Origin of the sequence: Dyadobacter koreensis (assembly GCF_900108855.1) — a bacterium.
Classification (GTDB): Bacteria; Bacteroidota; Bacteroidia; order Cytophagales; family Spirosomataceae; genus Dyadobacter; species Dyadobacter koreensis.
Genome location: NZ_FNXY01000008.1, coordinates 364634 through 422304, shown reverse-complemented (window position 1 = coordinate 422304; position 57671 = coordinate 364634). Strand labels below are relative to the sequence as shown.

At 41.5% G+C, this 57671-nt stretch carries 42 protein-coding genes and 1 pseudogene (2 of these 43 running past the window's edge); 9 read left to right on the top strand and 34 right to left on the bottom strand.

The window, feature by feature from the left end; translation table 11 throughout:
* From BMY70_RS25110 to BMY70_RS25100, 3 genes are all read right to left on the bottom strand, one after another.
* A protein-coding gene (locus tag BMY70_RS25110; protein ID WP_229209771.1) for a S9 family peptidase crosses the window boundary here: on the bottom strand, positions 1–488 show its beginning. Its footprint begins 1486 nt before the window's first position; 488 of the gene's 1974 nt are visible here — the first part of the coding sequence; it begins with the start codon at positions 486–488; the stop codon falls past the left edge of the window.
* 204 nt (positions 489–692) lie between these two features.
* Positions 693–1841: an FAD-dependent oxidoreductase gene (locus BMY70_RS25105; protein WP_090339747.1), complete on the bottom strand. Its 1149-nt coding sequence runs from the start codon at positions 1839–1841 to the stop codon at positions 693–695.
* Positions 1842–2019: 178 nt separating this feature from the next.
* Positions 2020–4338 (bottom strand): GH92 family glycosyl hydrolase, encoded by a 2319-nt coding sequence (locus BMY70_RS25100; RefSeq protein WP_090339744.1) that lies wholly within the window; start codon positions 4336–4338, stop codon positions 2020–2022.
* Between the two features lie 140 nt (positions 4339–4478).
* Between BMY70_RS25100 and BMY70_RS25095 the strand changes: the two genes are divergently transcribed.
* Both BMY70_RS25095 and BMY70_RS25090 read left to right on the top strand, forming a co-directional pair.
* A complete protein-coding gene (locus BMY70_RS25095) occupies positions 4479–5321 on the top strand; it encodes an MBL fold metallo-hydrolase (protein WP_090339741.1) in 843 nt (280 codons plus the stop codon).
* 63 nt (positions 5322–5384) lie between these two features.
* A complete protein-coding gene (locus tag BMY70_RS25090) occupies positions 5385–6143 on the top strand; it encodes a patatin-like phospholipase family protein (RefSeq protein WP_090339739.1) in 759 nt (252 codons plus the stop codon).
* Between the two features lie 81 nt (positions 6144–6224).
* Here BMY70_RS25090 and BMY70_RS25085 read toward each other — a convergent pair whose 3' ends face one another.
* From BMY70_RS25085 to BMY70_RS25070, 4 genes are all read right to left on the bottom strand, one after another.
* Positions 6225–7580: a vanadium-dependent haloperoxidase gene (locus BMY70_RS25085; RefSeq protein WP_090339737.1), complete on the bottom strand. Its 1356-nt coding sequence runs from the start codon at positions 7578–7580 to the stop codon at positions 6225–6227.
* Positions 7577–10975 (bottom strand): VCBS repeat-containing protein, encoded by a 3399-nt coding sequence (locus BMY70_RS25080; protein ID WP_090339872.1) that lies wholly within the window; start codon positions 10973–10975, stop codon positions 7577–7579. The genes BMY70_RS25085 and BMY70_RS25080 overlap by 4 nt, the downstream gene beginning before the upstream one ends.
* A 104-nt stretch (positions 10976–11079) precedes the next feature.
* Entirely contained in the window at positions 11080–12960 is a 1881-nt protein-coding gene (locus tag BMY70_RS25075) for a RagB/SusD family nutrient uptake outer membrane protein (RefSeq protein WP_090339734.1), read from the bottom strand.
* Positions 12961–12972: 12 nt separating this feature from the next.
* A complete protein-coding gene (locus tag BMY70_RS25070) occupies positions 12973–16239 on the bottom strand; it encodes a SusC/RagA family TonB-linked outer membrane protein (RefSeq protein ID WP_090339731.1) in 3267 nt (1088 codons plus the stop codon).
* 645 nt (positions 16240–16884) lie between these two features.
* Here BMY70_RS25070 and BMY70_RS25065 point away from each other — a divergent pair.
* Positions 16885–18246 (top strand): vanadium-dependent haloperoxidase, encoded by a 1362-nt coding sequence (locus BMY70_RS25065; RefSeq protein ID WP_090339728.1) that lies wholly within the window; start codon positions 16885–16887, stop codon positions 18244–18246.
* Between the two features lie 101 nt (positions 18247–18347).
* Here the strand turns inward: BMY70_RS25065 and nadB are convergent, their stop codons facing one another.
* The 3 genes from nadB to BMY70_RS25050 all read right to left on the bottom strand — a co-directional run bounded on the left by nadB (position 18348) and on the right by BMY70_RS25050 (position 22073).
* Complete coding sequence (gene nadB, locus BMY70_RS25060; protein ID WP_090339725.1) at positions 18348–19928, bottom strand: L-aspartate oxidase; 1581 nt, start codon at positions 19926–19928, stop codon at positions 18348–18350.
* Positions 19929–20035: 107 nt separating this feature from the next.
* The gene (gene nadA / locus BMY70_RS25055; RefSeq protein WP_090339723.1) at positions 20036–21031 is read right to left on the bottom strand and encodes a quinolinate synthase NadA; all 996 of its coding nucleotides are present in this window, start codon (positions 21029–21031) and stop codon (positions 20036–20038) included.
* Between the two features lie 232 nt (positions 21032–21263).
* Positions 21264–22073: an alpha/beta hydrolase gene (locus BMY70_RS25050; RefSeq protein WP_218148678.1), complete on the bottom strand. Its 810-nt coding sequence runs from the start codon at positions 22071–22073 to the stop codon at positions 21264–21266.
* Positions 22074–22156: 83 nt separating this feature from the next.
* Between BMY70_RS25050 and BMY70_RS25045 the strand changes: the two genes are divergently transcribed.
* Positions 22157–22579 (top strand): winged helix-turn-helix transcriptional regulator, encoded by a 423-nt coding sequence (locus tag BMY70_RS25045; RefSeq protein WP_090339720.1) that lies wholly within the window; start codon positions 22157–22159, stop codon positions 22577–22579.
* A gap of 92 nt (positions 22580–22671) precedes the next feature.
* On the opposite strand, the gene BMY70_RS25040 is transcribed toward BMY70_RS25045, so the two are convergent.
* The 4 genes from BMY70_RS25040 to BMY70_RS25025 all read right to left on the bottom strand — a co-directional run bounded on the left by BMY70_RS25040 (position 22672) and on the right by BMY70_RS25025 (position 26654).
* Entirely contained in the window at positions 22672–24093 is a 1422-nt protein-coding gene (locus tag BMY70_RS25040; RefSeq protein ID WP_090339718.1) for an inorganic phosphate transporter, read from the bottom strand.
* A 253-nt stretch (positions 24094–24346) separates the two neighbouring features.
* Entirely contained in the window at positions 24347–25399 is a 1053-nt protein-coding gene (gene rlmN, locus BMY70_RS25035) for a dual-specificity RNA methyltransferase RlmN (RefSeq protein ID WP_090339716.1), read from the bottom strand.
* Positions 25400–25587: 188 nt separating this feature from the next.
* Positions 25588–26208 carry a CvpA family protein gene (locus tag BMY70_RS25030; RefSeq protein WP_090339712.1) on the bottom strand — a complete coding sequence of 207 codons (621 nt, stop codon included), beginning with the start codon at positions 26206–26208 and terminating at the stop codon, positions 25588–25590.
* Positions 26205–26654 carry a GatB/YqeY domain-containing protein gene (locus BMY70_RS25025; protein WP_090339710.1) on the bottom strand — a complete coding sequence of 150 codons (450 nt, stop codon included), beginning with the start codon at positions 26652–26654 and terminating at the stop codon, positions 26205–26207. Before BMY70_RS25025 ends, BMY70_RS25030 begins: the two co-directional genes overlap by 4 nt.
* A gap of 277 nt (positions 26655–26931) precedes the next feature.
* Here BMY70_RS25025 and BMY70_RS25020 point away from each other — a divergent pair, with 277 nt between their 5' ends.
* The gene (locus tag BMY70_RS25020) at positions 26932–27651 is read left to right on the top strand and encodes a pyridoxine 5'-phosphate synthase (RefSeq protein WP_090339708.1); all 720 of its coding nucleotides are present in this window, start codon (positions 26932–26934) and stop codon (positions 27649–27651) included.
* 102 nt (positions 27652–27753) lie between these two features.
* Here BMY70_RS25020 and BMY70_RS25015 read toward each other — a convergent pair whose 3' ends face one another.
* Positions 27754–28056, bottom strand: a complete 303-nt coding sequence (locus tag BMY70_RS25015; protein WP_090339705.1) for an SCP2 sterol-binding domain-containing protein — start codon at positions 28054–28056, stop codon at positions 27754–27756.
* Positions 28057–28223: 167 nt separating this feature from the next.
* On the opposite strand from BMY70_RS25015, the gene BMY70_RS25010 reads away from it, so the two are divergent.
* From BMY70_RS25010 to xylA, 3 genes are all read left to right on the top strand, one after another.
* Positions 28224–28706: a hypothetical protein gene (locus BMY70_RS25010; RefSeq protein WP_229209770.1), complete on the top strand. Its 483-nt coding sequence runs from the start codon at positions 28224–28226 to the stop codon at positions 28704–28706.
* A gap of 122 nt (positions 28707–28828) precedes the next feature.
* On the top strand, positions 28829–30946 hold the full coding sequence (locus BMY70_RS25005) for a peptidylprolyl isomerase (RefSeq protein WP_090339699.1): 2118 nt from the start codon (positions 28829–28831) through the stop codon (positions 30944–30946).
* A gap of 245 nt (positions 30947–31191) precedes the next feature.
* On the top strand, positions 31192–32520 hold the full coding sequence (xylA, locus tag BMY70_RS25000) for a xylose isomerase (protein ID WP_090339696.1): 1329 nt from the start codon (positions 31192–31194) through the stop codon (positions 32518–32520).
* Positions 32521–32594: 74 nt separating this feature from the next.
* Here the strand turns inward: xylA and BMY70_RS24995 are convergent, their stop codons facing one another.
* From BMY70_RS24995 to BMY70_RS24980, 4 genes are read right to left on the bottom strand one after another with little or no spacing between them, the layout of a single operon-like run.
* Positions 32595–34097 (bottom strand): RagB/SusD family nutrient uptake outer membrane protein, encoded by a 1503-nt coding sequence (locus tag BMY70_RS24995; RefSeq protein ID WP_090339694.1) that lies wholly within the window; start codon positions 34095–34097, stop codon positions 32595–32597.
* 30 nt (positions 34098–34127) lie between these two features.
* Positions 34128–37592 carry a SusC/RagA family TonB-linked outer membrane protein gene (locus tag BMY70_RS24990; RefSeq protein WP_090339691.1) on the bottom strand — a complete coding sequence of 1155 codons (3465 nt, stop codon included), beginning with the start codon at positions 37590–37592 and terminating at the stop codon, positions 34128–34130.
* A gap of 24 nt (positions 37593–37616) precedes the next feature.
* The gene (locus BMY70_RS24985; protein ID WP_090339688.1) at positions 37617–38624 is read right to left on the bottom strand and encodes a FecR family protein; all 1008 of its coding nucleotides are present in this window, start codon (positions 38622–38624) and stop codon (positions 37617–37619) included.
* 41 nt (positions 38625–38665) lie between these two features.
* Positions 38666–39337, bottom strand: coding sequence for an RNA polymerase sigma-70 factor (locus tag BMY70_RS24980; protein ID WP_090339685.1), 672 nt, complete (start codon positions 39335–39337; stop codon positions 38666–38668).
* 192 nt (positions 39338–39529) lie between these two features.
* Here BMY70_RS24980 and BMY70_RS24975 point away from each other — a divergent pair, with 192 nt between their 5' ends.
* Positions 39530–39718, top strand: a complete 189-nt coding sequence (locus tag BMY70_RS24975; protein ID WP_090339683.1) for a hypothetical protein — start codon at positions 39530–39532, stop codon at positions 39716–39718.
* 351 nt (positions 39719–40069) lie between these two features.
* Here the strand turns inward: BMY70_RS24975 and BMY70_RS31730 are convergent.
* From BMY70_RS31730 to BMY70_RS24900, 15 genes and pseudogenes are all read right to left on the bottom strand, one after another.
* A pseudogene (locus BMY70_RS31730) lies at positions 40070–40225 on the bottom strand (PD-(D/E)XK nuclease family transposase); the annotation flags it as partial.
* 469 nt (positions 40226–40694) lie between these two features.
* On the bottom strand, positions 40695–42407 hold the full coding sequence (locus tag BMY70_RS24965) for a GMC oxidoreductase (protein WP_090339679.1): 1713 nt from the start codon (positions 42405–42407) through the stop codon (positions 40695–40697).
* Between the two features lie 51 nt (positions 42408–42458).
* Positions 42459–42995, bottom strand: coding sequence for a gluconate 2-dehydrogenase subunit 3 family protein (locus BMY70_RS24960; protein WP_229209769.1), 537 nt, complete (start codon positions 42993–42995; stop codon positions 42459–42461).
* A 54-nt stretch (positions 42996–43049) separates the two neighbouring features.
* Entirely contained in the window at positions 43050–44291 is a 1242-nt protein-coding gene (locus BMY70_RS24955) for an MFS transporter (protein WP_090339676.1), read from the bottom strand.
* A gap of 172 nt (positions 44292–44463) precedes the next feature.
* Positions 44464–46131 carry an FAD-dependent oxidoreductase gene (locus tag BMY70_RS24950; RefSeq protein ID WP_090339673.1) on the bottom strand — a complete coding sequence of 556 codons (1668 nt, stop codon included), beginning with the start codon at positions 46129–46131 and terminating at the stop codon, positions 44464–44466.
* 41 nt (positions 46132–46172) lie between these two features.
* Positions 46173–46895 (bottom strand): SGNH/GDSL hydrolase family protein, encoded by a 723-nt coding sequence (locus tag BMY70_RS24945; protein WP_090339671.1) that lies wholly within the window; start codon positions 46893–46895, stop codon positions 46173–46175.
* Positions 46896–46922: 27 nt separating this feature from the next.
* Positions 46923–48356 (bottom strand): RagB/SusD family nutrient uptake outer membrane protein, encoded by a 1434-nt coding sequence (locus tag BMY70_RS24940; protein WP_310590661.1) that lies wholly within the window; start codon positions 48354–48356, stop codon positions 46923–46925.
* Positions 48357–48428: 72 nt separating this feature from the next.
* Positions 48429–51827, bottom strand: coding sequence for a TonB-dependent receptor (locus tag BMY70_RS24935; RefSeq protein ID WP_177197132.1), 3399 nt, complete (start codon positions 51825–51827; stop codon positions 48429–48431).
* A 203-nt stretch (positions 51828–52030) separates the two neighbouring features.
* Positions 52031–53158, bottom strand: a complete 1128-nt coding sequence (locus BMY70_RS24930; RefSeq protein WP_090339665.1) for a FecR family protein — start codon at positions 53156–53158, stop codon at positions 52031–52033.
* A 156-nt stretch (positions 53159–53314) separates the two neighbouring features.
* Entirely contained in the window at positions 53315–53494 is a 180-nt protein-coding gene (locus BMY70_RS24925) for a hypothetical protein (protein WP_090339663.1), read from the bottom strand.
* A 57-nt stretch (positions 53495–53551) separates the two neighbouring features.
* Positions 53552–54217 carry an Rpn family recombination-promoting nuclease/putative transposase gene (locus BMY70_RS24920; protein ID WP_090339660.1) on the bottom strand — a complete coding sequence of 222 codons (666 nt, stop codon included), beginning with the start codon at positions 54215–54217 and terminating at the stop codon, positions 53552–53554.
* 46 nt (positions 54218–54263) lie between these two features.
* A complete protein-coding gene (locus BMY70_RS24915; protein WP_090339657.1) occupies positions 54264–54872 on the bottom strand; it encodes an RNA polymerase sigma factor in 609 nt (202 codons plus the stop codon).
* 89 nt (positions 54873–54961) lie between these two features.
* Positions 54962–56266, bottom strand: a complete 1305-nt coding sequence (locus BMY70_RS24910) for a T9SS type A sorting domain-containing protein (protein WP_090339656.1) — start codon at positions 56264–56266, stop codon at positions 54962–54964.
* A 142-nt stretch (positions 56267–56408) separates the two neighbouring features.
* Positions 56409–57476, bottom strand: coding sequence for an Ig-like domain-containing protein (locus tag BMY70_RS24905; RefSeq protein ID WP_218148677.1), 1068 nt, complete (start codon positions 57474–57476; stop codon positions 56409–56411).
* Between the two features lie 90 nt (positions 57477–57566).
* Positions 57567–57671, bottom strand: the end of a protein-coding gene (locus BMY70_RS24900; protein ID WP_090339650.1) for a hypothetical protein. The gene runs 582 nt beyond the window's last position; the window shows 105 of its 687 coding nt (coding positions 583–687); the start codon falls outside the window, past its right edge; it ends in the stop codon at positions 57567–57569.

Below are 57671 nucleotides of genomic sequence, written 5' to 3'. Positions count from 1 at the left end.
TGGTCAAACTTGCCGTCTTCCCAGGTATCCCAATGTCGGTAGTTTAGCGAGGTAAAAACATATGCATTGGATTTTTTGAGATCAGGATACTTATCTGATCCGATTATATCTTTTATTTTGACTGCATCACTGCTAAGGATATATTTTCCGTCTGATGAAATTTTATCGTTCGCTATTATATTTTCCGTACTTGTAATTTCAGTTGCCGCACCGCCCGTAACCGGAATACTGTACAATTTTCTGGTACTTTTGTTTTCTTCGACATTCGGCGTGCTGACAGAATAGATAACGTTCTTTTTGTCTTTCGATAACCCTATACCCGAAACACGGCCAAGTTTCCAAAGCTGCTCGGCTGTTAGTAAATTCTGAGCCCGGGCCCCGAATGAGATCAGCACCAAACCAGCTGCATACAAAATTTTCTTCATGTTTTTATTGATGATTTTTATCGAAAGAGAAATTTTCATCGCTCCTCCGGGAGAATAATTCAAAACGTGAAATTAGGGGTTAGGCTGGGAAATCAAAAATTCTCCCGAAACACCCGATACCACTAAAACCCTAATATCCCCAAAAACCGGTAATCACAAAAAACCGGTAATCACCAAAAAACCGGATACCATAAAAAACCGGATATCACAAAAAACCCCGGGCGATGCCCGGGGCTAAGATAGTAACCCTTTCAGGGTGAGTTTTGGTCAGCCTCGCATTTCCTCCATTAGTTTTTGGATTATCCCTACGGTTTTTTCGGTTTGTTCTTTGCTTGGGGTGGTATCCCAATTTCCTACAATACCGTTACTCCCTATATATATTCCATCTTTTCTGGAAATAAAATTCGCACCTTGTGTATACAATTTGTAGTTGATATCGCTCTGGGGAATCAGGCAGGAAAGTTGTCCGGATACAGGCGTTAATTCCTGATCGTTGAAAACCGGTTTTGCTCCTAAACCCATACAATTTACCACCACTTTTTCCGGTAAGGCATCAATATCCTCCAGAGATTTGATCTCCTGGATTTTTATTTTTCCGCCAAACATCACGAAATCTGTCAATTGATGACGTAGGTAAGATGGAATGTTAAACATAAGATTTGTTCTTCTGGTAACGTGATCAGCATTGAATGGGTGCTCTTTTGCTGTCAATTTAACGCGTTCCGGTATCAATCCGTGAATTTCAAAATCTTCCCCGCCTGCTCCCGGGATGTAAACCGGCTCTTTCTGGAAAACGCCGTATTCTTCCGCCCAGCAAGCAATATCATTCATGCCCAGCAGAAATTGGAAGCGCCGGAACGAGAAACGTGTTGCATCTTCCCAAATCGTTTTAAACTCTGGTTTCGCCACCTTCACGTCACAAACCCGTGAGGCCGGCGACCAGGTTCCAGTTGCAAGGTTACTAGTAATATTCGGCGGAACGTCTTTTGTATAAATTGTGACTTCACAACCGCTTTCCTGTAACAAACGAGCAGTTGCAATTCCAACCGTTCCACATCCCAGCATCGCAACTTTTTTCTCGTTAGTCGCCAATACCATTTTTCGAGCCATATTTCCGGTTCCCCAGGATAATGACCAGCCGCTCCCGCCATGTCCGTAATTATGCACGATCGTTTTGCTTCCTAACTGCTCCGTTTCAATACGTGGTCCGGAAGGGCGAAATGGCCGCAAGCCCACCGTTTCCTTTACAATACGATCCATAGAAAGACGCAGTTTCGGAATCTCGTGATAGCCTCGACTGATATGGAAATGTTTGTCCGGGTAAGTTAGTTGAGTTTTAGGTGCGCAGGAAGTAGCAACAGCGCCAAGTGCCAGACTGGCTGGAACAGCTTTTTGAAAAAAGTTTCTACGGTTCATTTGAAAGGGAGTAATAGGACGTTTCAAACGAAAATTAGTCAACACTCTACTCTATTACAAATTTAATATTGTTCAAAACTAATATTTCAGAATTTAAATAAAATAATATTATATTTAATACAATAATAACATTGCATAATACCAGTAACGCAATATTTTACAACACTATTAAATATTGTTATTCCTTTGTCAATGACGGCGGCGCATCGCTTGCCGCAGTGCCCCATTTTTCGTTCGGATATGTTCCCATTTCAAGGATAAGCTCACCACCAGCGGTAATTTCCTGATGCGACAAAAAGGTTTTGGTGAATGGTTTTCCATTCAATTTCGCCGACTGAATATACTGTGCCTCCTCAGAAACGCCATTTGCTTTCATTTTAAACATCTTGCTTTTTGAAAATTGGAAAATAACTTCTTCGAAAAGGGGAGTTCCAAGCACGTAGTAAGGCGTTCCTGGTGTGACGGGATATAAGCCTGCCATACTAAAAGCCAACCAGGCCGACATTTGCCCACCATCTTCATTACCGCTCAACCCACCAGGCGTTATATCATATTCCTCACGAATAATATTCCGCACCTGTTTCTGCGTTTTCCATGGCTGTCCAACATAATTATACAGATAGGAAATCTGGTGATTCGGCTCGTTTCCATGCCAGTAGTATCCCTGCTGAAAAAGCGTATCCAGTTTACTGATAAATGCTTTATCTCCTCCAACAGCTTTCTTCAGACCGGCAATATCCTGGGGAACAAACCAGGTGTATTGAGCCGGCGACCCTTCGGTGATAAAACTTGAACGCTTTTCAAACGGATCAAATGATTTTATCCAACTGCCGTTTTCATACCTTCCACGTGCATATCCGGTCCTGGGGTCGATCACATTTTGGTAATTCAAAGACCGTTTTCTCAGTAAAGCTGCATCTTCGTTATGCCCTAATTCCTCTGCCAGAACAAAAAGACAAAAATCATCGTAAGCATATTCCAGCGTCCGGGAAACTTGTTCGCGTTTATGAAAAGCCTGCCAGACACTATCTTCCAGCGGAATGTAGTTGTATTTCAGATAAGAGCTCAGCGCCCTTCTTCCCTTTCCTGCCTCATAACTTTTCGGATCACTGTTTGCATCAAAAGCATTTTTCCGCAGATATTGATACCCTGATTTTACATCAAAGTTTCGTACATTTTTAACATATGCATCCGCCATAACAGACATAACGTGATCTCCAACCATGGCAGCCGTATAGCTATTCCAGCAGGGGAATATGGGCATCCAGCCACCTTGCTCCGCTTTTTTCACCAGCGATTGCATCATGTCTCCTGATTTTTTTGGTTCTAAGAGAACATTTAAAGGCATGGACGCACGGAAGGTATCCCACATACTGTAATCGCAATAATAATCGAAGCCATCCGCTTTTTGGAGCGGCGTTCCTCCGGCAAACGATGGATACTGGCCATCAACATCAGAATATAACCGTGGCGATAATTTTGTCCTATATAGAGCACTGTAAAACAGAATCTTATCTTTTTCACTGCCTGTCACCTTTATCTTTCCAAGCGCGTCGTTCCACTGATTTTCAGTAAAGCGTCTTACGGCGTCGAAACTTTTCCCCGCCTGCTCTTTTTTAAGATTCGCCCTAGCGCCCTCCAGACTTGTAAAAGACGTGCCTATCTGTACAATTACGGCCCTTTCTTTGGTCCCAAAGCCTACATAAGCACCCAGCTTTTCTCGCTTTCCCTTACCCGCTCTTGTTCTGCCCATCGGCACAATCGTATCCGATTCCCACACACCATACTGTGTAAACGGCGTATCAAATTTTAAGACAAAATATCCGCTGAACCCTGCGGGCTGTCCTGACCCCTGATATATTCGATGAACAGGGTTATAACCTACAATTTCTCCTCTTTCCGGAAAAACTTCAACAAAACCTTCACCTTCGTCGCTGTTTGGCTCAATGACGATGAAATTCTCCTTTCCTTCTTTATAGGTAAACCGTAACATCGCTGAACGAGCCAGAGATGTTACTTCTGCATTGATCTGGTAATCATCTAAGGTAACACTATAATAAGCTGGTGTTGCGATTTCAGTTTCATGCCGGAAACCGGATGCGCGTTTTTCAGGATTAACGATAAGTTCTCCGGAAAGCGGCATGACCGTCAGCGTTCCATAATCCTGAACACAGGAACCATTAAGCCAGTGTGTGCCGCGAAAACCCTGAAAATGAGTGTCGGCATAATAATAAGGAGCGATACATTTTGTCTCGGTTGATCTTGTCTGCGGTGTCCACTGGGTCATTCCATAAGGTGTTCCAACGGCTGGCATAGTCTGGCCCTTCAACTCGCTTCCCGCTTCGCTATGCATTTTGGCACTTTTTGTTGTGGCCGGCGCTGTACCAATTCTCGTTTCCACATACTGGATCGGCAATTTCTGCGCGTTGGAAAAATGAATAATCATCATGAATCCTGCCAGGAAAGCGCCTGATAATTTAAAAAAATTGAAGTACATATTAAAATTCAAATGTTTGATATTAGCCGGATTATCGAAAATTGATCTTAGACTCGAAGCCTAAATTATCAACTTATCTATTAATAACTAACTTTACGGCCAAAGCTACTTGTTAGACGAATAAATATACTGTTGCCCTTATGAATCTTCATACGATCGATACCGGTTATTTTAAACTTGACGGCGGTGCCATGTTTGGGGTTGTTCCAAAAACGCTGTGGAACAGGCACAATCCGGCGGATGACAAAAATCTTTGCAGCTGGGCTATGCGGTGTTTACTGATTGAAGATGGCGATAAACTGATCCTTGTCGATACAGGCTTAGGGGATAAACAAGATGAAAAATTCTTCGGTTTTTACGATCTGCACGGCGATGCAACACTGATCAAATCGATAAACAGCGCTGGCTTCAAACCGGAAGACATTACCGATGTTTTGCTAACACATTTACATTTTGACCATGTTGGCGGCGCCGTAAAATACAATGCAGACCGATCTGCTCTTTTACCAACGTTTCCGAATGCAACCTACTGGTCAAATGAATCTCATTGGGAATGGGCGACAAATCCGAATCCGAGGGAAAAGGCTTCTTTCCTGAAAGAAAATATTCTTCCAATCAAGGAATCAGGTCAGCTCAAATTTATTGAGAAAGGAATTTCACCCTTCGGAAATATTGAATTTATTCACGTGGATGGTCATACGGAACAAATGATGCTCCCGGTTATTTCCTATAAAAACCAAAAGATCATTTACGCTGCCGACTTGATACCATCGTCTTTTCACCTTCCGCTTCCCTGGGTCATGAGCTATGACGTTCGACCCTTATTGACGATGCAGGAGAAAGAAAATGTGTTGAAAAAGGCTGTGGAAGAAAATTATATTTTACTGTTCGAACACGATCCGGTGTACCAGGCAGCAACCGTGGAACAAACGGAGAAAGGTATAAGGATTTTGGAAAGAGGTGATTTAGGGAATTTTTTATAGTACCCAGAATAAAAACTCTGTGAAACTTCCCACAAAAACTTCTTAATTCTGCGTTTAAACAAAATGAGGAAAATTGCACTAGTCTTATCAGGTGGCGGGGCCCGCGGTATTTCTCATATCGGTGCGATCAAGGCACTTGAAGAATTTGGAGTCAAACCAGATATCATCAGCGGCACTAGTGCAGGCGCATTCGTTGGCGCGCTGATCGCTTATGGATATACTTCTGACGAAATATTTGAAATGATCCTGAAAACAAGATTCAGTTCCTATTTAAGATTTGGTTTCAGCTCCTTAGGACTTCTTAAAATTGACAGAGTTGAAGAAATACTGAAAAAATATATCCCTGAAAATTCATTTGAATCGCTAAAAATTCCTTTGATCGTAACCGCAACAGATCTCCATGCAGGTGAAGAAGTTACGTTTCGAAAAGGAGAATTGGGAAAAGTTGTCCTGGCATCATGCTGCCTGCCTGGTATATTCAAACCACTGCATTGGCAGGGCCGCGATTTGATTGACGGAGCCATTTTCAATAATCTGCCCGTTGCGCCGGTTGAAAAGGAAGCGGATTACATTATTGGTATTCATTGCAATCCGCTGCTTTTTTCAAAACCCTCGTCGCATATGCATCAGATCACATACAGGAGTATAAGAATGGCGATGCGGCAGAAGGCCAAGGCCAGTCTTGACCGTTGCGATCTCCTTATCGAAGCCCCTGAACTAAGCACGTTCAACACATTCGATTTTCGAAAGGCACAAAAATTATATGACATCGGTTATAAGTATACCCGGGAATTGCTGGCGGAAAAAAGAATAGCTTTCTAAGCGGTCAATTTTAGCAGTCGGATATCAGATTTCAGTCGTGAAATTTTAAAATAATGACTTAAATTTATTTTATAATTGCTATCACTGCCTTGCTGTTTCATTATCTGGACCTGACGGCCGACTGCCGACAACCGACAGCCGTCTAACTACCCAATTTCCAACATTCTCTCCCTGCGTCCATCCATTTTCCACAGCGTCCATAAAGTGGATTCCCCCATAGAATCTTGATAAACCGGATTCTTTTGCAGCATCATTAAAAGATCTGAATTTTCTGGCTTTTAATCCGAAGCGTTCCTCGACAGTATCTGTATATGCAAAATTATCTCCAAAATAATGCGTCAGGATTATAGCTGCGGCCGATGAAACGACCGAATGTCCACTCAAATATTCAGGAAACGGCGGTGTTTGCAAAAACGGTTTCCAGTTAGAATCAATGTATTTCCGGATAACCGTTTCCGGCCGAATACGGTTACTTCTGTATTTTTCATCCCAGCAGGCCATAAATCCATCCATCAGTCCAACAGAGACCGCTGTGGTGACTAACATAGATTTTGAAAAATCAGCCTTTGCCTGTTTGCATGCGATGTCCGTAATACCGATCCAATGCGCTCCGGGAGATATTTTTTTCATTCCAACCAACAAGTGGCCCTTGTTTTCCAAAGCAAATGGATTGCAATCCCAGAATGCAGCCGTGATCTTCGCTTCACCTTCTGGTTTTACGTTGTAGTTGGCAAGCATCATTTTATAAAATGCAGAGTTTTTATCCTCTGAAAATGGTGCAGGAGCGGCTGGTTTGAACTGCGAAGATGAATCGAGCGTAAATGGTCGCACGGTTTTAAAATAGGGTTCGACAGGTGGAAAATATCCCGGAGGTGTCGGATACCAGCTACCTTTGGCTTCGTTCGGAGCATAACGCGGGAAATTACTTATCCTGTTATATTTATCAGCTTTTGCATATTTTAAAATCTGCTTGCTTATACCTGTGCCATAGGCGGCTGACCCGGCAATTACTTCTTCACTAAAACCCAGAGTTCTGCACGAATCCAGCAACCGGTCCTGATATTTTTGAAGCATCATACCACCCGACGGCTGCATTTTTTTTGCGGTTTCCAACATTGCCAAAACCGCGCTCAACTGATAAGAGTATTGAGTGACTCCCTCTGGTTTTATGACTTCGGGGAATTCGTTCAGAATGCCGTGCATCGTTTTGTACGCGGAATCATTTTGGGTAACGACTTCATATCCTGCCAGACAAGCATAGGAATAAAAACGTGCAGCCAATGGTGGATTTGTAACATCATGCACCATTACATCCGTCATTTGACTGGTAACCTGCCCAATGATCGCGCCATTCAGCTGAGGAGATTTTTCGCCTTTTTTATTACAACCTATTAAAAATGTTATGATTAATATCGGGAGGTATAACCGGATTTTCATTTCTTAGTGACTTTATAAGCTTTCAGCTCCTGCTGATTAATTCCAAACAAAAGTGCATTTCCGATCGGCAGAACACTGCGAACGTCACCCTTTAATGCAAAACCTGACTTATTTTGTGGTATATAATTAAAATTCCCTTTTCCGTCTCCTTTCAGTAGAACGCCGTAATTTGCATCATACTTTCCAAACCGGAGACGTGCTCTGTTACTGTTTCCACAGAACAATAAATCTTTCTTACCATCCTGGTCAAAATCATATGCTGTGATGGTATAAACAGGCGATGACTGAACTTCAAGCGGCAGTGGTTTTTCCTTTAATTTACCAGCTGCGTCGCTTTCAAAATAAGCCGTTTTCAAGAAATTGGACTTCAAATGCGAAGCACCTTCCAGCTCTTCTTTCGTAAATATATCGGTCAAAGTTGCATCAGCATAGCTTTTATAATCCTGAAACCTGGTTCTCATAATACTCATCTGATCAAGCATTTCATCACGGGTCACATAAGGATAACTCTTTCCCTGAATATAAAATGACAAAATCGGATCGACTGAACCGTTATCGTCGAAATCCTTGTAAATCATTTCAACCGGCTCCGCATCGCTGGCTTTGCACTGCGTATTTAATCCAATGTTTCCGGCAACGATATCCGGTTTTCCATCGCCATTGATATCTTCTACCAGAATTTTATTCCACCAGCCACTATATGATTTGTCAAAATAGTCGGACCTCTTGTTTGTCAGTTTCCCGCCATTATTTAGCAAAACTGTAATCGGCATCCATTCTCCTGCCAAAACCAGATCTGGCTTTTTATCACCGTTCATATCTGTCCACGCTGCGTCGGTAACCATACCAATTTTTTCCAGTTCCGGGCAAACAGCCGCCGTCTGATCGGTAAACTTCCCCTGTCCGTTATTAATCAAAACATAACTTCTGGGAGTTTCCGGATATCTTCCCGGAATAACCCGTCCGCCAACAAATAAATCAGGTTTTCCATCTCCGTTAATATCAGAAACCCGAACACAGCTTTTACTGAAAAGCATTTTTGGTAAAGCATCTGCCGCTTTTGTGAAGTTCCCTTTTCCGTCATTGATGTACAACCGATCCTGCAATAAAGGATCTTCCGGCAGAAAATTCGAGTATCCGCCGCTTGCCACATACAAATCTATAAAACCATCACCATTGGCGTCAAAAAATGCAGCGTCAGTATCTTCGCTTTGCTTATCTGCTTCAAAGGCTAAAACAGGTTTTGTAATAAAAGATCCATTTTTTTGCTGCAAAAATAATTTACCCGCTTCTCCATAACCTCCTCCAATGTATACATCTTCCAGTTTGTCACCATTTACGTCACCTTTCGTCAGGTTAGGATTTGAGAATGAAACGGCATTTACCATCAGCGGCTGACGCTTGAAGTCGTTGATTTTATTTGCGGGATGTTTATATGCAATGGGTGCAGAAACCTGCTGAACCAACGGCGCCACGGGTGAAGGAATAGCCATTTTTCCAGTCGCATTTTTTTCTGATAACGTCAGCAGCTGATCTGCTTTGGGGGAATTAATTTTTTCCTGTTTTCCACTTGGCCAGACAATTTTCAGTGAATCAACAGAGGCTGAACTACCTAATCCAAAATGGAGAATCGGAGAAACGCTGGACTGATATCCACGCGTGGGCATTTGTTCAAGATATTGTTTTTCACCTTTTTGATAAATGGTGACCTTAGCTCCGGTTCCAATTGTGTTTTTTCCTTCTCCCTGCAATTTCAGCTTCAGATAATGATTTTTGAGCTGTTTGCTCCCTTCATTCTGGTAAACAAATGCTGGAAGATTGATATTGTTCACGATCAGATCAAGATCTCCATCGTTATCCAAATCCGCATATGCAGCGCCTCCGCTATTGGAAACCTGCCCCAAACCCCAGTTTGCAGCGACGTTATTGAAGGTTAAGTCTTTGTTATTTTTGAACAGATAATTGGTCATATTGGAAGACGGCATTTGATATACCAGTTCCAGAATATCTTCGCGGCGAACCTGCCCTTCTTTTCTTTTCAAATGGTCACCCATATATTTCACAAAATCCATGTTTGTAAAATCGCGCAGGTTTCCGTTGGTTATGAAAAGGTCTTTCCAGCCGTCGTTGTCGTAATCGGCGAATAACGGCGCCCAACTCCAATCCGTATTCGAGACTCCTGATAGTTGCCCGATTTCTGAAAACACCGGCGTCACGGATTTCCCGGCCGTACCGCCTGATGTGCCCGCATTCAGTTGCAGCATATTCCGCATATACTGATGATGAAAACCCATTTTGACATTGAAATCGAACAACTCGTAATTGTCAAGCCCAACGAGAAGTTTTTGCCTTCGGTTATCTTCCGGCAACATGTCCAGTGTGAAAATATCGGGCAAACCATCATTATTAAAATCAGCAATTTCGTTACCCATGGACGAGTGTGAGGTATGGCCGAGGCCTTCTGCCGCCACATCGGTAAATGTTCCGTTTTTGTTATTGATATATAAAAAATCCGGTACAGAATAATCGTTCGAAATATACAGATCAGGCCATCCGTCCATATTAATATCCGACACGCCGACACCTAATCCATAACTCAAAGCAGAACTCTGAATTCCTGCTCTATTGGTAACATCTTCAAAAACCGGCTCCTTATTTCCCGACATATTATTACGGAAGAGCCGCGCACCTGCCGAAGAATCTTCTTGTTTAAGAAGTTGCGCAGTCGATGATTCATCTAAGATTGGTAAAGCTTTTGGATTATGATTTAAAAGAAACATATCAAGATCGCCGTCTCTGTCATAATCGAAAAAAGCTGCTTGTGTGCTAGTGGAAGAATTTGCCAGTCCGTATTGCTCCGCTTTTTCCTCGAATTGCGGGACACCCGAACCGTTTGGTCCTTTATTAATAAATAGCTGGTTTTTTAATTTTTCAGGAGATAAACTTCCTGAATAACATACGTACATATCCAGCAGACCGTCGCCATTTACGTCTGCCATTGTAACGCCCGTTTTCCATGGACCTTCCCGCCCAGCCGCGCCGGAGACTGTTGTGATATCTTCAAACTGCATATTCCCCTTGTTCAGGTATAGCTTGTTTGAAACCATATTTCCTGTGAAATATATATCATCCAGACCGTCTCCGTTCAGGTCTCCTACTGCTACGCCGCCTCCATTGTAAAAATATTCATACATCAGGACGTTGGTATTCAAACCTTCGGTCAGCGTATTGGTAAAATCTATTTTAGTTTTTTCCGCCGGAAGCAAAGTAAAAAGCTGCGGACCGGTTTCAGTGACTTTTTTTTCCTCAGATTTTTCTGATTTACTGCAACCGGCTAGTGATATAACGATGATAAAAAGAAGGGAGGCTGGGCGCAAGCCATTTTTTAGTTTCATGATTGAAACAGATAATTTAAAAGTATTAAAAAAAGAAACTATGCCTGCGTAAAAGCGAGGCATAGTTTCGGGTTACTCTTTTACAAGATCAAGATAAGAAATTCTTAATATCCAGGGTTTTGAGTAAGTAAATTATTTCTATTTATTTCGTCTTGGTTGAATGGACGGAAATACATTTTATCTACCCATTGACGATTTTCATGTTCTTTATTCTCCACCGGCGTGTAAGTATAAGTATACACAGATTCGTCATACTTATAAGGTTCACGCATTGACTGGCCAGCTTTGAATTTACCTGACACAGTAACAAATGTCAGAGGTCTTCCAAGCGTATTTTTTGCAATCATCCAACGTCTTGCATCGTAATAACGTTGTTCTTCGTAAGCCATTTCAATTCTTTTTTCGTGACGATATGCTTCTTTCAAAGCAGCTCCTGAAACCGTTAATGCAGGCATTCCGGCACGGAAACGAATTTTGTTCAACCATTGAAGTGCGGTTGCATCTTCGCCTAACTCAATAAGTGCCTCAACATAATTGAACACTACTTCCGTATGGCGGAGGAAAGGCCAAGGGATATTCTGACGATCCGTGTTATCTACCAAATCAGGGTTTGGATCGATAAATTTACGCATGTAGTATCCTGTACGGCTACCATTCCAATCTTCGATTGAACTGCTTCTTGTATCCAAACCTTTTCTGTTAATCAATGCGCCTGCATCATCCAGAAGATCATAAGAACCTGTCTGAATCTGGTTAGCCGGATCAACATTTCCAGAAATTTTATTACGTGGTTTCCAGTCTGCGCCGTCGTACATGATACTTGCGTAAAAACGCGGGTCACGATTTTTATAAGGAGCTGCTGCATGCGTAGGATTTGTCCACCGGAAAGGCGTACCATCCATCATTTCATAATCATCAACCAATAAACCGATCGGTGTATTTCCTGCCCAGTTGTGGTATCCGTTAGGTCCGTTATTCAAACCTGTCTGGCGTCCACCTTCACTTTTGCCAGGAATAAAGTAACGTCCAAGGATCAGATCGCTGGAAGCAGAAGCGTCCAAAGTTTTATCAGCGCTGCCGCCGCCCATGGCCAGAGAAATGTAGTTAATTCGGCCTTGTTCAGGAGTAACCGGAGCAGTCAGGTTCAGTTTATACCCACCACCTGCATCGATAACCTCTTTCGCAGCTAATCTTGCAGCTTCCCAGCGCGCCTTGCGGTCGCCGCTCAGATATCCAAGATATTCAGGTTTTGTATATGCAGCAAGAACACTTGAATTCGCCTTTGCTGTTGGAACGTCATACAAATCGCTCGCAGCGTAAAGCAAAACACGTGATTTCAACGCTTGCGCAGCTAATTTAGATGCACGGCCTGATTCCATCGTTTTGCCAGTTAACAAAATGGCAGAGCTATCGCAATCCTTCACAATAAAGTTTACACATTCCTGATATGTGTTGCGAGGCACTTTGTAATCCTCACCCAGACCGTAAACTTTTGTTACCAACGGAACCGCTCCGTAGATGCGTACCAATTGCTGGTAAAAATAAGCCCGCATGAAGTATATCTCACCTTTCAAGCGATCTTTCAGAGTCTGATCCTGGAAAGAAGTTGGCAGATTAAGATTTGACAAAGCAAGGTTGCAGGCACGGATACGTGTGTACATCGGGCTCCATTTGTAGGTATCATCTTCCCATCCTGTTGCGGACGGGCTTAAGCTACCTTCATTAATGGTGTTGATGTTTCTACCTGTGTGCGTAAATGTAGCTTCGTCGGTAAGGGATGCTAACATCTGTTCCGAAAAACCACCCTGCTGAAAGCCATTGTAAATTTCGTTTACAAAGGCAGTCGATAAAGCAGGATCTTTCCATACAAGATCTGCCTGGATTTCAGTTAGCGGCTCCTGGTCCAAAAAGTCTGTTTTACAGGAAACGATACCGCCACCGGCAAGTAATGCGAGAAGTACTATATTTTTATAATTGAATTTCATGCTTTATATTCTTTAAAATGACACGCGTACACCCATGTTAATAATTTTCGACTGTGGATAATATTGTCCGCTGTTGTTAGTGGACTCCGGATCCCAGACTTTGATTTTATCCCAAGTGAACAGGTTCAAACCATTTGCATAGATACGGAAAGATCCGATACCCAATTTCTTTCCAATTTCCGATGGCAAGTTATAGCCAATTTCGATATTTTTAAGACGCAGGTAGTTGTTGCTTTTCAGGAAGTAAGTATTTGCAGCTGCTCCACCGTTGTTGAAATCAGTATTTGTATAATACGTATTGTTACGGTTAGCCAAACGAGGATAATCGCTGTTTGGATTGTCAATTGTCCAGCGACGATCGTAAGCATATTTCAAATAGTTACCGATATCACCCGATTCTGTCAAACCTACATACTGCAAACCACCTGTTGCACCCTGGAACAGAATAGAAAGGTCGAAAGCCTTATAACCAACGTTGATTGTTGCACCACCGGTGAAAGTTGGACGTTGTGTTTTATCCTGACGCACTCGGTCGAACGACGTAATCGCACCATCACCATCAACATCCTTGAATTTCATGTCACCCGGGCGAAGGTTTGCTGTCAAAGCTGAGTAGTCGACACTATTTGCATCGATAGCCGCCTGATCCTTGAACACTCCGTCAAATTCGTATGCAAGGAACGCCTGATACTGCTTGCCTGTTGTTCTCTGGTAATCTCTAACGCCAGGTGTCTCATCCCAGAAAGTGATCTGGTTTTTAGCATATCCACCATTTACACTGAACGAGTAAGTAAGATCGTTGTGGCTTCCGTCATAACTAACTTTAAATTCATATCCGCTGTTTTTCATTTTACCCAAGTTCACAGGAGGAAGTTTTCCGTCCATACCCGCACTTGCTGGTGTAGAACCTGTTTGCTGAATAAGGATTTTAGAACGAACGTTGTAAAAATAATCAAACTCGAAACTGATCTTGTCGTTCAGCAAAGTTCCTTCGATACCGAAGTTGCTGTTGTTTGCAACTTCCCAAGTAAAGTTGTTATTCTGAACACGTGCTTCGTAAAGTGATTTAGCAACCTGGTTGTTAAGAATGTAAGAACTGAATGACATCGTTGGAAGATACTGGTATTCAGCCAATCTTGAACTGTTAGGCAAATAAGCTTCCGCTCCCATTTGTCCCCACGATCCACGCAATTTAACGTTGTTGACAAACTTGATATTGTTTTTCCAGAAATCTTCTTCTGATACGCGCCATCCCGCAGAAACCCCGGGGAAGAAACCGAAACGACCATTTTTCGGGAAAATGTACGATCCATCCACGCGCCACAAGAACTCTGCAAGATATTTTTCTTTGTAGTTATAACCTGCACGTCCGAAATAACTCAAACGGGCACGCTGATAAAGATCAGTGTTATTGTATGTTACGCCATTAACCGTTTCGCTTCCTGAGTTACCAATATTTTGTTCAAGGTCACCGCCGGCATAAAGCTGATCAGCAACTGGCGAGATAAAATAACGACGGTAAGCGAAGAAACCATCTGCATCTACTTTTTCACGCTGAACACCTGCCATTACATTGAAAGCATGTGCTCCAAAAGCTTTATCGTAATTGATTTGCCCGGTAAGCAAGACAGATAACTCCTGAGAAGATGTTTCTGTAAGTCTTGGATCGGTAAAAGTAGAACGAACAGAACCTGTCAAGACTGGCGTAACGCCATCCGCTTCGTAAGATTTCTTATCCCAGTAGTAAAGTGTCCAGGGTTTCGCAAAAGATTTTTGACGACGCATCAATTTATCGATTGCAGCAGAACCCGTCACTTTCAATCCTTTTACGCCAGGGATCAAAACTTCAACAGATCCGTTTGTCTGTACAAAATCCTTTTTATCATTGTTGTAACCTGTCTGGTTAGTTGTGATAATCGCCGGGTTTTGACCATTTTCAATATCAGGACCTGGCAAACCATTTGGCCATAACGCAATCTCAGTAGGCTTTCCACGCATTAACATACGGAAAATGTCGCCTGCGCCGCCACCATTCGGGAAAAATCTAAATTCTTCTCTTGCAGCGATACCTAATTTAGCGGTAACATATTTGTTGATCTGTGCATCCAGGTTAATCCGTAGGTTATATTGTTTGTAACCCGTTGCAGAATTTTTGTAAATACCATCCTGGTTGATATAACCCAAAGAAGCAAGGTATTTCACGTTTTCACTACCACCGATCAATTGAAGGTTGTGACGTTGCTGAGGAGACCATGCCTTGATAACTTCTTTATACCAGTCTGTGTTTGGATGAAGAAGCGGATCAGATCCATCTCTGAATTTCTGAACATCGTCTGGTGTGAAAATTGCATTTACAACTTCTTTGTTATCTGTTCTCGTATAACTTCCAGTGGTATTGAAACCTTGGAAAGCTCCTTGCCACTGACCGACAGGAAGATCGTCATAGATTTTTAGCTCGTTACGAATTATGGCATATTCCTCAGCAGACGCCATTTTCGGAGTCCGTGTAGGACGGGCAAGACCGAAGTTATAATCGTAAGAAATCTGAGGCTTACCTGATTTACCACGTTTTGTTGTAATAAGGATTACCCCGTTACCCGCACGTGATCCATAAATCGCAGCTGCTGCATCTTTCAAAACCGAAACGCTTTCGATATCAGCCGGGTTGATACGATCCAAACCACCACTACGGTTAGGAACACCATCCACAACGATCAAGGCATCACTGTTACCCAATGAGTTGGTACCACGGATACGGATTGCAGATCCGTCATACCCTGGCTCACCACTCGACTGAACCGCAGATACACCTGGAAGACGGCCACCCAATGAGTTGGAAAGGTTGGCCGAAGGTGCTTTTTCAAGTTCAGTACCTTTAACAGCAACAACCGAACCGGTTACTGTTGCTTTTTTTGCAGTACCATAACCTACAACAATTACCTCATTCAAAGACTTTATGTCTGTGGCAAGTGTAACATCTAAAACAGATTTGTTGTTAAGTGGAATTTCTTGCGTCAAATAACCGATAAAAGAAAATACAAGCGTACCATTTGCATCAGGTACACTAACGGTGTAATTTCCATCAATATCAGTAACAGTTCCGGCAGTCGTTCCTTTAACGACCACACTCACACCCGGCAGCCCCTGGCCTGTGTCATCTTTGACTTTACCCTTCACGTTGGACTGAGCAAATGCTCCAAGCGCCACGCCAAAGGCAAGAAAGAGAGAAAGAACATATCGTCCGGAAAGACGATACTTACATTGAGTATTAATTCTCATAGATTAATTGGTAAGTAATAAAATAGATTGCGTAAAAACGTGCACTTTTTCTCCTAAAACGGAGATCAGAAGACAAAAAAACTCCTACAAAATCTGGTGTCTGAATTACACAATTTTGCAGACGTCAAAAATGTAAAATTATTGCATTTGCTATGGGTTAAATGTGATAAAAAGGTTAATTCTAAAATTGCATTTTGAGGTGATTGCAAGTAAGAAACCAGTATCCTACATAATTATATTAAATAAGTACCCTAAAATCATTTCTACTCATTCTCATGTACAAAAAGATATTAAATACTTCACAAAAAAAAGCGTTCTTCTTATATCAATATGCATTCTTAAAAAATAACAAAAATATCAACTGGATATTTGCAAAAATGTTGTGTTTTTTGACTAAACAGGTCAAATAAAACTTAGAATTTTTGAGGGCCATCTGATAAGCTGTCAAACCTGGGAGTTAGCGGAACGTTAGTTGGTATTATAAAAACAGTTGGCAGGATATAATATAATTCCAATCATTTATTATCTTTATTCTTCATATTATTACACATTTCTGACGATATGTTAGCTATATTCGTGCAAAATATGGACTTCCCTTATCACACAACGAACACGCCGGAGTACTTGCTTTTCATACTAAATAAAATGAGATTCATAAAATTAAGTCTACCAATATTACTTTTCGCCTCATTCCTTTCTTGCCAGAAAACGACATCTCCGGAAGAATATAATGCTAAAGCATCTGACCCGAAACTTTTCCACGAAACAACCACGCAGTTGACGGATGTGATTATCCATGATATTTTCAAACCACCTGTTGCAGCGAGAATTTACAGTTACTCCTTTCTTGCCGCCTACGAAGCACTAGTACCAGGGCACAAGGATTTTCAGTCACTTGCAGGTCAAATAAACAAGTTCCCACCGCCTCCAAAACCAGATCCAGGAGTGGAATATTGTTTCCCGGTTGCAAGTATCAAGGCATTTACCGTAGTTGGCAGAACGCTGACATTCTCCGGCAATCTGTGGGATGACTACGAGAAAAATCTATTTAAAAAGTATGAGGAGATGGGTATTCCGGACGACGTTTATGAACGTTCGATAGCCTATGGCGACACCGTGGCCAAACATATTCTGGCACATGCTTCAAAGGATCATTACAAAGAAATACGCGGGTACAGGTATACCGTTACGAATGAACCAGGCACATGGGTGCCTACGCCTCCCGCCTATGCAGACGCATGCGAACCGATGTGGAATACGGTCAGGACTTTCTCGTTGGACTCGGTAACCCAGTTCAGATGCCCGCCTCCGGCAAAATATGATTTAAACAAGAATAGTGCTTTCATGAAACTGACAATGGAGGTTTACGATATAGGTAAAAATCTTACGGAAGAGCAAAAGGCGACAGCTTATTTCTGGGACGATAATGCGTTCGTTACCAACGTCGTCGGCCATGCGATGTTCGCAAATAAAAAGATGACCCCGGCCGGCCACTGGCTTGCGATAATCAAAAATGTTGCAACGGAAAAAAAGTTAAATCTGATGGAAGTGAATGAAGCTTACACTTTGGGAGCCTTATCCCTATTTGACGCTTTTGTATCATGCTGGGATGAAAAATACCGCAGCGTACGTATTCGTCCTGAAACCGTTATCAATAATAACTGGGATCCAAATTGGCGTCCTTTCCTGGAAACACCTGCATTTCCTGAGTATGTTAGCGGACATAGTACAATTTCCGCCGCTTGCGGAACCGTTTTAACAAAGCTGATTGGTGAGAATATCGCGTTTACGGATACCACTGAAAAAAAATATGGTCATGGGGTCAAATCGTTCAAATCTTTCAAGGAAGCTTACTGGGATGCCTCAATTAGCCGAGTTTATGGCGGGATTCATTACCGGGACGGTGTTGAAGAAGGAACGCATCTGGGAGAGAAAATCGGGGCAAACATTCTGAAAAAGTTGATTACGAGAAAAAACGAAAAAACAGTTGCTGCCACATCCAAATAGCGAATACAAAAAATGCGAAGCCGCTCGCTAAACTCATGAAATATCAGACATAGAAAAACCCAAGGTTACACCTTGGGTTTTTCTATGTATTGGAAGAAAATCTACATCTTCACATGATCCGCATTAAAATGCAATCCAATATTTTCTCTTCTTGCCATCGCCATTTTAATGATCAGATAAGAAACAGAAATCATATTTCGAAGTTCACAAATGGCAACAGATACCTTCGACTGGCGGTATAATTCCTCATGCTCATCATGCAGCAATTCCAAACGATCATATGCCCGTTTCATGCGTCGGTCTGTACGAACAATACCCACATAATTTGACATAATACTATTCAATTCGCGGGTCATTTCCGTCACCAAAACATTTTCTTCGGGATGCGTCGTACCTGAATCATCCCATTCAGGAATATTGTCCGGAATGACGGCCTTGTGGAAACTTTCCAGCGTACTTTCGTAAGCCCGGTGTCCAAAAACCACAGCTTCCAACAGCGAATTCGAAGCCAAACGATTTGCTCCGTGCAAACCCGTGCAGGCGCACTCTCCTACCGCATATAAGAAATTAATATTCGTTTTCCCCCATTCACTTACCCGGATTCCGCCACACATATAATGCTGTGCCGGAACGACCGGAATCATATCCGTTCTGACATCTATACCGGCATCAAGGCAGTACTGTGTAATATTTGGAAAATGTTCCAGAAATTTTTCGTAATCACAATGCCGCACATCCAGATAGACGTGATCAATACCATTTTTCTTCATTTCCGAGTCAATGGCACGGGCCACTATATCACGCGGCGCAAGGGAAAGCCGATCATCATATAACTCCATGAAAGTACTCCCGTCGGCACGTTTCAAAATCCCGCCGAAGCCGCGTACGGCTTCTGAGATAAGAAATGAAGGTTTTATTCCGGGAAGATAAAAGCTGGTAGGATGAAACTGGATAAACTCCATGTTATCACAAATTCCTTTGGCACGATACGCCATCGCAATTCCGTCACCTGTTGCAATCGTTGGATTCGTCGTACTTTGATAAATATTTCCAATCCCTCCTGTTGCCAGCATCGTCGTTTTTGCCAAAAACTTCTCGACTTGCCCGGAACGGCGGTTTAAAACATAGGCGCCAAAACACTTGATATCTTCACGGTAACGATATACCGTTTCTCCCAGATGATGTTGTGTAATCAATTCAACTGCATAATAATGCGTAAAAACCTCAATATTTTTATGACGTTTTACTTCTTCTAAAAGCGCGCGCTCTATTTCTGCTCCGGTGATATCCTTAAAATGCAAAATCCGGTTATCCGAATGTCCGCCTTCTTTGGCAAGATCATAATTCCCTTCCGGCTCTTTATCAAAGCGTGTTCCGTAATCAATCAATTCCTGAATACGTTCCGGCGCTTCTTTTACAACAATCTCAACAATATTCGGTTTATTAATCCCATCGCCCGCATCCATCGTATCATGGATATGCTTTTCAAATGAATCCGATTCTGCCCAAACTACGGCAATTCCGCCCTGAGCATACTTGGTATTCGTTTCATCGGCTTGCACCTTGGTGATTACTGCAATAGAAACATGTTCCTGAGTATTTTCAAAGTGTCGTGCCAATTTTGCGGCATAACTAAGTCCGGCAATACCGGAACCAATGATCAGGAAATCGAACTGGGGCATAGGCTAAATATAAACGTGTATCATTCAATAAAAAGACAAGATATGAGATTTTCAAAGCGCCTGGCCAGTGGTCAAAAATCTCATATGTCGGAGTAATAAGTCAAAAATCAAATTCCTTTACTCAATTCCAGCATTCTCGCAACGGATTCGTAAGCCTTTAAACGAATATCCTCCGGTACGAAAATTTCTGGTTGTTCGTAATAAAGCGCGTTATAAACTTTCTCCAGCGTGTTCATTTTCATATATGGGCACTCGGAACATGCGCAGGTATTATTGTCAGAACCAGGAGCAGGAATCAATTTTTTATGAGGAACGGCCTGTTTCATTTTATGTAAAATACCAGCCTCCGTTGCCACAATAAATTTATCGTGATCAGATTCCTGAACAAATTTCAAAAGTCCTGTTGTAGAGCTTACAAAATCCGATTGCAGCAAAATATCTTCCTTACATTCCGGATGGGCGATCAATAGAGCATCCGGGTTATCTTTGCGAAGCTCCGCCAGTTTTTCACGGGAAATATCAATGTGAACGATACAGGCTCCATCCCACAAAACCATATCGCGGCCTGTTTTTTGAGAAACATATCTTCCCAAATTTGCGTCAGGCGCAAAAATAATTTTCTGGTCTTTGGGTAAACTGTTTACGATTTGCAAAGCATTTGACGAAGTACAAACGATGTCTGTCAACGCTTTGATTTCGGCCGAGCAGTTGATATAGCTGATCACAATGTGGTCAGGATACTGCGCTTTGAAGGCAGCAAATTTATCCGCCGGGGCGGAATCCGCAAGAGAACATCCGGCGTTAAGGTCCGGAATGACCACTTTTTTGTTCGGACTCAAAATCTTCGCCGTTTCGCCCATGAAATGTACGCCGCAGAAAATAATCATATCGGCTTCCGTAGCGGCGGCCTGCTGTGATAATCCTAAACTGTCACCTATATAATCGGCCAAATCCTGAATTTCTGCATCTACATAATAGTGTGCTAAAATGACTGCATTCTTTTCCTTTTTCAATCGATTAATCTCAGCAATCAAATCAATATCTTCTGCGATCGTTTCAGTCACATAACCGTAACGCGCTACTTGCTCTTCAATGGTTGTCATTATGGTGAATAATTGGCTTTTTGTTGATTGTTAAAAATCATGCCGAATTACGAGAATATACTTTTCAAAACCAAAGAATCCCTTCTACGGGACGTTCATCATGAAATATTATCTGTAAAGGGCTGTCATATCTTCGACTGTGAAACATCTTTTTGAATAATCTGGTTTATTTACAAACAAAAAACTTCTCCCCGGGATCGGGAAGAAGTTTTAAGCAAACCTATATTGAGTTTTATTTCACAACAGATTTAAGTAAGTCCGACAATTCGTCCGGAGCTGTGATCATCGCATCATGTCCGGTATTTAAAGAATAATGCTTCCAGTCTTTCTTCGTTTTGACACGATCTGAAAAAGTTTTTAAAACAGGCATTTGTGGATTGATACAAGCAATGTAAACTAGCGGCAGATGATTGCCATATGCATTTTTCAAAATCAGCTTCTGTGTAAATGTTCTATATGGCTGCGGAGTCAATCGCGCACTAACCCATTTTATATCTGCCGGATCTGTCACCCCGAAAGCTTCAACAGGAAATGGAGGAATGCTTAGACCGTTACTCGCTTTTGAAGAGTTCCGAGAAGATTCCTGCGCCTCCCTGGGATGAACGGAAAGCGCACTTTCTCCATTTTCAACGATCATCGCATCCAGATAAATCAGTTTTTTCAGTCGTTCCGGTATCCGGTCTGCAACCCCGGCAATAACAGTACCTGCGTAACTGTGGCCAACAAGAATGACATTTTGAAGGTCTTCGATCTCGATAAGGTTGACAATATCTTCAATATGGGTATCCAGATTGATTTCCTTGTTCAGTGTATTCTCATGCTCACCAAGGCCGCTAAGCGTTGGTGTGTAAACATCTGCGCCACCTGCCCGTAACCTGGAACTAACTTTTTGCCAGCACCAACCGCCATGCCACGCTCCGTGAACGAGTACATAAACAGATTTATTTTCTGTCGATTGTGCCTGTACGCTACCAGCATCTAATATCAATGCGAGGAGAACTATTTGTAGAAAAACTGACTTAATTACTTTTGATTTCATCATGATTTATTTTTTTCACAAAGTTCAGTCATGATGGTTACGGCATCAATAACTCACCCGAAAGTGCGTCTAAAAATTAACGCAGTATGGCTAGCGAAATAAAAGAAAATTCGACGAACGCTTATAATTTGAAGATATTGGCTTCATCCTGTGAAGTAAATGAAATCCTTACAAATATAAGTCCCCGTTGGAAAATGCAGATCCTGTACAGTATTTCAAAGGGAGTTTATCAATTCAGTAAATTAAAAGAAGCATTCCCTTCCTTATCCGATCAGGTTTTGGGTAAACGACTGGGTGAATTGACAGAAGAAAATCTGGTCAGTAAAACGGTTCTAACTGATAAGATACCAACGCAAATTGTTTATCAGGTGACAGAAAAAGGGAAAGAGCTGCTGGCAATAATTCTGGATCTTCACTTGTGGGGACAGAAATACTGGGCGATCGAAAATACAAATGCCTGCTCATTTTCTAATTCGGAATTACCACTAAACGAAGAAACCGCCCTATGAAAACACAAGGCGGTTTCTATGTATCTTTTTGATATGGGATTCGAAATATTAACCAATCAAACTAATTGCTAAAAGCTAAATACCAAAAGCAATTAAAGTATCCAACGGAAGAATGCGTACAATGTTCCTGACAAGAACATGGTTACGGGCAAAGTCAATACCCAGGCAATAACAATATTACGGATCGTTCCGGCCTGTAAATTTTTCACCCCTTTACTTGCCACCATCGAACCGGCAATACCGGATGAAAGCACGTGGGTTGTGCTTACCGGAAGTCCCAGATAGGACGAAACACCAATAGTACTTGCAGCAACCAATTCAGCAGATGCACCTTGTGCATAGGTCAAATGTTGTTTTCCAATTTTCTCACCGATCGTTACCACAATTCTTTTCCAGCCTACCATCGTTCCCAGACCAAGGGAAAGAGAAATCATCAAAATAACCCAATCCGGAGCATAATCTGTAAATCTTCTGATTCCTTTTTCTCCACCTGCCTGTCCCTTCAAAAACGCAGTATCAGCAGAATTAAGGTTTGCATCACCATTTTCCAGAATCGTTTTTGTATTACGACTGATCAGAAGCAGTGATTTTCTTGCATTCATACGAACTTCTTTCGGCAGCTTATTATCTACCAGCGGCTTATTCAACTGAACAGTCAGCAAGGCAATTTCTTCTTTAATGGTATGCCAGTGCTCACGATCTGATGCAGATAATCCGAGTGTATCAATGCGTCCGATAGTCTCGTCTATTCTGACAAGTTCCGTTTTCATTTCGACCGGATTAATACTGTTGTCCAAGGCAAAATGTGCCGGAACAATTCCGATCAAAATTAACATCACAAGCCCCACTCCTTTTTGTCCATCGTTTGAACCATGGAAGAAACTTACCAATGTACAAGTCGTCACCAAAATAACCCGGATCCAGATTGGCGGCGGCGTATTTTTTTGCGGTTCGCTAAACACCACATCACGAAGTGGTTTTGAAAGTGCCCGACGCAGGATAAACATGATAATAATCGCAAGTGCAAAACCGAAGATCGGAGAAGTTAGCAGGGAGGTAAAAAGTTCTTGTGCTTTTGACCAGTTTACACCAGCACCATGCGTATTTTCAGGCATAAACGTAAATGCCAGACCAACACCAAGAATAGATCCGATCAATGTATGGGAACTGGAACTCGGAAGCCCGAACCACCATGTTCCAAGGTTCCAGATAATAGCACTGAAAAGTAAAGAAAAGACCATGGCTACGCTGTGGTAGACATTCTGATCAATCAGTAATTCAACGGGCAGCAGGTTCACAATACCCATGGCAACTGCAATTCCACCAAAGAAAACACCTAAGAAATTACAGAAACCTGACCACATTACTGCGATATTGGGTTTTAGCGAATTCGTATAAATTACGGTAGCAACGGCATTGGCCGTATCGTGAAAACCGTTTACAAATTCAAAGGCACAAGCCGCTAAGAGACTAAAAGCGAGAAGGAGAAAAATGTCGGTTTCAAGACCAAACATAAGTAGCGTATAAGTTTACTTTATAAAACTCACTTTAATGGTAGTTGCAGAATTAATAAGTTTCGGCAAGCCTTCCGGTTAGGTAAGAACAAGATTTCGAGGCAAAACTACTGATTCTTTATAGATGCAATGTTAAGAAATTGTTAAGTAAATTCATATTGGCATTAATAAAGAGCTTCTGTTCAGCCAATGTTTAAACATGAAATAAACACCGGCTGAGGAAATCAGATTTTATCGGGAAAAAGTTTAATAATTAATTCCCTTCTTTGTTGGCAAGTTGTCCGCATGCTGCGTCAATATCTTTACCCCGGCTTCTGCGAACATGAACAGACACTCCTCTGTCTTCAAGGAAAGCAGCAAATTTATCCAGTCGATCAGCGCCTGTATTTGTAAAATCTGCTTCGGCAATCGGGTTGTATTCAATAATATTTACCCGCGCAGGAACACGTTTGGTAAATTCCCAAAGTTCTTTTGCATCCTGCAGAGTATCGTTGAAATTATTAAAAACAATATATTCGAAAGTAATGCGATTGCCTGTTTTTTTGTAAAAATAATTAAGTGCCTCTGCCAGGTTATCCAGCGAATTGGATTCATTGATCGGCATAATCCGGTTGCGCTTTTCGTCATTTGCAGCATGCAAAGAAAGTGCAAGACGGAAACGAACTTCATCGTCACCCAGTTTTTTGATCATTTTAGCAATTCCGGCCGTAGAAACCGTGATACGTTTTGGAGACATATTCAGACCTTCCGGCGAAGTGATATGCTCGATAGATTTAAGAACAGCTGCGTAATTCAACAACGGCTCTCCCATTCCCATGTAGACAATATTGGTAAGCGGAGCTTTGAAACTCGCTTCGGCCTGCTGGGCAATGGCCACAACCTGGTCATAAATTTCAGCCGCATCCAGATTTCTTTTACGCTCCATATAGCCCGTTGCGCAAAATTTACAAGTCAGTGAACAACCAACCTGGCTGCTTACACAGGCAGTCATACGATCAGCAGCAGGAATTAAAACACCTTCCACCAAGTGGCCGTCAAACAATTTGAAAGCAGACTTTATCGTCCCATCATTGCTTTGCTGTTGTTTGGCAACAGTCATGGCATTGATCACAAAGTGTTCATCTATCAACTGTCTGGTTGCAAGCGAAAGATTTGTCATTTCAGCAAAAGATGATGCCGATTTTTTCCATATCCATTCGTAAATCTGTTTTGCACGAAATGCCTTTTCCCCATGCTCAGCCATCCAGCCTTTCAACTGATCAACACTTAACTTCCTTATATCCTGCTTTTCTTGTACTTCGGCCATTATTTCTATAACTATTTATTGCCTTATTTCCATACGGCAACTTTATTTTCTGCAAAGGTATTGAATATCAATTACTAAAAGAATTATCCGGTCACAGATTGACTTACTGCAAACCGATTTTCATTTTTCTAAAAAAGGGAAAAGGGAGGTTATTTGCCTGAAAAAAGGAAACAACAATTATTAAAAAATCATTCGCTCATGCGTTTTGACTTTTCGTTTTTGTTTTCTGGCTCCGGCTCTTCATCCTCAGAATACTCGTCGTCACTATCCTTTTTATCCTCGTCAAGATATTCAGATTTCCAGTCCTTGATCAATTCGCTTCCCTCAGGCATTAATGTTAACGCTTTGGTAATAACGTTGGGTGCGACCGGAATGACAAGAGGATAAAGCCAGGTATCGTTTGTACGATGTTCAGGAATTTTCACACCAATCGTATTAACCAGCCAGAAAAATACACTTATTCCAAAAACCCAGGTAAAAATACCAACCATCGCGCCTGCAAAACTATCGAAGGTACCTAATATAGAATATCGCAGCGAGCGACGTATTCGATAACCGAACTGGTTAAGCAAAAATATAGTAGGAAAAAACACGGCCGAAAAGCCTATATACGGAAGGATTTTTCTGGCAGTACCGTCACTGAAGTAGGGCGTGAGAACTTCCATTCCCAAACCAAGAAATTTAAAACCGAGGATCATGGCCACCACAAGTCCTGCTATGCCGATAATTTCGATTAGCAAGCCCTTACGGTAACCATGCAATGCTCCCCAAAGTAATGGAATCAGGATAAGAATATCCAATAACTTCATGCGAGCAAACTCTTTACTAATGTTGAAACAACACGGCCGTCAGCTTGTCCGGCCAGTTCTTTCGTTGCTGCACCCATTACTTTACCCATATCAGACGGGCCGGTTGCACCAACGCGGGTGATGATTTCTTTTAATTTAGCAGTGACTTCCTCTTCTGTTAATTGTTTTGGCAAAAACTGCTCTATGATCGCAAGTTCTGCTTCCTCTTTTTCCAGAAGGTCCGGACGATTTTGTGTTTTGTAAATATCAGCTGATTCTCTGCGTTGTTTTGCAGCTTTCGTAAGCAATTTAAGTTCGTCGTCGGCAGTCAATTCTCCTGATGCACCGCCTTTGGTTTCTTCTAGCAAAATCAATGATTTGATTGCACGCAAAGCGCGCAAGGTATCCTGATCCTTTGCCCTCATGGCATCTTTTATACCTGATTCAACCTGAGTTTTTAGTGACATATATTTAATGAATTTTGAATGAGTGACCGGGTCGCCGGTGCGATTTTAGAATATAATTAACGAATGATTCAATTTAGAATGAGCAAGTGTTAAATTTGTCATTAAAGGCACAAAGTTACGAGAATGATGGAATGAATGATAGAATTTTGGACGAGTGAGTGATAGAATAAATCCAAACGCCATTATTTCTTCTTCTATCATGTTATAACTCAAAATTCTATCTCTCAATCATTCTGTCTTTCAAAATTCAATTATTCTACCATTTTAAAATTTCACCATGACTCGTCTCAGCGTCAACATTAACAAAATAGCTACACTTCGGAATTCTCGCGGGGGCGACAACCCAAACGTTCTTAAAGTGGCCCTGGATTGTGAGCGTTTTGGCGCACAGGGAATTACGGTGCACCCACGCCCTGACGAACGCCATATCCGCTATCAGGATGTATATGATCTGAAGGAAGTTGTAACCACAGAATTCAATATTGAGGGCAACCCATCAGAACGGAAATTTATCGATCTGGTTCTTGCCACGAAACCTGACCAGGTTACGCTCGTTCCGGATGCTTTGGGTGCGATAACGTCAAATGCAGGCTGGGATACGATCACAAACCGAAATCTTTTGACTGAGCTGATCCAGGAATTTAAAAAAGAAAATATCCGGGTTTCGGTTTTTGTAGATCCTGATCCAAATATGGTTGAAGGTGCAAAAATCTGCGGTGCAGACCGGGTTGAATTATATACTGAACCCTATGCTGCCCACTACTTTGAAAACAGACAAAAAGCGGTTATTCCTTTTGTTTTGGCTGCCGAAAAAGCAAAAGAAGTTGGTATGGGCTTAAATGCAGGACATGATCTGAGCCTTGATAATCTTCGTTTCCTGAAACAATGTATACCCTGGATGGATGAAGTTTCGATTGGTCACGCGCTGATTTCCGATGCGTTATATCTTGGACTTGAAAATACGATCCAGATGTATTTGCGCGAACTGGAGTTGTGATCTATCCGACTTTTTAAACAGAAAAAAACAAGTCTGGTTTTAATCGGAGTATTGGTTAAAACCAGGCTTATTTATTTGTATCTGCAAATCTGTGGCCCGCAATTACTTTCCGCCGAAAGTCTCAGCAATTTTCATTGCGACACCCATATCGCCATCTATTTTCAGTTTGCCCATCATATAAGCCATCATCGCGTTAAGGTCGCCGTCCATAAGCTTCAATGCATTTTTGGTCGAAATCTCAAAGGTACAATCCGCTTCAAGATCCTCATTGGTTACCGTGTTCGGTACAACTTTGCTATTTATGAAAACGTTTCCTTCGTCAGTTTTGAATTTAACTGTTGCGTCAAGGCCGCTATCCGTACCCAGCATACTGGTAACGCGTTCAGTCAGAATTTGTAGGCTCATAATTTATCAGGCTCCCGTTTGATGTAAAAAATACTTTTATGAAATTAAAATTGTAAAAGTATGTTCACTTATAAGAATATTCAAATGCTTTTGGTGTTTTCGTCGAAATCGGCAAATTTTACACCCGGTTTTTGACAGCTGTCACTACGTACCTTTTATTATTGCCAATGAATCCTTCAACCCCACGTCCCACAGTGCTGACTGTGCTTTGCATGCTTACCTTTTTAAGTTCAATTTCTGGTTTATGGACACAATCTGAAAGGCTTTGGAATCCGGGAGTCGTAGCCGACAAAACCCGTGAACTTTTTCAAAGTGCCCGTGAGAAAATTGACGAGCAACCAAATCAGGCTGATACCAAAACGGTGGACCGTTTACTGGAATCGGTTATTAACCGCACCACCCCGGAAATGATTAAAAGAAGTGCAATCATCATGCTAATCTTCGAATCACTGACGTTATATGCTGCCTACTTAATGTGGAATTTAAGGAAGCTTGGCTTTTACCTGTACCTGGGTGGAATCGCCGTCGCGTTTTTCGGGTCCATGTTGGTTATCGGCGGGTGGCTGGGAGTTGTAACCGGAATTGCAGGAATATTTTTCAGCTCCATTATGTGTATAATTTATGCCTTCAATTTGAAGTATTTAGAATAAAATAGTGCAAATGCAACAAAAATTTCGGTGATTCGTTTGCGAATATCAATTATCAATTATAAATCCCCCTTGCATTCCACGCAGAAAAGATTTTATTTTGCGGGTCTAATTCAAAAATAGAAATGGCTTTAATTAACAAAATCAGAGAGAAATCCGGAGTTGCTGTCACAGTAATCGCAATCAGTTTGATCTTATTTATGGTGGGTGGTGACCTTTTAGGCCCTAACTCTATTTTAGGAGGTAATAGCAACCAAACAGTTGGTGAGATTGCTGGTAAAGAAATCAATATCAAAGACTTTCAGACCAGAGTCGATGGATTTCGTCAGAACTATGAGGCGCAGTCAGGCCGCAGTTTGAATGAAAATGAACTAGCTTCATTACGCGACCAGGCATGGAATCAATTCATTGTTGACATTGCTTACAAAAAACAATTTGACAAACTCGGACTCGCGGTAACAGATGACGAATTAGTTGATATGGTTCAGGGAAATCACATCAGCCCGTCAATTCTTCAGGCGTTTTCTGATCCTACATCAGGTCGTTTTGACAAATCAGCGGTTATCAACTATCTGAAAAATTTAAAGACATTACCAGTTGAGCAGCAGAAATCCTGGACTAGTTTCGAAACAAGTCTTCGTGAAGAGCGTATCCGCAGCAAATACGAAAACCTTCTGAAGCTTTCAACGTACATTCCTAAAGCTCAAGCTGAAAAAGAATATATAGCTCAGAATACAAAAGCAACTACGCGTTATTTATACGTGCCTTACTTCTCGATCGTTGATACTACTATCAAAGTAACAGATTCTCAGCTTGAAAGTTATTTGAGCGCTCACCGCTCTGAATATAAAGGGACAGATACACGTTCAATTGAATATGTAAGCTTCCCGGTTCAGCCTGCAAAAGATGACAGTACAGCGCTTTACAATGAAATTAAAGAATTGGCTCGGGGCCTTGCGACAGCGCAGAACGATTCGTCTTACGCAAAAATGAATTCAGATATTCCGTTGCCAATGAATATGTCATTAGCAAACATGTCTGACCAGTTAAAAGAAGCTGTGAAATCATTCGTTCCCGGTGGCGTTTACGGACCATACCGTGAAGGAAATACATATTTCATCTACAAATATGACGGAACTCGTACCGATACAGTTTCTTCTGCAAAAGCAAGCCACATTTTGATCAGAGCCGAAAATCAGTCTGATTCAGCAAAAGCGGCTGCTCGTGTTCGTGCCGAAGGCATCCTGGCTCAAATCCGTGCAGGTGCTAACTTTGAAGCTTTGGCTGCAACGTCAAGCGCAGATCCAGGTTCAGCACAACGTGGTGGTGATTTAGGTTATTTCCAGAATAATGGCGCAATGGTAAAGCCGTTTGAAGAAGCAGTTTTCTCTGCAAGCGCTCCCGGATTAATCCCCAGATTGATTGAAAGCCAATTTGGTTTCCACATCATCAAAGTTACAGCAACGAAAAACAACACATTGTACCGCATCGCTGCCATTGGAAAAACGATTGCTCCAAGCCAGGCTACACGTGACGAAGCCTACCGCAAGGCAGACGAATTTGCTAACTCTGTAAAAACGAAGGAACAATTTGACGCAGCTGTTAAAAAGGATAAGGGACTTGTTGTAGCAACAGCTAACCGTATTCCTGAAAGCGCAACGAATATCAATGCAATTCAAAATGGCCGCGAAATTGTTCGCTGGGCATTCAAAGAAGATTCGAAGATCAATAGTGTTTCCCAGGTTTTTGAAACCGAAGAACAATATATCGTTGCAGTGCTTACTGGAAAGTCTGATCAGGATAACGTGAAAGTCGACGATTTCCGTGATGAACTAACAACTAAAGTTCGCAACGAATTGAAAGCTGAGCAAATCACCGCGAAACTTAAAGGCGCAACAGGTGACCTTGAAACAATCGCTAAAAAATATGGTGCAGGTGCTTTGATTGAAACTGCAAATGACATTTCTCTTGCAACAGGTTTCTTAACTAGTGCAGGTTTTGATCCAATTGCGTTAGGAAAAGTATTCGGTTTGAAAGCTGGTCAGAAAACAGGTGTATTCACCGGTGAAAATGGCGTATTCATTATGGAACTGATCAACAAAACGGATGCTCCTAAAATTGCTGATTTTACACAGAACAAAACACAGCTTACACAATCTCTGGAAAGCCGTTCCTCATATCTGGTGAACGAAGCGATTCGTGAAAATGCTAAAATTGTAGACCGTCGCGCTAAATTCTTCTAAAAGAAATAGCTGCTAAAAATACTCTAAAAGGGTTGCGAAAATATTTCGCAACCCTTTTTTCATTATGCTTTCAATTTTTTCAAAAAAAAGTCATAGTATTGCAGTAAAAATTGTCAATAATACACTTATTAAAAAAGGGAGTCAGTAAAAAGTATGAAGCGGAGAAAGATAGCTTTAAAATCTATTGTCTGCGGGAACATTTACCTAGGCCTTAACATTAAAAAAAACCATTAAAAAAAACCGCAATGAGCATACTACTTGGAGAAGAGGAGTATTTTAAAGGAATCGGGAAAATCGCATACGAAGGACCTGAATCAACAAACCCGTTAGCATACCGCTGGTATGATGAAAATCGTATCATCGCAGGCAAAAGCATGAAAGATCATCTTCGTTTTGCCATTGCCTACTGGCACACATTCTGTGGAAACGGCGGTGATCCTTTCGGAGGGCAAACGTTGTTTTATCCATGGGATAAAAAAGCAGACGCCGTTGACCGTGCAAAAGACAAAGCTGATGCTGCCTTTGAATTGATCACAAAACTTGGATTGCCTTATTACTGTTTTCATGATGTTGACGTCGTGGATTATACCGACGACGTTCGCAGCAACGAAAAGCGCCTTCAAACTCTGACACAATATCTTGCGCAAAAGCAAAAAGATTCAGGTGTTAAATTACTTTGGGGAACTGCTAATTTATTCAGTCACCACCGTTACATGAACGGCGCTTCGACTAACCCTGATTTCGATGTGGTGTCTCACGCAGCAGCGCAGATCAAAATTGCATTGGATGCAACGATCGCTCTGGGCGGAGAAAATTATGTATTCTGGGGAGGCCGTGAAGGTTATATGACGCTTCTTAACACAGACATGAAACGAGAGCAGGAACACTTTGCTCAGATCCTTAAAATGTCTGTTGCTTATGCACGTGCAAATGGTTTTAAAGGTAAATTCTTCATTGAACCAAAACCTTGCGAGCCAACAAAACACCAGTATGACTACGATGCTGCTACGGTAATCGGATTCTTACGTCAGCACGATCTCCTTGCGGATTTCTCTCTGAACCTTGAAGTAAACCATGCTACGTTGGCAGGACATACATTCGAACATGAATTACAGGTTGCTGCGGATGCAGGAATTTTGGGTTCAATTGACGCAAACCGTGGAGATTATCAAAATGGCTGGGATACGGATCAGTTTCCAAATGATATCGCTGAATGGACAAAAGCATTATTAGTAATCTTACAAGCTGGCGGACTGCAGGGCGGTGGTATCAACTTTGATGCAAAACGCCGTCGTAACTCTACGGACGTTGCTGACGTTTTCCACGCGCACATCGGCGGTATTGACGTGGTGGCAAGAGCGTTGGTTATTGCAGACAAGATCATTCAGAACGGAGAGTATGACAAAATCCGTACGGATCGTTATGCAAGTTTCGATTCAGGAAAAGGTGCTGAGTTTGAGTCAGGAAAATTAGCGCTTACAGATCTTTTTGAGCTGGCAGCAACCAAAGGCGAACCAGCAACAATCTCGGGAAAACAGGAATATCTTGAAAACTTGATCAACCGTTTTATCTAAAATTTATTTTTGATAAGGCAATAACTCAAAAAGCCATTGATTTCGGTCAATGGCTTTTTGAATTATAAATATTATTAGTATCCCGGATTCTGTTTCAGATTTGTGTTATTTCTAACCTCACTTGTCGGTAATGGAAATAATAGTTCTCGTTGTGTAATGACCGGACCGTATGTAAATTGATGTCCAACATAATCATCAAACTGCTTCGTGGTAACATTGAATGCCTTGCGAAGCCGCACCATGTCAAACCAGGTGATATTTTCAAAACACAGTTCGTACCATCTTTCTTTCCAGACAGCCTCACGAAACTGATCCTTTGACAACCCGGCAAGATTAGGCAATTGCGCTCTGGTCCTGGTTGCATTAACAGCCTCATAAGCTTTTGCAGTTGGTCCGCTTACTTCATTGGATGCCTCTGCATACATCAGCAAGACATCTGCATAACGGATCACTGGCCAGTTTAAATCACTGTTGGCAGTACTTGTTTGTGCTACGGTGTCAAAATGCTTATAAATAAAATATCCGCCTAAATCCACTTCCTGATTTCGGTTGGTTTCATTGGTGAATTTTGTAAAAAAGAATTGTTTTTCTTTCACACGCAGATCAGCAGGATCGTATGATTTCACAAAATTTGCTGTTGCATAAATCCCACCTGTTTCATCCGAATACTGGGAGATATTTTTATTATAGGGAATTATAGATACCTGCCAGTTAGAAGGAAGAATTTGCGTCCTGAACTGGATCATAAAAATATTTTCATCAACATTTTTCTTGGCAGGATTGTGCAGATCGTCATAGGTAGTGAACAACCTGAATTGTTTAGAATCAATTACCTCACCCGCCTTCTGAGCTGCCAGAGTATAATATTCGGCACCTTTTTGTAAGGGAAAACCTGCCATGGTGAGATATACCTTTGCAAGCAGCGACTTCACTGCACCGGTACTAACTTTTCCCGTCGGGTCCGTCCATGGCAGTCCGGCTGCTTCTGCTAATTTGAGATCTTCAACGATAAGGTTATAAACATCTTCCACAGGTGCCGCGGCCGGTCTCAATTGCTCTGACTGAAGTGACGTTGGTTCGGTAATCAATGGAATGTTACCAAACATCTGAACCAGATTGAAATAGTAAAAAGCCCTCAGGAAGTAAGCCTCCCCCATCAACTTTTTGGACTCCGCGGCGTCCATGGAAATCGTCGGGACTTTGGAAATAGAAAGATTTGCATTACCAATTCCCCTGTAGTATGAAGCCCAGTAATTCTGACCATAGCTATTATCAGAAGTATTTCTTAAATCTTTGATAAAATAACTATTGACAGCCTGCCCCAGATCCGTAGCAGCTAAGCCTGTCGCAAATTCGGTCATCATCCATGGCCCGCCGCCAAACCCACTGCCAAGAGGGTCGCGCATACTTGCATAAATTGCATTTACAGAACTCCGCGCATGCTCTGGTTTTGTAAAATAATTCTCTACCGTAAAACTGCTGGGATCTGATTCATTCAAAAAATCTGAGCAGCTGGTGAAGTACATAGTGCCTGCTAATAATAACAGAAGTTTATATTTTTTGGAAATTCGGTTCATCACTTTTTAATTTAAAATGTCAACAATTGATTACAGACCAATATTAAGACCTAGCATAAAAACCCTTGGTTTTGGATAATCATAAAGCGCCAAACCCTGATCAAAAGGTGATCCCGAATTGGAAACCTCAGGATCAAATCCATAATATTTTGTAGCCACGAAAAAATTCTGAACCGATCCATAAACCCTGAGACGGTCGAGTTTAAGCTTGGAAGTAACCGTCGATGGAAATGTGTATGCCAGCAATAAATTACGTCCTCTTATAAATGATGCATCCGTAACCTTATGGCTGTCATTGTTAGTCGTATAATACGCGTTGATCGGACGAATCTGTGCGATCGGCGTATTCTGATTCGTTTCCGTCCAGGCATTCAAAACCGTTTTATAACTATTCGCTATGCCCTGTCTGTCTTCGGCAGAGTGGATACTTCTGTCAAGCACGTCATTTCCGTACATGTACTGAAGATCGACTGTTAAAGACCATCCTCTGAACTGGAATGTGTTGAGAAAAGTGCCAAAACCATCCGGAATTCCCTGCCCGATAATTGTTCTGTCATTATCGTTTATCGTACCGTCATTGTTCAAATCAAGATATTTAACATCGCCGGGAAGCATATTATATTTTTTAGCTTCCTCGGCTTCGTTAGTACTCCAGGTCCCTAAATGTTTTCTCCCAAAGAAAGAGCCCACCGGTGCTCCAACGCGGATGACACCATTTCCAGAGAAAATATCGCTGCCACCAGAAAGCGCCAGCACTTCATTTTTATTTATGGAAATGTTGAATGTAGTATTCCAGGCAAAATCCCCGATTTTAAGATTAGTCGAATTAATTGCAAATTCTATCCCCTTATTCTGCATACTTCCAACATTGGAGTAAATGCTGCCATATCCGCTGCTGAGCGGAAGGGGAGCGTCCAGCAACATGTCATTAACTTTCCTGCGATACAGATCAAGTTCAAAGTTTAATCTGTTTGAGAATAACCCTAACTCAATTCCAAAATCGACTTGTTGTGTTTTTTCCCATTGAAGATTAGGATTCGCCATACGGCTGATACCTGTACCAATGTTGCGAACGCCGTTGAATATGACATTATAATTTGTCATTCCCGCAAGCGCGCGATAGGCTGGAATCTCTGAATTACCGGTGGCACCGTAGCTAGCACGGATTTTTAAATTTGATACGGCTGGAATGTCCTGCATAAAACTTTCTTCCGTTACCCGCCAGGCGACCGCTGCCGAAGGAAAAAATGCAAAACGATTGGCCTCTCCAAATTTAGAAGACCCGTCCAGACGACCTGTGAAGGTTACCAGATACTTATTCTTCAGGCCGTAATTCAAGCGAGCGAAATAAGAGTTTAGGCCATAGGCAGTTCCAAGGGAGGACGGAGCCTGCGGACTCGCACCAGCACCAAGGTTATTAAACTGAAAATATGTATCATCAAAGCCCTGAGTAGTAGCAATGTTTTCAAAACGATCTACATGCTGCCAAGACAAACCAGCCATCGCATTCAAAGAATGTATAGCTTTAAACTCTTTGTGATAAGTCAGGTAATTTTCAAACTGCCAGGAATTGTATCTGTTGTTGATGACAGATGCGTCACCATTATTTGAAATGTATTGCAGACCCTTTGCTGCGAAATAATCTCTTCTCTGATTGATCACATTGGTCCCGATGGTCGACTTCAATTCAAGGCCTTCGGCCAGGCGAATTGTTGCATACATATTTCCCAGCATGGTTTGCGTCCTCAAATAAAATAATCGTTCGGCGGCCACACGCAAAGGACTGTCTCCGCCTTCCATACCAGGATAATCGCGGTTGCTCGCCCAGTTTCCGTTGGCATATCTCACAGGAATAATCGGCAAAGCTTCCAGAACCTGGCGCATAACGGTTATACCACCACCGTCAAGCTGGTCGACTTGTTTTTCATTCTGATCGGTATATCCCAGTGAACCACCGACTTTCAACCAGCTTTTAATTTGCGTATCAAACACGAAACGGCCGGAATATCTTTTTTGCCATGAATCCCGAACGACTCCATTTTCGTTACGATAATTCACAAAAGCACCGTAAGTTCCTTTTTCATTACCTCCTGTAAATCCCAGCTGATGATTTTGCGTAAAAGCTTTTTGAAAAGTTTCGTCCTGCCAATCAGTATCGTACAACGGATTTCCCTGTGCATCGAATAAGTTGGGATTAGTTCTTTTCGTTCTTGGATTTACATATTTTGTACCAGTCGCCCAGCCAACAGGATCATATTTTGCAGCGTTTGCATAGGCAAGATCTTCGACTGCGAGAAATTCCTTTGAGTTAAGTACTGCCAGTTTTTTAGGAGCAATCCCGATACTGAAATCCGTATCATAGGTCACTCTTCCGCCATCAGAAGTTCCGCGTTTTGTTGTTACCAGAATAACGCCATTCGCGCCACGTGCACCGTAGATTGCAGTGGAAGAAGCGTCTTTCAAAACTTCTATAGATGCAATATCGTTTGGATTTATATAATCAATGGGTGTACTACCGTTTTGAAGATCAACTGAATTCAGGATAACTCCGTCGATCACGTAAAGGGGATTATTAGAAACGCTGATCGAACTTGCCCCCCTAATCCGGATATTGGCTCTACCACCGGGCCTCCCCGAGTTAGATGAAACGTTCACACCCGTTATTCTTCCTGATAATCCCTGATTCAGAGAGGATGCCGGACGTTCTTGTAAAACATCCGCTTTCACAGTACCCACTGCACCTGTCAAATCTGATTTTCTCACCGAACCATAACCTACAACAACAACTTCTTCCAGGGCATTCTCATCTGGCATAAGCTTAACAGCTAGTTTAGACTGGCTACCAACAGTAAGTTCCTGCGTTTTATATCCAACAAAACTGAATACTAAAACAGCGTTATCATCAGGAATTTCAATTTGGAAATCACCTTCTCCATTCGTAGATGTTCCACGTTGCGTCCCTTTAACAACCACACTCACTCCCGGCAATCCAGACCCTGCTTCGTCTGTGACTTTTCCGTTAATCGTTTTATCCACAGTAACCATGTGTATATTTGACACATTGTTACTTACAGTTGCATTATTCTCCGGCAATGTGCCGGACTCTAATTTTTCACTGGGAAATATAACACTTGTTTTAACCGCCTCCTTTCCTTCAACAATTACGTACGTGTTTTTACGAGTCTTCTTGTATTTCAGTCCGTTCTGAGTAAGAATCATATCCAGATTCTTTTCCAAAGGCTTGTTCAGATCTATTGATCCTGAAACAATATTCAGCGGCCCGACGATACGGTCTTCAAAAACAATCTCGACGCCGTAATGGCGTTGCAGGTCCAGCAGCGCATTTTTCAGCTTCATTTCCTGCCTGACCGCATGCGGCTGACGTTCAAGCTTGGACACAAATGCAATAGTCTGGGATTGCGCAGCTTGTGAAAATTGTGTTGCAAAGGCAAGTCCAATTCCCACCCAGTGCTTACGTGATAGTGTTAATTGCATAAATAAAAGGGAGTTTAAAAATAGTTAGTTATCTGTTATTAAAATGGAATCACCTTTATTTTCGATATCCAGATCCAAAACCTCTGAAACCGTTTTAAGTAGTTCCTCTGCATTTTCCGTTTTAAAATTCCCGGTTATTGTCCGACGGGCAATACGATCATTAGCTATCCTGACTTTTTTACCGAAATTCTCTTCTATTAAACTGCGGATTTCAGATATTGAGGTAGCATTGAATACGAAACGCTGTTCTTTCCATGCACTCAGACTTTTTGTATCAACGTTACTGACGACCTGCACAGCACCTGTTTTTTGGAGCGTCGCCAAATCGCCTGGCTTCATTAACAAGTGTTGTTGATTTTCTCCCTGCGAATAATCGATACGTATCTTTCCATGGTTCAGTGCTACTTTGGTTCCCCTTGGCCGGGCAAACACAGAGAATTGAGTACCAAGTACTTCAACCTGAAAAGTGTCAGAAGTTTTCACGACGAATCGCTTATGATCTATTGTATGACTGATTGAAAATTCTGCTTCACCATCCAGCAACACAGTTCTGACATCGCCGTAGAAGCCAAATCTTGGGATCTTCAATCTGGAATTTGAGTTGAGGGCAACTCTGCTCCCGTCTTCTAAATAAAGTCTGGTTGTTTGGCCGTAGCCAGTTTCGTAAGTTTTGTACTGAATAGTTTCTCTTGAAAACCAGCCACAGCAAACCAATAAAATTACCGAAGCTGCTATGAGCCCAAATCGCTTGATTTGTAATAGGTTCCACGGATTTCCAGAAAAAGATTTCTGATCTGATTCGTCGTTATCTGGTTCACCTTCCTTATGAATTCTATCCATAAGCCGAGCCATTGCCTGCTCCTGATCAGGATTAAACTGGGGAGACCGTATCTCCCATTCATAAAGCCATTGATTAAAAGTCTCTGAGTTTTCAGGGTCTTTTATCCAATCTTCTGCAAGTTTCCGTTCAAGTGGATTTGCCCTTCCCGACAAATACTCAAAAAGTATACTTTTCAATATACGTGCATCCATGTTGTTATAATTTTTAGTCAGGAGACAGGTTTAAAATCTCCTTATAAATCGAAGGTGTTAAGAACCAAAATAAGGCAAGGCATCATCCATTCGCCGTTGAGTGCGATCCGAAGATGTTTTAATGCTTTTGAAATATGTACTTCTACGGTTTTGGGTGAAATATTGAGTTCATCGGCAATTTCATGATACTTCTTGCTCTCAAAACGACTCATCAGAAATACACGGCGACACTGCATGGGAAGTTCCCCAATCACCTCATTCACCTTCAAAAAAAGATGGTTATAATGGATTTCTGCATCAGGTTGCTGCTGATAGACGGAAATCGTATTTTCTGTGGTAAGTTCTATCGTATCGGTTTTGCCGAATTCTCTGCGCAGATAGGTAAAACACTCGTTACGTACTGCACGGAAGAGATAACTGGTGTAGGATGAATTAATATTCTGATAAGACTTCGTCCTGTAAAACTGGAAGAAAACTTCGCTTACGAGGTCTTCTGCAATCTGTTTTGAATACACAAAACGAACCGCATGACTGCATAAAGGTTTGTAAAACCTGCGAAAAAGAAGTTCCAGCCCTTTTGAAGGATTTTCTTCAAAGGTTGTTTTCAAAAACAATGCAGAATCAACCTGCTGAGAGCAAGGTTTTTCTTCCATCGAAGGTGACAGAAAAGGGCTTCCTGTTTTGGGTTCTTCATGTAGCAAAGGATCGCGCATCGGGTCTTTTCTTTATGTAATAATTAAAAGACTTTATTGCACTCTTATTCCCTTAGTCAGATTATAAAATAATTTGAAAAATTTATATTAAAACAGGAAAAATTCGTTTAGAGAGAGGAAAAAGGTTTCTGTTAGCCGTGACTTTTTGCTTTCTGAAAGTCTAATTCAAAAAATATCTAACCGGAATATGATATGAAACTGAAAAATAAAATTATTGTGTTGCTAATTGGGGCATTACTGATTTTGGCAGGATTAAATCTAATTCTTGATTCTGCTGCAACCAAAAACCTCGGGACCATTCTGGCCCTCACAGGAGTTTCTGTTGATATTGTGATCTTGCTTCTTTTTATAAAACAGGAAAAATGGCTTTCCAAAATTTAGAATAACAAAAAAAGGAGCCGAGTTTAAAACTCAACTCCTTTTTTTGATTTCAAATCAAATTACAATTTGTCAATTTCGTCCATAGACAAGCTGGTTAATTCTTGAATGAGCGACGTTTACATACCTTTCTTTTTTATCGCCATAGCAATTTCTTTCTGACCCGCTGGTTTACCATGTTTCTCTCCCTCTTTCCTACCCTTACTGATGGCATAAGTTATTGTGCTGTAATTTCCCAATTCCCCTTTAAACTCGTCTCATAAGCCATTTTTTCATTTACGGTTAAATTGCTCATTTCTGCAATATTAAACAATTTGCTAAATATTGGTTTTCGTAAAATTGAGTAAGCTCGTCTTATAGCTTTAAGAATTTGGGAACTTCGACATAGACATAAGTCAGTTTATCATAAAATATTTCTTTTGAATCTGTATTCATGAGCTGAACTCTATGGACGTAGATATCAGGATTTAAGTTATCAGAAGCAAAATCCATAATGCCAATCAGATATACGGGTTTTAACTGACAATCTCATTTTGGAGCTCCTTCGTTGCTTGTTCTTTGATTAATGATGAGGTATAATAAAGGCATCGGTCTTTAAAATACTGCTGCTTTAACCCGCTGCATTTTGATAATATTGCTCGCCGTTAGTTCCTGAGCCTAACAAATCAAAGACGAACTTTCTACTATCCAGAAAATGCCCAGGATACTCTGTTTTGTTGTAGGTTAAATCAAAGATTAACCTTTCCTCGCCTATCTATTGATTTAAAAAATGAATCAAAAAATCTTTATTCGGCTCAGAGCCAAACAGCCTCTTGAATCGCAGCAGCGAACGGCCCTAAGTCAGTAAATGCGTCGATAAATCGCCCTGTTGGAAGAATACTTATTTAAACTTAATGTGTGTGATTGAACCGTAAACCTAAAAAAAGGAAGTCAGGTTTTTGAAACCCAACTTCCTTCCTATTTCCGGTACTGTGATATTTTACAAATTCTTGGCTTTCATCTGTTTCACTGCATAATCAACCGAACGAGCAGAAAATGCCATATATGTCAGTGATGGATTTTGTGTCGATGTTGATGTCATGGAAGCTCCGTCTGTCACAAATACATTCTTTGCGGCATGCATTTGGTTCCATTTATTGAGGATCGAAGTTTTTGGATCTTTACCCATACGAACACCTCCCATTTCGTGAATATCGTTTCCAGGATTACGGTGTCCGTCGTGCGCACGGATGTTTTTAAATCCTGCATTTGTAAACATTTCCGAAACCTGTTCGATATAATCTTTGATCATCTTTTCATCATTGTCATCATAGCCGACATTGATTTTCAAAAGAGGCATTCCGTAAGCATCCTTCAATTCCTTATCCAGGGCAACATAATTACTTTCTTTGGGGATCGTTTCCCCCATCATGTGCGAACCTACACTCCAGTTGCCATATTTTGTATCAAGCAAGCTTGCCTTTAATGATTCTCCGATATCTGAGCGATCCGAATAGGTCATACGGTTAGCTCCAAAACCTGCTGCGTACCCGCGTAAAAAATCTGTTTCTTGTTTGTAAACATTTCTAAACCGAGGAATATAGCCGCTATTAGGCCGTTTTCCATCCGTTGTAGAATCTAAAAATCCTTCGTACTCGCCCGATATGGATGCCCGGTAATTATGGAAGGCGACATATTTTCCAAGTACCCCACTATCATTTCCTAAGCCGTTCGGAAAACGGGAAGAAATAGAATTCATCAGGATAAGATTGGTATTTAATGCCGCCGCATTAACAAAGATAATGTTGGCAAAAAATTCCATCATTTCTTTCGTATTGGCATCAATGACCCTGACGCCGGTTACCTTTTGTTTTTTGTCATCATAAATGACCGAATGAACGACAGAATGCGGACGAAGTGTCATATTTCCGGTTTTCATCGCCCATGGAATTGTCGAAGCATTACTGCTGAAATATCCTCCAAAGGGACAACCTCTTTCACAAATCACACGGTGCTGACATTTTGCACGGCCCTGGTCCAGGTGAATTTGTTGCGGATCGGTAAGGTGAGCGGCGCGACCGATAATGATATGGCGGTCCTTATATTGCTTGGCTACTGATTCTTTAAAATATTTTTCCACACAGTTAAGATCGTGGGGCTTTAAAAATTCACCATCAGGCAATGTGTCAATACCATCTTTATTTCCGGTAATACCTGCGAACTTTTCGACATGGCTATACCACGGTGCTATATCCTTATAGCCAATTGGCCACTCAACGGCGAATTTATCGCGAGCTGGTCCGTCGAAGTCAAACTGGCTCCAACGCTGTGTTTGTCTTGCCCAAAGCAAAGATTTACCGCCCACCTGATAACCCCGAAGCCAGTCAAACGGCTTTTCCTGCACGTATGGATGCTCGTTGTCTTTTACAAAAAAATGCTGTGACGACTCTTTAAAATTATAACATCTGCTTGCAATAGGATTAGCATCCGTTATTGCCTTTGGTAATCTTTCTCTATGATCAAACTCCCAGGGCTGCATATTTGTGGTTGGATAATCCGTAATATGCTGCACATCACGCCCGCGTTCTAAAACCAAAGTTTTCAATCCTCTCTCGGTCAACTCTTTTGCTGACCATCCTCCGCTAATTCCTGAGCCAATAACAATGGCGTCATAGGTACGGGCTTTCTCACTATCAATATTAAAATTCGCCATTTTGGGTATTTTGTATTTCAATTTCTTCTTTTCAAGCCAAAGCCTGACCTATTAATTATCAGTACTCATTCCTTTTTTAACAGGAACACAGCCGTGATATCTTGCCGGTATAAATTCAAAATGTGTCAGATTTGTCATGACATATTCCGACGACATATACCCTTGAATGGTCAGATTTTTCACCATTCCAAAAAATCCTTTCTGATCCGGATCGTTACTCTTTTCGATTTCTTTCAATATCTGTAATTTCTGCTCTTTGCTGGCATCTGCAAAAGATTTCGAGAAACTCCTGGTGCTTTGTGCCTCGACTGCGTCAATCCCTTTCGAAAAAGTTTCCTGCGCTTTTTTATCATAACAATCCGTCACCATTCTTTGCACAAAAGTTGCTACTCCAAGCTCACCAGCCCCCGGTGTATCCGTTTTTGGAATAATTGATTCCACAATAGCTTTCAAAACCTCCGCTTGTCCAACCGTGGCGTACTGAACTTTCCCAAGTGAAGAACTGCTCCATCCCGAGGCCCACGTCGGCAAACTTACCATCGCTCCCATGGCCGCAGCCATGTTTTTAAGCGCTACCCGTCTTTCCATTTTATTATTTTTCAACGATTAATATTCTTTAATAAGTTATTGTTGATCAGCTTTCTACTCTTCAAGAAAATCCAGATCCCGTCCATGCGTTTCAGGAATGGTCAGTATAGAGTAAAATCCGATTACGAAACAGATCAATCCAACCAATGCCCCGGAATCAATTACTGAAAATGAGTCTTTGAAGCTGGCAAATAATGTTGTCATAACGATTACCATTCCCCGAACCATATTCGGAACGGTTGTGGCGGCTGTTGCACGAAGATTCGTACCAAATTGTTCTGCTCCTATCGTTACGAACATAGCCCAGTATCCAATTCCGAATCCGAGTAAGGTTGCAACAGTGTATAATCCTGTGGCTGTTTTGATTCCGGTATACAAATAAATTCCGCTGCATATTAACGTAAAAGCCATCATAAAAAATACAGCCTTCTTCCTTGACTCCAGCCAGTGGCTTAAAAACCCACTTGAAAAATCTCCTGCCGACAGTCCTACATAACACCACATAATTGAAAGTCCCGGTCTGATTGGTTCTTCGATCCCGAGCGCTTTTCCAAATTCATTACTGAAGGTTGCCAAAATACCGATCACAAACCAGGTTGGCAGTCCGATTCCAATACATTTCATATACCGGACAAATCTATCCTTATTGGTGAACAATGCAAAAAAGTTGCCTTTTGTAACATGTTTCTGGCTTTTTACACCTTCAAAAATACCGGATTCAAAGACTCCAATACGAAGCAAAAGCAAGGAAATCCCCAGACCTCCACCAATAAAATAAGCATTTCTCCAATCAAAAAACTCTACTGTGAAATAACCGACAATGGCACCAAGCAATCCAATCCCTGCTACCAGTGAAGTCCCTATGGCGCGTAAGTGTTTTGGTAAAATTTCTGACACCAATGTAATTCCTGCGCCAAGTTCTCCTGCCAGACCTACCCCTGCAATAAACCGTAGAATTTTGTAGGTTGCCGGATCCTGGACAAAGCCACAGGCAATATTTGCCAGCGAATAAGTGATGATAGAGCCGAAAAGCACCGATAGCCTTCCTTTTTTATCTCCTAAAATTCCCCATAAAATTCCCCCCAATAATAATCCGGCCATCTGCCAGTTCAGTATACTTGCTCCGGTCGAAGAAATTTCAGCTTCCGAAAGTCCTAACGACGCAAGACTTGGTAAACGAACAATCCCGAAAAGAAGTAAATCATAAATGTCGACAAAGTATCCAAGTGCTGCGACAATGACCGGTGCGCTGAAAAGGTGTGAAAAATTTGAACGAGGTGTAACCAGGGTATCCATTCTGTTTTTTAAGGATTTTCAGGATTATTTGCAATATTATATAAAATAGCCGGACTATTATCCGGCTATATAGACTAAAATTAATACAAAAGTAAAGTTAGAATCAGGTTTTGATAAATAAGCATTACTTTTTATCACGCAGCGGCCGAACGAATGACACTCTTCGTAATTTCTACAATTCCAGTCGCTGTTTGTCTTTCAGTAATTGCTCTTTTAATTTGTCATAACTTACTTCCTGAACACTTACTTTTCTATTGATCGCCTGCACTGCCGCCGACGCCGCGCTTTGTCCGAGAATCATGAAAACCGGCTCCATCCGGATTGAACCATAGGCGATATGCGAGCTTGACAGACATACTGGAACCAACAGATTTTGGCAGTCTTCTTTTTTAGGAATAATAGAAGAATAAGAAATGCTGTAAGGAGTTTTCGGGTGAACACCTATATCACCTTCATTCTGCACAAAACCATCAGCTTTTACATAGCGCTGTGCATTGTGCGCATCCAAAGAATAAGAACCCATCCCAACCGATTCTGAAACGGCCTTTTTTCCTAATGTTTCATTTTCAGTCATCACGCTTTGTCCTATCATCCGACGCGCTTCACGAACATAAATCTGATGCGGCCAGCCACCATTATCTTTGAATTCATCTTTTGGCAAACCCCATTTTTTCATTTCTGACCGCACGTCTTCCGGCACATTGGCGTCATTGGAAAGATAATACATCAAGCCTTTTTGATACAGTTCGTGATCTTTGATGATCTCTTTTCTTCGCTCGTAAGTCGCTTCCGGATAGTCATAATTCATTCCGATATAATCTGTGCTGAAAGGCCCATGATTGTTCGTATCTGTTTTCTTGTTCGGAATGGGATCGTATTTGTCGAATGTTTCTGTCCAGCCAGCTTTGTAAACTCTCGCCAACAATTCATATTTCGACGGGTCATAACCAGCCGGTTTTTCAAAAGCTACACGGTTGTCAGGATTTGCCGACAGACACATACGAAAACAATATGCCTGTATTTTATGATCTCCATCGCCATTTTTCCCGATTTTCTCATCGCTTACATACGGCAACAAACCACTTTTTGGATCGCCTTCGACCTTATATGGGCTTACATCTTTCTTGAAATAATGCCCATGCTGGAACACCCCGGCCTGAATTCCGTTCCACTCTTCATTGTAAACACTGTTTGCTTCCCGCCCGACATGGTATTTGACACCTGCTGATGCCATTAAATCCCCTTCATAGGTTGCATCAATGAATATTTTCCCTGTAAATATTTTCCCTGAAAGTGTTTTAACCGAAACGATTTTACCATCTTTTTTTACTACACCTTTTTCCCGGTCCAGCCATTCGTCTCTGTAAATTTTCACCTTGTTTTCCTTAACAAAATCCTCGAAAATCTGCTCTGCAATATGCGGTTCGAAAATCCACATGGTTCTGTCCGCGCCATCCATCGCCGGCGTCCCCTGGCCTTTGTTTCCATACTCATCTTTCTTTTGCCATTTCCACGTTTCCGGCTTATCATAATACATATACACACGATGGTAAAACTCACGGGCCAGTCCGCCAATCACTGATTTATTTCCGGTGTCAGTAAACCCCAAACCGCCGGAAGAAAGGCCACCCAGATGTTTATCCGGGGAAACGACCAGAACCGTTTTTCCCTCTTTTAATACCTGGACAGCCGCCGTTACAGCTGCCGAAGTTCCGCCGTAGACGATGACATCAGCACTGAAAGAATTTTTGTTTTGTGCATTGGAAAATGTGTTATTCAGAAGAACGAAGGCAATTAAGCCTAATAAAAAAATACGCTTTTTCACTTTTTTCAATATCATGTTTACTTCGATTAAGTTGATGGAATAGTCCTTTTTATATTTTAGTAATCAAGTAGCTTTTTTAAATATCCCGGATAGCTTTTCCCCTCGACTCCACCTCCTCCATTGGTAATACTATCTCCAAAGCATACCAGCCGTTTGTACGATACATTGGTCCGGATTAATGCTTCATAGATTGCCACAGCCATCGTCCGATAGCCATCAGGGGTAGGATGCACACCATCTGTTTTCTGACTATTTAAAGTATTTTGCAGCAGACTGCTACTTTCCTCGCTGATATTCCCCACTTTATCAAAGATTCTGTGCATATCCAGAAAATGAAGTTTGTAATCGTCAGCTGCCTTTTTAATCGTTTCATTTACTTTCTCCTTTCTTCCTTTGTGACCTTCATCGCCATAAAAACTTTTTTCATGACGGGTATATAAATGTGGCTCATAAACAGGAAGAATTGTCATCAGCATAATCTGGCTTTTGGCATCCAAAATCCTTTCAATAATTTTTCTCAGGTTTTTTTCATACTCCGGAAGAGTAATATACTTTTTGCTGTTCATGTCATTAGTACCGATCATCAAGATCGTAAAGTCCGGTTTATGGCTCAGACAATCCTTTTCAATGCGCGCTAACAAATCGGTAGTATTATTTCCTCCAATCCCGGCATTGATGATAAATGGTTTTTCGTCCACCAGCTTCCCGGAAATGATTTTTTCCGGGAAGCCAAGTGAAGTGACTGCTAAGCTGGTTTGCAAAAACTGTCTCCTTTGCATCTTGTATTTTTAAATAATCAAACGTTATCAGAACTCAGGATTTTGTGTAAGATTGGGATTTACATCACGTTCCGTTTGAGGAATTGGCAGTAAATAATTCTTTTCCGACACCACAATAGTTGGGTTTTGTGCTTTCATTGCACTCACCAATCGTTTTGTTCGTACCAGGTCATACCAGCGATGCCCTTCAAAAGCCAGTTCGAGTCGTCTTTCTAGCAAGACTGCCTCCCGGAAGTCTGCCTGACTTAATGAAGCTGCTAATTCCGGTAAACCGGCCCGAGTCCTGATTCTGTTCACAGCCTTAAAAGCTTCTGCATTTCCAGCCGCCTGCTCGTTCAGCGCTTCGGCATACATCAACAATACATCGGCATAGCGGATAATCGGGAAGTTATTGCTCCCTTCTCCATTAGCAGTTGCCGAAGCATCAAGATATTTGTACACATAACCTGGAAAATCAACACTTGCAGGAGCTGCTGGCGTGGTGGTAGACGAATAAAGTTTAATATTCACATTTCTTCGCTTATCAGCTGCCGAGTACGTGTCGTAAAGATTTTTTGTTACAGGATCATCCCCGAATCCGGAAATATTATTAACTCTGTCAAAGTTCGGGCGCATATATCCCTGCATCCAGCTGCCTTCCCCAAAACCACCACCTAAGGCCTGCATTTCAAAAACCGCTTCTTTCCCATTTTTATTTGCTATCAAAAAGGCTTCGGAATAATTTGCCCACAAATCATAAACACCCGAATCGATCACTTCTTTCGCTTTCTGAGCTGCTTTCGCCCATTCCTGTCTTGTCAAATAAACTTTCGCCAGAAATGCTGTTGCTGCACCTTTGGTTGCCCGGCCTCTGTCAGCTCCGGTATAACTCGCAGGCAAGATGGCTTCTGCTTCGGTGAAATCCTTAATTACCTGCGCATATACTTCCTCTGCTGACGCTCTTGGTGCCTGCAAATCATTTAGGGAAGTGGTTTCTTTTAAAATCAGAGGTACTCCGCCAAACAACCGGACAAGCGTGAAATAATAAAACCCACGCATAAACTTGGTTTCTGCCAGCAACCTGGCCTGCAACGCTGCATCCATCTGAACGGCCGGGACACGCTCCAAAACAGTATTGGCGCGGTTGATCGCCTTAAAAGCATTAGACCACGCAGATTGAAACGTGCTTGTAGCTGGGGTAAATGTGTATTTATCCAAGTCATTTTTTGCCTGATTCGCGGTAGAGCGCCCACCGCCCCATTCCGAATCATCCGTCGCCTGATCCTGAATAATCCACATGACCTGATTATACATATCAGGAGAATTCATTGGGTCGTAAACCGAATTGACCGCAGCCAGTGCGTCGTCGACATTTTTATAAAAATTATCCGGTGTAAAATTGGATTGTGGCACCTGATCGAGCACGTCGCAGGAACTTGCCCAAAACAAAACCAGAAGGAAAGGTATTATCTTTTTCATCATCTGAATATTTTATCACGACATGTTAAAGGCCATATGGCGCTGAACGAATCGTTAGAATTATCAATTATTTGACTAAAAACTTACATTCAAACCAAAAATCAAGGTTTTCGCCGCCGGATAACTTGCGTAATCAAAACCCTGGCTGCGGCTGTCCTGGCCGAACCGGTTAACTTCCGGGTCATACCCTGAATATTTTGTCCAGGTCACATAGTTCTGCGCCGTCACATAAAAGCGAATTCCCTGAACATGAAGGGATTTTGTCACCGACGAAGGCAGATTATAGGCGAGTTGAATGTTTTTCAGGCGAAGATAAGATCCGTCTTCAATCTGGCGTGTTGATATGCGGTTAGCGGGACGTGTTGTCGAGGCACGAGGGATATCTGTATTGGTATTAGTCGGCGTCCAGCGGTTTAGCATATCACGATCCTGATTTGTAGTTCCGTTAAGATATTCCAGCTCAAAACGATTGGCATTCAATATCTTATTACCGTAAACACCTTGAAAGAAAACGGTAAGATCCAGGCCTTTGTAAGAGAACGTATTACTGATACCACCGATAAATTTCGGCTGCGCTCGTCCAATAATGGTGCGATCGTTATCATCAATTTTCTTGTCTCCGTTCAAATCCTTGTAGCGGCGATCCCCTGGTTTTCTTGCGCTTGCATCCGTAAGTGCCGCGAGTTCATCAGCAGACTGGTATAAACCATCTGTTACATAACCATAAAACGATCCGAGAGGCTCTCCTACACGAATGATCCCCGAGCTGACATTTTGAGCGATATTGGCAACATCTCCGGCAAAAATCTGCGGAGCACCGCCGATGTCAAGCACTTTATTTCGATTTATAGCATAGTTGAAATCAGTATTCCATTTGAAAGCGCCGTCGATGTTATGAGAAGAAATACTTAGCTCAATCCCCTTATTTTCAACCTTCCCAAGGTTTTTGATCGCATTGGAGAAACCCGAAGAGCTTGGAATAGTGACGTTCAATAACAAATCTTTTGTTCTTTTTAAATAGGCGTCAGCTGTTACTGTAACGCGATTACCAAACAAGCCCAGATCTACTCCCACGTCAGATTGTGTAGTAGTTTCCCAGGACAAATCAGGGTTTGCGATTTGATTTGGCCCGATTCCGGTAGATACTACATTACCCAAAACATAATTTTGTGTCGAAAGCAATGAGTATGCCGGATAATTTCCGATCCCATCCTGATTACCTGTCCGACCGACCGTTGCCCGAATTTTGAGATCGCTGATGGATTTAACATGCTTAATGAAATTTTCCTCTGAAGCTCTCCATGCCAAAGCCATCGAAGGGAAAAAACCGTAACGTTTATTCGCTCCAAAACGAGAGGAGCCATCGGCCCTGAATGAGGCAGTCAGAAGGTATTTATCATTCAGACCATAATTAATACGCCCCAGATACGATTCGAGCCCCCAGGTTCCTATCCCCGAAGAAGGAACCAACGCAACGGATCCTGCGCCTAAGTTTCCTGTTCCAAGATTATCGTTAACGAAGTTTCGCGAAGCTGCATAGTTGTTTTCGGTACGGTTTACCTGTTGAGTATAGCCCACCAGTGCTGTCAGATTGTGAATTTTGTTGAATGTCTTGGTATAAGTTAGCAAATTCTCATTCAGCCAAGTAATCGACTGATTGTTGTTAATACTCCCAACACCACCCTGTGATAAACCGCTGGAAACGCTTCTGGGCAGATAACTATCTTGTTTCTGAATGATTCCGTCGATTCCCAAAACCACTTTAAGCGATAACCCGTCGATGATCTGATACTCGCCAAAAACATTACCGAAAATGCGGTAGGCAGTATTTTTATTTTTGTTTTCCTTAGCCAGTGCCACAGGATTATCCGCAGTAAAATTCAGTGCCGGATTATTCATCAGATAGGTCCCATCAGGATTGTACACAGGCAAAATAGATGGGAACTGCAATGCAGCTATGGTAACCAAACCCGCACTTCCCAAAGACCCATCACTTCTCGATTGATTTGATAGTGTTCTGTTCACCGTTAGGCTATTGCCAACTTTTATCTTGTTCGTCAGTTTTCTGTCCAGGTTTACACGAAAAGAATAACGATCAAAATCCGAGTTAGTAACAATTCCTTTTTGTTTGAAATACCCTCCTGAGATCGCGTACTGTGTTTTTTCATCACCGCCACTCATGGAAAGCTGGTAATTGTACATCGGGGCTGAACGGAATATCTCGTCCTGCCAGTCTGTTCCTTCCCCGAAAGCCTCTACCTGCTGGGGTGTGTATACCGGATTTCTGCCTTCATTCGTATTTGCATCATTCACAAATGCTGCATATTCACGGGCATTCATGACCGGATATTTCCGGCGCACTTGCTGAACGCCATAATAAGCGTCAAGATTGATAGTTGATTTTCCAGATTTACCTCGTTTTGTTGTGATAATGACAACTCCATTCGCTCCTCTCGAACCGTAAATCGCCGTCGAAGAAGCATCTTTCAAAATAGCCATCGACTCAATATCACTCGGATTGAGCGTACTCAGAACATTGAAACTTGACCCACTGTTTGACGATTCATTTTTAAAAGGAATTCCATCAATTACATAAAGTGGTTCATTATCTCCCTGAATCGAATTTCCTCCGCGTATACGGATAGTCGTTGCCCCACCGGGTGCTCCTGAATTTTGCGTGATTTGTACACCTGCCGCGCGTCCCTGCAACGCTTGATCCATGGAGGTGACTGCTACTTTTTTTATTTCATCTACCGCAATCGTTGTCACAGACCCTGTCAGATCCGTTTTCCGAACCTGACCATAACCAACAACGACAACTTCCTGTAAAGACTTATCTTCCGGAGCCATATTGATAGTCAGCATATTTTGATTGCCTACCGGCACCTCCTGCGTAGTATATCCCACAAAACTGAATATAAGGATCGGAGCCGCATTGTCAGGAATATCAAGTTTAAACTCTCCGTCTGTATTGGTAGTAGTTCCTGTTTGTGTCCCTTTTACTACCACACTCACACCTGGTAAACCTGCGCCAGTCTCGTCCAGCACTTTGCCTGAAAGGTTTTTTTTCGGGCCATCGTTTTTTCCTGGGGGAAGAACTTCCGGTATGCTTTCCAGCCTTTTCAGAATAATGATTTTTCCCGAAATTTCATATTGCAGTCCTAGCGGCGTCAGGATGTCATCCAGAACTTCATAGAGAGGTTTATTTTGTACTGAAACATTAACTTTTCTACCGGACTGGATTAGTTTTGAACTGAAAACAAACCGGACGTCCACTTGTTTTTCCAGCTGGTTCAAAACTTTTTTCACTTCGCTCCCATTCGCATTTATAGAAATTTTCTGGCTCAGCAGTGACTGTCCATAGCTTTCGTGGGCGTGGCCGTAGCCAATAAACATCAGAGCAAAAAGGAGTTGTGTAGCCGTTATTCGCATAGTCCAAAGTAATACCTGCTGGTATTGTACTGGTTTTTTCATAGATTTGATTGTTTTGTTAAGCTTGAAAATTTGGCAAAACGATCCCCGCCTCCATTTTTGGAGGTACACTGGCGACAACCTTGGGGGATTTGTGGAGTCGGTAATGCGGGAACATTACCGGCTCTTTTTATGTGATTAAATGTTTTTTTTTAATTATTGTCAAATACCAGGGTTTAGGGTTAAAAAATAGTTACCAGAAATTCTTAATTCTTACAACCTTTTCCGTGAATCACAATTTGCCCATCCAAGATCTCGTAATTCGCTTCGATGGCTTTGCAAATGATCGTAAGTTTTTCATGCAAAGTCTGATTTTCCAGAATTGCTGTTAAAGGACAACCTTTCAAAAGTTCGTCGTCGTACAGAATGTCTATTCCATAAGCCTTTCCTATTGAATCGAAAGCTTCCGTTACGGGAACGTCTTCAAAAACAAATTCTGGTATTTTAGCTTTTGAGATAACTATCTCAGGCTTTTCCACAAGGGTTTTTACCATTCTGACCTGATCTCTTGCATAGATAATTTTCTGATTTGGAGACAGCACGACACCTTCGAGTTCATGATTAGAAACCTTCGCTTTCAGATCCGGATCAGCTTGTGTAAATACGGAAACCCGTCCCGTCCTGACTTCCACCGTGACCTCTTTCGAGGTTTGATATGCTTTTATTGTAAAACTGGTACCCAGAACTTTTGTTACCAATTCGTTTGCATAAACAAAAAATGGACGGTTGGCATCTTTGCTGATATCAAAAAAAGCTTCCCCGGTTAAGTACACTTCTCTTTTGGCTTCGGAGAACTTTTTTGTATATCGGAGCTTGCTTTCAGGAGCAAGAGTGACTTTGCTGCCATCTTCCAGCGTCACCAGCAAAGGTGATTTCGTGTTATTTGTTTTTTCTGTAACAGGAAGCCCCTCGAGAACGGAAGTCTTAAAATCATCGGAACGTTCAGCCAGCTCAGACCGTTGTAACCGAGATTTGGCCAATAAGCCGAAGAATACGATGAGCGTAAGTGAAGCGGCAATTTTAAACCAGATCTTCTTATAAAAAGGGGAAGTATAGAAAATTTCTGAACCAGCAGACTCGGGAATTGCTGGTCTTGCTCTGGAAATAGTATCACTTACAATTTCTGAAATTTCGCGGTTGGATATTTCTGGTTCTTCTACATTCAGAGAAATCACGACTGCTTTCGCCTGATTTATCTTATCTGACATTTCAGGATTTTCAGCCAGCCAGTTTTTCCAGGAAAGATCCATTTCCCTCGTCGGTGTAAGCACCCACTGGCGAAAAAATGAATCCCAGACAAAATCCTCTATCCCGTATTTTTTATAATGGTTCATACAATCTTTATGCTTCTACCATACGATAGACAGAAACAGAAAGCGGATACCATTAAATTTTAAAATATTTCCAGAAAATTTTAAAGAATAAGCAGAGATAAAAGATTCAATGGTATTCCTGAAAGGATTTTCAGGTTCAAAGTGGATATTTTTCAGTTAATTAAAATGCAATCCAGCTCTTATTTTTTGCACAAAGTCAATGCTTACATCGACAGCAGATGCAATTTGAGAATCACTTAATGAAGAGGTTTTGATCAGATTGCTGATTATTTTTACCTGAGTCTCTTGCACTCCTTCCAGTCTCCCTTTCTTTACAAAAATATCCAGCGTACTCATAATCTTTGTTTTTAAGTTTGATGGCAATGGCTCCAGAAGCTCAATAATTTTATTTTCCTATAATTTACTATTACTAAATAAATAAACTACTAAACTCTCCTGCAAGTTCTCATTAGCGTCCTGAGTCAGTACTAATATTTTAAAAACATTTTCTTCCAGCCAATCTTTTTTGAAACTATGTTTTAGTGCCAAAAGAGAAGCAGTTAAAAATTTATTGTTGATAGTTTCAACGTCTTTATCCGGGATTTCGCCAAGGTTATTGTAAACAAAATCAAAGTCAGGAATAAACTTTCCCCATTCAGACTCGATACTTCCAAACAGGTCGAGCAATGTCCGATATTTCCATTTTTGATGACCATGATAAAATAATATTGGTACTATAACCGACAATCTTTCCTTACTATCAATCTGTTTCTGTAAGCCGGAAAATATATAACTCCCAATTTGGACAGGCGTAAATTTGTCAGGATGACTTTTATGTTCTATTAAAAGACAAATCCTGACATTCTTCCCATTTTTCTGCTCACAGCTGTAAACAATATCCGACATCGTTTTTTGCAGTTGTTTTGAAAGATAGGTATCAGATAACTGCGTAAGCGAAGAAAAATCGAGCGTGTTGGAAATGTAATCCGGTAAATAGTTAGCGAAATAATCCACCGCTATCGACTTGTCTGCAAGGATGGCCCGAACAAACTTGTCGTGTGTACTTGTAATTTTGCTCATTCAATAAGATCATAGTGTGTATGTGTAAATGTCCGGAATTCATAATTTAAATAAAAAAATGCACTAACAAAAGTGTCAAAAACTCTACTTTCCAATAGCGTTTCAGTTGTTTAATCGCAATTTGAAGAAGATTTGATACTGTTTGCGGTGAGATATTCATAATTTCAGCAATTTGCCCCCGGTCCATTTCCTGAAAAAACTTCAAATAGATTACTTCCTTCTGTCTTTCAGGAAGTTCATCGAGCAGTTTTTTAAGCTTTTTTGTAATTCCCAGGCTTGACTCGTGTTCGATGTATTCGTCTTCAACAGAAAATTCGATTTCAAAATTTCCATTGTTTTCTTCAAACGGAAAATCCGAAACCAAAGGCTTTGACTTTGCATTACGATGCATAAGACGTCGCAAAGAAGCCATCATGTAAGGCTTGACGACGATATCACTGCTTAGATTCTGGCGGCGCTCCCATAAAATCAGAAATAAATCCTGAATATTGTCTTTGACAAATTCCTTGTCTTTTGAAAATTTGCTACCGTAATGAAATAAAGTTCGAAAATGGAGGGTCATCAGGCGCTCAAAGGCATCCACTTCACCGGCAAGAAAACGTTGCCAAATGACCTTATCATCGGGAATTTCCTGTAAATGAGGGACTGAATGCATGGTTTTTTAGAAATATAGACTTCAAATTAACACAATGCACCCTACAAATCACAATAGAATTTATAAATTTATTTCTACTCAACACAAAATTACTCAACCAGGAATTTTAATGATTCCCGGTTTTGGTTTCGAATAAAAGAAAGAGTATACAATCCGGGAGACATTCTTTTGAGTGGCCTAACTTCAATAATCTCCTTATCTGTTTTCTCTTTTACCAACTCAACTTCCTGTCCTCGCAGATCGTAAATCTTCAATAAACTTAGAGCTCCAACGCCCGTGTGAACACGAATAAGATTGGGAGGTGACGGATTGGGAAATATAAAAACGCAGTCATTAATCTCCGATACAAATGTAGTTTCCTGAAAATCGATCAGATTTCCATATTTATCAATTTGTTCGAGCCTGTAATAACTCAAACCTTCAAAAGGTTTAGGATCATAACTTGAATATTCGCTGTTGTCTTCATTTTTTTGGACAGTGTTTACATATTCGTAAGCGCTTTTATCTCTGCTTTTTTTGATGACGAAAAAATCAGTATCCTTTTGGAGTCCTGCTGTCCAGGATAATAAAGCTTTTTCACTTTCCCGTTCTGCCTTAAATTGAACTAAGAATAAAGGGAGAATACCTGTAACATCACGAATTCTTAGATTTCCAAAACGAACTCTTCCTACACCGGTCCAGAATCTTATTTCAAAATTAGAAAGTTTGTTAATAGAGTAAGACGAAGAACCCGGATAAGCATCTGCCTCATCAATCAGTAACGTCTCATTAACCCATAAATCATATTTTCGGGGCATCACCTTATAATCAGGGTTTGCAGAACTCTCAGGTTTTCGGTAGATATGCCCATCAGAAGAATTGTTGAGTACCCACGTAACTGTCACGGGTGTTTGCAGGGGCAAAGGACTACTTTTTTTGTTTGTTTGAATATCATGAACTACGAAGGAAGAAGCCAAAAAGTCAATGGTAAATCGGCTAAACAAATTTGCGTTGGGCGGGAATGTACTATTGGTTCCTGAAAAATTCTCGCCTGAATAGAAGTATAACGCATTCAAATCTGCGACACTTATTTCTTCAACACTAAAAGTAATCTGGATGTATAACGTTTCAGGATTTGGAGAAAACGGAACAGCCCTAACTGCCCTGACGAGTCCGCCATTTGTAGCGACCAGTCTGGTCATATCCATATAGCCAGGACCAAACTCAAACTTGGATGCGGCGGCATTCGTCGTAACAAGGTGACTAAATTGACCCGCATCGGGATTTGCATTTACAAAAGGGCCTCCGCCTGAGAAATCCTGTTGCATGTAATTGGTCTGTGCAAAAAGCTTGTCGTCCTCAAAACTTAAAATACATACGAGGAGTACTAATGGGAAAAAGCAAGTTTTAATCATAATCGCGGCGTTATAATTAAACGGTCTTTATGTAAGACGGTATTCCCGTTTGACGTCACGCATGTATTCAATTTATTCTTAAACAAAAATCCCTTTCCGGGTAGAACCCGAAAAAGGGATTATTCAAAACATATTCTCACTATCATTCATGCATTACCTTGAAAACCCTTACCATACCATCATCCTGTTCAAGGTGGATAAAATAAACTCCGTGCACATAAGATTTCATATCCAGTTTTAGAGACGCAGAATTAACCTGTCCGTCATGCATGACCCGGCCAAACGTATCTATTAAACGAATTTTACGCACCCTTCGATTAGTCAATATAATATTCAGCACATCGTTGACCGGATTGGGATAAAGCTTCGCCCAGGTAAATTCGGGAAAGTGAACCGACTTTATACTGCTGTAAGCAAAGGTTCCGTCACGGTCAATCATCTTTAAACGGTAATAATTCAGGCCTGACTCCGGATTTTCATCCGTATAATCGTAACCATTTTTCACATTACTTATAAAGGATGCCAGAACTTCACCGAGTTTATTCCAGGATTTAGCATCCGGACTTCGCTCAATCTCGAACCTGTCACTATTCATTTCCATCGAAGTTGCCCAGGTAAGATATGATGTCACCTCCTTTTTCACCGCGTTAAAACTTATCAGTGTTACGGGCAGCGGAGATGCTGAAAGATCAATCGTAACCGTCGCTACGTTGGTTACCAACCCGGTTTTGTCACTGACTGAATAAGTAAAATAGTCAGTGCCTTCATAGTCACGTTCAGGTTTAAACAAAAACTTGCCATCTTTTTTAAACACTACACCGTGGGCCGCGACACTCTTCACGATCATACTTGTCGTATCGAGCTCTGCACACATTGACTGATCGTTTTGCAGGACATCCAAAATTAACAGTTCATTTGTTTTCCCTGACATACGGTCGTTTACTGCTGTGGGTACATTGTAAGTCAGTTCAATAGCGATCGAAATTGAAGAACTGCATCCTTCGGCATTTAAAGCTAAAACTGTGTAACTTCCCTCCTCAGATACAGCTAATTCCTTACCAGTTTGTCCGACTACTAATTCTCCGTTTTTATGCCATTCATAGCTGTCCGCGCCGGATGCTGCTGCTTTTAACCGTAACGATGTTCCCTTACATATAGAAACTGGCTTTGCGCCGCCTTGTGCAAAGGCCAAGGCGGGCAAAACGAGCATGAAAATTATATTTAAGGTTACGAATTTCATGTAATGTTTTAAAAAATATTCTTCATGAAGTATCAACAGAAGATATAATTAGAAAGCAGATTAGTTAAGAACAAGAGACGGCACGCTTGGTAAAGCAAGGTTATTGCTAATTGTCTTCGTCGCCCCTGAAACCGCACCTAAGATTTTTGTTGCAGCCGGAATGAT

Coding starts and splice junctions, on each gene's coding strand:
- BMY70_RS25105 (WP_090339747.1), bottom strand. CDS start 1,841: ATGAACCGTAGAAACTTTTTTCAAAAAGCTGTTCCAGCCAGTCTGGCA.
- BMY70_RS25100 (WP_090339744.1), bottom strand. CDS start 4,338: ATGTACTTCAATTTTTTTAAATTATCAGGCGCTTTCCTGGCAGGATTC.
- BMY70_RS25095 (WP_090339741.1), top strand. CDS start 4,479: ATGAATCTTCATACGATCGATACCGGTTATTTTAAACTTGACGGCGGT.
- BMY70_RS25090 (WP_090339739.1), top strand. CDS start 5,385: ATGAGGAAAATTGCACTAGTCTTATCAGGTGGCGGGGCCCGCGGTATT.
- BMY70_RS25085 (WP_090339737.1), bottom strand. CDS start 7,580: ATGAAAATCCGGTTATACCTCCCGATATTAATCATAACATTTTTAATA.
- BMY70_RS25080 (WP_090339872.1), bottom strand. CDS start 10,975: ATGAAACTAAAAAATGGCTTGCGCCCAGCCTCCCTTCTTTTTATCATC.
- BMY70_RS25075 (WP_090339734.1), bottom strand. CDS start 12,960: ATGAAATTCAATTATAAAAATATAGTACTTCTCGCATTACTTGCCGGT.
- BMY70_RS25070 (WP_090339731.1), bottom strand. CDS start 16,239: ATGAGAATTAATACTCAATGTAAGTATCGTCTTTCCGGACGATATGTT.
- BMY70_RS25065 (WP_090339728.1), top strand. CDS start 16,885: ATGAGATTCATAAAATTAAGTCTACCAATATTACTTTTCGCCTCATTC.
- nadB (WP_090339725.1), bottom strand. CDS start 19,928: ATGCCCCAGTTCGATTTCCTGATCATTGGTTCCGGTATTGCCGGACTT.
- nadA (WP_090339723.1), bottom strand. CDS start 21,031: ATGACAACCATTGAAGAGCAAGTAGCGCGTTACGGTTATGTGACTGAA.
- BMY70_RS25050 (WP_218148678.1), bottom strand. CDS start 22,073: ATGATGAAATCAAAAGTAATTAAGTCAGTTTTTCTACAAATAGTTCTC.
- BMY70_RS25045 (WP_090339720.1), top strand. CDS start 22,157: ATGGCTAGCGAAATAAAAGAAAATTCGACGAACGCTTATAATTTGAAG.
- BMY70_RS25040 (WP_090339718.1), bottom strand. CDS start 24,093: ATGTTTGGTCTTGAAACCGACATTTTTCTCCTTCTCGCTTTTAGTCTC.
- rlmN (WP_090339716.1), bottom strand. CDS start 25,399: ATGGCCGAAGTACAAGAAAAGCAGGATATAAGGAAGTTAAGTGTTGAT.
- BMY70_RS25030 (WP_090339712.1), bottom strand. CDS start 26,208: ATGAAGTTATTGGATATTCTTATCCTGATTCCATTACTTTGGGGAGCA.
- BMY70_RS25025 (WP_090339710.1), bottom strand. CDS start 26,654: ATGTCACTAAAAACTCAGGTTGAATCAGGTATAAAAGATGCCATGAGG.
- BMY70_RS25020 (WP_090339708.1), top strand. CDS start 26,932: ATGACTCGTCTCAGCGTCAACATTAACAAAATAGCTACACTTCGGAAT.
- BMY70_RS25015 (WP_090339705.1), bottom strand. CDS start 28,056: ATGAGCCTACAAATTCTGACTGAACGCGTTACCAGTATGCTGGGTACG.
- BMY70_RS25010 (WP_229209770.1), top strand. CDS start 28,224: ATGAATCCTTCAACCCCACGTCCCACAGTGCTGACTGTGCTTTGCATG.
- BMY70_RS25005 (WP_090339699.1), top strand. CDS start 28,829: ATGGCTTTAATTAACAAAATCAGAGAGAAATCCGGAGTTGCTGTCACA.
- xylA (WP_090339696.1), top strand. CDS start 31,192: ATGAGCATACTACTTGGAGAAGAGGAGTATTTTAAAGGAATCGGGAAA.
- BMY70_RS24995 (WP_090339694.1), bottom strand. CDS start 34,097: ATGAACCGAATTTCCAAAAAATATAAACTTCTGTTATTATTAGCAGGC.
- BMY70_RS24990 (WP_090339691.1), bottom strand. CDS start 37,592: ATGCAATTAACACTATCACGTAAGCACTGGGTGGGAATTGGACTTGCC.
- BMY70_RS24985 (WP_090339688.1), bottom strand. CDS start 38,624: ATGGATGCACGTATATTGAAAAGTATACTTTTTGAGTATTTGTCGGGA.
- BMY70_RS24980 (WP_090339685.1), bottom strand. CDS start 39,337: ATGCGCGATCCTTTGCTACATGAAGAACCCAAAACAGGAAGCCCTTTT.
- BMY70_RS24975 (WP_090339683.1), top strand. CDS start 39,530: ATGAAACTGAAAAATAAAATTATTGTGTTGCTAATTGGGGCATTACTG.
- BMY70_RS24965 (WP_090339679.1), bottom strand. CDS start 42,407: ATGGCGAATTTTAATATTGATAGTGAGAAAGCCCGTACCTATGACGCC.
- BMY70_RS24960 (WP_229209769.1), bottom strand. CDS start 42,995: ATGGAAAGACGGGTAGCGCTTAAAAACATGGCTGCGGCCATGGGAGCG.
- BMY70_RS24955 (WP_090339676.1), bottom strand. CDS start 44,291: ATGGATACCCTGGTTACACCTCGTTCAAATTTTTCACACCTTTTCAGC.
- BMY70_RS24950 (WP_090339673.1), bottom strand. CDS start 46,131: ATGATATTGAAAAAAGTGAAAAAGCGTATTTTTTTATTAGGCTTAATT.
- BMY70_RS24945 (WP_090339671.1), bottom strand. CDS start 46,895: ATGCAAAGGAGACAGTTTTTGCAAACCAGCTTAGCAGTCACTTCACTT.
- BMY70_RS24940 (WP_310590661.1), bottom strand. CDS start 48,356: ATGATGAAAAAGATAATACCTTTCCTTCTGGTTTTGTTTTGGGCAAGT.
- BMY70_RS24935 (WP_177197132.1), bottom strand. CDS start 51,827: ATGAAAAAACCAGTACAATACCAGCAGGTATTACTTTGGACTATGCGA.
- BMY70_RS24930 (WP_090339665.1), bottom strand. CDS start 53,158: ATGAACCATTATAAAAAATACGGGATAGAGGATTTTGTCTGGGATTCA.
- BMY70_RS24925 (WP_090339663.1), bottom strand. CDS start 53,494: ATGAGTACGCTGGATATTTTTGTAAAGAAAGGGAGACTGGAAGGAGTG.
- BMY70_RS24920 (WP_090339660.1), bottom strand. CDS start 54,217: ATGAGCAAAATTACAAGTACACACGACAAGTTTGTTCGGGCCATCCTT.
- BMY70_RS24915 (WP_090339657.1), bottom strand. CDS start 54,872: ATGCATTCAGTCCCTCATTTACAGGAAATTCCCGATGATAAGGTCATT.
- BMY70_RS24910 (WP_090339656.1), bottom strand. CDS start 56,266: ATGATTAAAACTTGCTTTTTCCCATTAGTACTCCTCGTATGTATTTTA.
- BMY70_RS24905 (WP_218148677.1), bottom strand. CDS start 57,476: ATGCTCGTTTTGCCCGCCTTGGCCTTTGCACAAGGCGGCGCAAAGCCA.